This window comes from Streptosporangium subroseum (genome assembly GCF_900188345.1).
Classification (GTDB): domain Bacteria; phylum Actinomycetota; class Actinomycetes; order Streptosporangiales; family Streptosporangiaceae; genus Streptosporangium; species Streptosporangium subroseum.
Genome location: NZ_FZOD01000003.1, coordinates 112,765 through 170,435, shown reverse-complemented (window position 1 = coordinate 170,435; position 57,671 = coordinate 112,765). Strand labels below are relative to the sequence as shown.

Genomic DNA, 57,671 nt, shown 5'->3' with positions numbered 1-57,671 from the left:
GTCGGCACCCTGAAGGACCCGCCATTGGTCGAGGTCGGAGGTTCCGAGGTCACGGGGACGAACGATGGAGATGCGCATGAGCTCCTACCGGGGTGTGGGGGGTTCCCCTACGACATCCTGTGTACGTAAGCCCAAGCATGCGGGCAGGCACGTAATGTAGCGATAAAAGAGCTGAGGGTATTCGCCGACTTCCGGAGCCGTACCGTTTCCGAGGCCTCATCTCGTTCGGGATCCTCGTCGGCGAAGGCGTTCCGACTAGCGCCACCGACCCGAGTGACGTTCTAATTGGGGGCTATGAGCACCCCAGGTATCGACTGGAACCGTCTGGTCGGATGGATGGCCGCCAACGTCCCCGACGCCGGGGAGCCCACCGGGATCTCTCTGATCGCCGGCGGCAGGTCCAATCTCACCTATGTCCTCGAGACCCGGGAGCGCCGCCTGGTGCTGCGCCGCCCGCCGCTGGGGCACGTGCTGCCGACCGCCCACGACATGGGACGTGAGTGGCGGGTGATCTCGGCCCTCGCGCCGACCCCGGTCCCCGTGCCCGAACCGGTGGCCTTCTGCGGCGACGAGGACGTGATCGGCGCGCCGTTCTATCTCATGGGACATGTGGAGGGCGCGGCCGTACGGAACGAGGAGGACGTCGAGGGAGTCGCCCCCGAGCAGATCCGCCGGCTGTCCGAGCGGCTGGCCGAGGTGCTCGCCGCCATCCACGCGATCGACTACGAGGAGGTGGGACTGGGCGACTTCGGCCGTCCCGAGGGCTACATGGCCCGCCAGCTGAAGCGCTGGGGCCAGCAGTGGGAGCGGTCGAAGACCGGCGAACTGCCCGAGTACGACCGCCTGGTGGCCCGCCTGCGCGAGCGCCTGCCCGTCCACTCCGCCTCGACGCTGGTCCACGGCGACTACCGGCTGGACAACACGCTGGTACGGCTCTCGCCGGAGCCCGGCATCCTCGCCGTCGTCGACTGGGAGATGTCCACGCTCGGCGACCCGCTCGCCGACCTGGGCCTCACCCTGACCTACTGGCAGGATCCCGGCGACTCCGAACGCGCCTCGATCCCGGTCGCCACCGGCGTCACCGTGGCCCCCGGTTTTCTCAACACCCGCGAGTTCGCCGCCCACTACGCCAAGATCTCCGGCGCCGACCTGGCCGATCTGGACTTCTACGTGGCGTTCGGCAACTACAAGCTCGCGGTGATCGTGGAGGGCATCCACGCCCGGTTCAAGCAGGGCAAGACCGTGGGAGAGGGTTTCGAGAACATCGGCGCGTCCGTTCCCACGCTCATCGAGCGGGCCCACCGCGTCCTGGAGGGCTGAGTCCGCAAGCGGGAGCACCGCCTTCCGGAATCCGGGAGGCGGACTCCGCCATGTCCGGGGACGGGCCGAGGGAGCCCGCGGGCCGTACCGCGCTTGAAGGTCCCGCAGGCCGCGGCGGGTCGCTCCCGGTCATGAGCCGGCGAGCGGACCGCCATGGAAGATTCAAGCGTTCTGAAAGTCACCGTGATTACGCTGAGAGAGCGGCCGGTAACACTTGGCTGTGAGCCTTGCCTGGTCCCGGGCGGGTCGGCCCGGGCTGTGGAACGCTTCAACGGCTTGGCTGCTGGCGCTTCAACGGATTGACGGTGAGAGCGAGGAACCGGTGATACCGACTGACGGACGGCACCAGCGAAGGCGCTCGGCCTGGCCGATCGCCCTGGGAGCGACAGGCGTGACGGTGGTGCTTCTCGTGGGGATACTCACGCTCGCGTCAACGCCGGACATCCCCAGGGGAGAGGTCATGACGATCGCCCCGAGCCAGGCCGCGCCGGTGATCGAGCCGCCTCCCGCCGTGGCGGGCTGGCCGCGCTGGGGCATCACCCACACCGAGTTCAGCGCGGGCAACCGGGCCGACCCGGTCTCCCAGAGCGCTTCGCACCTGCTCAGCCGGGTGCCCATGCTCCAGAACCAGCACATCATGGGCTGGGGCGCGGGCAACCCGGAGCCCGCTCCGGGCAAGTACGACTTCCGCGACCTCGACGGCCGGATCAAGTTCATGGGCGCCTCCCAGTCCATCCCGGTGATCACGCTGTGCTGCGCCCCGGACTGGATGAAGGGCGGCACCGCGGGGCGCACCGACTGGACGCGGCTGGAGACCGCGCCCAAGCGCGCGCACTTCGACGACTTCGCCAGGCTGGCCGTGACGGTGGCCAAGCGCTACCCGACCGTCAAGCACTACATGGTGTGGAACGAGTTCAAGGGTTTCTGGAACCCCGCGAACAACCGCTGGGACGCGGAGGGCTACACCGAGCTCTACAACAAGATCTATGTCGCGCTGAAGGCGGTGAACAAGGACATCCAGGTCGGCGGGCCGTACATGTCGATGGTGAGCTCCAAGAACGACAAGGACTCGGAGATCCAGGGGGCCTGGGGAGTCGTCGACCAGCGTGACCTGGACGCGGTCGAATACTGGCTCGCGCACAAGAAGGGCGCCGACTTCATCGTGGTCGACAGCTCCTCACCCACCAAGGACGCCGGGCTGATCCCCGACGAGTTCACCGCGCTCGGCAAGTTCAGCGCGATCACCAGCTGGTTGAAGCAGAAGAGCGACCTGCCGGTCTGGTGGGCCGAGTGGTACGTCGAGCCGCAGGGCAGCGGCTGGACCGAGGGGCGCCGCCTCGCCGTCCAGACGGTGGCGATGATGGAGTTCGCCACCAGCGGCGCCACCACCTCGCTCTACTGGAGCCCCCAGCGCAAGTCCGGAAAGGCCGGCCAGCCGTGCCCCGGCTGCCTGTGGCACCCGAGCCAGGGCACCGAGCTGCCGATGGCGGGCATCCTGAGCGGCTTCACCAAGTGGTTCCCCGCGGGGATCACGCTGGAGAAGGTCACCTCCTCCGACCCCAAGGTGCGGGTGCTGGCGCAGGAGGGACAGCTCGTGATGGTGAACACCTCCAACGCGTCCGTGAGCACGACCGTGGACGGCAGGGCGTTCACCCTGAAGCCGTACGAGATCCGGTGGAGCGACCGGGGCGCCTAGCACTCCAGGATCGAAGAGTGGAGGCGCCCCGGTCAGGCGGACACGTCAAGGTCTTCGGCCACGCTGCGGCTCAGGGCCGGCCCGGAGCCGCGACGCGGGCGGCGCCCTCCCGCAGGACGGCGTCGGCCTCGGCCTGGACCGCGTCGAGGTCGTCGGCGATCTCAGCGCCCGCGACCGCGTCGGGCAGTGCGTCCTCCATGCGCCGCAGCGGCCGGTACCACAGCCCCAGCGCGCCCCAGAGCATCAACAGCGCACCGCAGACGGCCAGCAGCAGCCCGACACCGCGCCCCGGCCCCACCCCGACGACGTCACCGACGATCGTGTCCGCGAGAGCACCGCCCGGGACGAGGAGCGGGCCGAAGACGTCGTCGGCCAGCAGCGGCGCGGTGAGGAACGCCAGCGGCGTCATCGACACCGCCAGCATCTGGTTGGTGGCCAGCACCCGGCCCTGCAGCTCCAGGCCGACCTTGAGCTGGATGAGCGCGAGCCAGTGCGCGTTCAGCACGCTGAGGAACGCCCACGACATCAGCCCGCCGAAGGCCGCCAGCACCAGCGAGGGCCGCAGCCCGACCAGCAGCACCCCGGCCCCGAACCCGATCACGAAGCCGACCATGCCGATCGCGCGCCGCTCGGTGCCGCTCCAGAACACCATGATCAGAGAGCCGACCACCGCGCCCACCCCCTGCAGCGCGGTCACCGTGCCCACGCCGGCGACGTCGCTGAACGACAGCACCGCGGGCACGGTCACGGCCAGGGCCAGCATGCCCAGGTAGTTCTCCACGACGAAGAACCCGATCATGATCATCAGAGGTCGCCGCCGGACGAGGAAGCGCCAGCCGCCGATGATGGTCTGCCCGAAGGACTCCTCCAGGCGGTGGAACAGCCGGTCGGGGAAGCGGACCAGCAGCAGCGTGCCGAGCCCGGCGAGGAACGTGACGATGTTCACGGCCACCACGCCGTGCAGCCCGACCGTCGCGATGAGCGCGGCGCCGCCCAGCGGGCCGATGAACATGCCCAGGCCGGTGCCGAGGTTCGCCAGCGCGTTGGCCTGCATGAGGTACGGCTTGGGCACCAGTTGCGCCACCGCCGCCAGGTAGGCGGGCCGGTGGAAGGCCGTCACCAGCGACAGCAGCCCGGCGATGATCCCCACCTGCCAGACCTCCAGCCGTCCCAGCCACAGCAGGATCACCAGGATCGCGGTGGCCGCGGCGGAGACGCCGTCGCACACCAGCATGACCAGCCGCCGGTCCACCCGGTCGGCGACCGCGCCGCCCAACGGCGCCGCCAGCAGCGACGGCAACAGGGCGAGCATGGTGATCAGGGCGTAGTCCAGCACCCGGCCGCTCTCCTGGTAGGCCCACACGCCCAGCGCGAAAGAGGTCAGTGCGGCGCCGAGCAGCGACACGGTCTGCCCGGCCGCGACGGTGTAGAAGCGGCGCAGGCTCCGGCGGGCGCTCCGGCCCGCGATCTCGACCTCTCCGACCGGCTCGGGCAGGTCGCCGCCGGCCCAGCGGTCCAGGTGCTCCTCGATCAGCCGGGCCAGGGTCGCGGCCTGGTGCTTGAGGAAGTAGTGACCGGCCCGGGGGATCGTGGCCAGCTCCACCTGGTCGGCGAACGCCCCCCACTCCCGGTAGCGCTCCTGGTAGAGCTCGGTCGCGCGGTCCCGCTCGCCGATCACGCACAGCAGCGGCGCCTTGAGCCTGCGCTCCTCGGATGAGGGGGAGTCGAGGTGGCGGCTGAACCAGGCCTGTGCCTCCTCGACGTCGTGCCGCAGTCCGCGCAGCACGATCTCGGTGTCGCCGAAATCCTCGTCCAGGGCGCCCAGCGTGCGCAGGAAGTCGCGCTGGGTGCGGTCGGAGGCCCAGCGGTTGGCGGGAAATCTCCGGTTCCACCAGGCCGACAGCCGTCCGGGCAGCCGTGCGTCGGGGAAGCTGCCGCCGACGAAGACGCCGGCGACCGGCGTCCCGGCCTCCTCCAGCCGCAACGCCAGTTCGGTCGCGGCGGCCGAGCCGACGCAGTGGCCGTACAGCGCGATCGGGCCGGAGATCTCAGTCAGCTCGGCCAGTTCTGCCGCGATCCGGTCGGTCAGCTCCGGCATCGACAGCAGCGCCTCGCCGGGCCGGGCCGGATCGTGCCCGGGCAGTTCGACGGCGAGCACCGCCGTGGTGGGGGAGGTGCGGGCCAGCTCGGCGACGAGCGGCCGGTAGGCGGCGGCCGAGCCGCCGCCGTAGGGCAGGCAGACGAGGGTACGGCTCGCCACGCGCGGGCCGGCCAGGCGGTGCAGCAGCCCGGCCGGGGCCTCGGCGCCGCCGTCGAGGTGGGTGGCCAGCTCACGGATCGTGGGCCGGGTGAACAGGTCGATCACGCGCAGCGCCGGGTCGATCTCCCGGACGGCCCGCACCGCGCGGAAGGAGTCGCCGCCCAGCGCGAAGAAGTCGTCGTCGACGCCGACGTCCTCCACGCCCAGAATGTCCGCCCACACCGCCGCGATCCGCAGCTCGGCCGGAGTGCTCGGCGCGACCCGCTCCGCGGCGGGCGCCGCCTCGGGGATCGGCAGGCGGGCGCGGTCGACCTTGCCCAGCGGGGTGAGCGGCAGCTCGTCGAGGACGACGATCACGGGCGGGACCATGTAGTCGGGTAACCGCTCACGCAGCCCCGCCCGGAGCGCGGAGAGGTCCACGGAGGCGGGCGCGACCCAGGCGGCCAGCCGCCGGGAGCGGCCCTCACCGACCGGCAGCACCGCGGCCTCCCGGACTCCGGGCTGCTCCTGCAGGGCGGCCTTCACCTCGCCCAGCTCCACCCGGAAGCCTCTGATCTTGACCTGGTCGTCGACCCGGCCGAGGAACTCCACGAGCCCGGCGGAGTTGAGCCGGACCCGGTCGCCGGTGCGATAGCAGCGGGCGGTTCCGGTCACCGGGTCGGGGACGAACCGTTCGGCGGTCAGGTCGGGGCGGTTCAGGTAGCCGCGGGCCAGGCTGGGGCTGGCCACCCACAGGTCGCCCGGCACCCCGGCGGGCAGCGGACGGCCCGCCGGGTCGACGACGTAGCAGTCGACGCCGGGCAGCGGGCGGCCCAGCGGAACCGACCCCGACCCCGATGGCGAGCCGGGCACCGGGCCGCCGAGCACCGAGACCGTCGTCTCCGTCGGCCCGCAGTGGATCTGCACCTCCAGGTCGGGGCGGGCCGCGCGGATGCGTTCCGCCAGCTCCCACGACGTCGCCTCACCGGCGAGGATCAGCAGCCTGCGCGGCAGCATCCGCGTCAGGTCGCCGTGGGCGGCCAGCAGCTCCAGATGGCTGGGCACCATCTTGATCACATCGACGGGATGGGCCGCGAGATAGGCGGCGTACGCGTCCGGGTCGACGGCGGCGTCCTGGTCCAGGAGATGGACCGCGGCGCCCCGGACGAGCGCGCCGTACAGGCAGGTCATCACCAGGTCGGAGGCAATCGTGGAGACCACGCCGTAGGACTCGTAGACGTCGGACACCAGCTCGGTCACGCCGTGCAGGTAGTGCAGCGCCGACCGGTGCTCGATCGCGGCCCCCTTGGGCCGCCCGGTGGAGCCGGACGTGAAGATCACATGCGCGAGGTGGCCGGGGGTGACGTCGACCTCCAGGGGCTCGTCGGGCCCGGCGGCCATGAGGTCGGACAGGACCAGCGCGCCGGGGACCCGACCGGCGTGCTCGCGATCGGCCAGCACGACCCGCGCGCCGGCCGTCTCCAGCATGTACGCGAGCCGGTCGTCGGGATAGGCGGTCTCCATCGGCATGTAGGCGCCGCCCGCCCGCAGCACGCCGAGGAGCGCGGGGACCAGCCCGGAGTGCCGGCCGACCAGCACGCCGACCGGCTCGTCCGGCCGCACCCCGGCCGCGACCAGGTGACGGGCTAGGCGGTCGGCCAGCCGGTCCACCTCGCCGTAGGTGAGCGATCCGGAGACGTCCACCACGGCGGTCGCCTCCGGCGTCTGCCGTATCCGGTCGCCGATCACCGCGTGCAGCGTCCGGGTCAGATCCATCCGCGTCCGCGAGCCCGAGACGAGGGGCCCGTCCGCCGGCTCCAGCGGTACGGCCGCCGCGGGCGCGTCCAGGTCGGCGAGCACACCCTCCAGCAGGTTCAGGTACCAGCCGGCCATGCGCCGCACGGTCGACGCGTCGAACAGGTCGGTGCGGTAGGTGAGCTCGCCGTCGTACTCCTCACCCTCGTTGACGAAGGCGAGGTTGAGGTCGTACTTGGCGGTGCGCAGCGGGGCCTGCACGTGCTCCACGGTCACGCCGGGGAAGTCCAGCGCCTGCGGGCGGTCGTCCAGGACGTTGAGCAGCACCTGGAAGATCGGCGTGGTGGCGAGGCTGCGCTCGGGGTGCAGGTGCTCCACGATCCGCTCGAAGGGCACGTCGCGGTGGGTGAGGGCGTCCAGCACGGCGTCCTTGGTCCGGGACAGCAGCTCACGGCCGGTCGGCTCGCCGGACCTGTCACCGCGCAGGACGAGCGTGTTGACGAAACAACCGAGCATGCGCGCGGTGTCGGGGTGGAGCCGTCCCGTCTCGGGCACGCCGACCGGCACGTCGTCGCTGCCCGAGATCCGGCCCAGCAGCTCCTGCCAGGCGGCCAGCAGCACCATGAACGGCGTGCAGCCGGTCTCGGCGGCGACCTCGCGGACCCTGGCGGTCAGCGCGGGCGCCAGCCGCACCGGGACGGTGGAGCCCGACCAGTCGGCGACCGACGGCCGGGTCCGGTCCACGGGCAGGTCCAGGACCGGTTCGAGCCCGGCCAGCCGTTCGGTCCACCAGGCGAGGTCTCCCTCCGGCTGCCCCGCCAGCCAGGTCGCGTAGTCGGCGTACCGCACCTGCGGCGGTGCGGGCGGCTCGGCCAGGTCGAGCCGTGCCGCGTACAGGGCGGCCAGCTCGGCCAGCGCCAGGTTCCGCGACCAGGCGTCGAAGGCGATGTGGTGCACGGTCAGCGCCAGGACGTGCTCGCCGGCGCCGGTGAGGTGGAGCAGCAGGACACGGGTGGGCGGCTCGGAGCCCAGCGCGAACGGGCGGGCGAACTCCTCCTCCAGCCGCGCCTCCAGCAGGTCGTGGTCGTCGAGGTCCTCGACCGTGATCGGGACCCGGTCGGCGTCGACCGGGGTGGCGCCCTCGTCGGTGATCAGGCTGCGCAGCACCTCGTGCCGGTCCGCGAGGTCGCGTACGGCGCCCAGCAGCGCGGCGGTGTCCAGCGGGCCGCGCAGCCGTACGGCGGTGGGCACGTTGTAGGCGGCCAGGTCGTCGAGCTGGTCGAGGAACCACAGCCGGGCCTGGGCGGGGGACAGGGGAGCGGAGCCACCGGTCGCCTCCCTGGCGGGAATCGCCGGGAGGGCCTGGGCGGCGGCGCGGCGCGCGGCCGACAGCCGGGCCGTGAGGGCGCTCCGTCGCTCGTCGCTGACGGTCATGGGGTCTCCTCCGTCGGTCTCGTGACCGGGTCGCTGTTTCCGTCGACGACCTTGGTCATGACCCCGTCTCCAGGTCGTCCAGGAGCAGGGACTCGAGCCGCGCGGCGTAGTCGGCCAGCGTCCGCCCTTCGAACAGCAGGCGCATGGGCACCCGCAGGTCCAGGGCGTCGCTCAGCCGGGCCGCCACGAGAGCGGCGGTCGCGGAGTGACCGCCGAGGGCGAAGAAGTCGTCGTGCGCGCCGAGGCCGGAGCGGCCCAGCACGGCGGACCACACCTCGGCGACCAGCAGCTCGGCCTCGGTGCTCGGCGGCACCCGCGGGGCCTCCCCGCCGGGTTCGGGCAGAGCGGTGCGGTCGACCTTGCCGGAGGCCGTGACGGGCAGGGCGTCCAGGAGCACCCAGCGGCGGGGGACCATGTAGTCGGGGAGCCGGGAGATCAGGCGCCGCTCCAGGCCGCCGGTGTCGGTCCCCGGCGGCGCGGCGAGGTAGCCGACCAGGTGGTCGCCGCCGTACACGGTCACGGCCGCGTCGGCGACGCTCTCGCGGAGCACGGTCTCGATCTCGCCCAGTTCGATCCGGTGGCCGCGGACCTTCACCTGCCGATCCCGGCGGCCGAGGAAGTCGAGCGTGCCGTCGGGCCGCCAGCGGGCCAGGTCGCCGGTACGGTAGCGGCGCCCGCCCAGCGGGTCCTCGGTGAAGGCCGCGGCGGTCAGCTCCGGCCGGGCCCGGTAGTCCCTGGCCACGCCGGCGCCGCCGATCCACAGCTCTCCGGGCGTTCCGGCGGGAAGCATGCGACCCGCCCGGTCGAGCACGTAGGCGCGCTCCCCGGCCAGCGGCGTGCCGATCGACACCTGGTCGCCGACCGGGGCCGTGACCTGGATCATGGTGGAGTAGATCGTGGTCTCGGTGGGGCCGTAGGCGTTCCACAGCTCGGCGACCCGCTCCAGCAGGTCACCGGCGAGGGCGGGGTCGAGCACCTCGCCGATGCTGACCACGCGCAGGTCCCCGCCGCGCCAGCCGGAGGCGACCAGCATGCGCAGCGTTGTCGGGGTCGCGGTCATCAGCGTGACCCCCGCCTCCTCGATCCGCCGCGCGACGGCCCGCCCGTCAAGCGTGTCGCCCTGGCCCAGCAGCTCCAGTCGCAGGCCGTGGCAGAGGCTCACCCACAGGTCGAAGCCGAACACGTCGAACGAGAACGGCGTCAGGCCGAGCATCACGTCGTCGGGCCTGATCCCCGGGGTGATCCTCATCGAGGCGACGAACGCGGCGAGGTTGGCGTGGGTGATCTCGACGCCCTTGGGCCTGCCGGTGGAGCCGGAGGTGTAGAGGACGTAGGCGAGGTCCCCGGGTCGCACCTGGGAGAGGTCATCGGGATTCGTCCTGTCCTGTACGGCTTCCGCCGGGAACGGTCCGGCCAGGTCATCGGGGTTCGCCCTGTTCTGTACGGCTTCCGCCGGGGACAGCCCGGCCAGGTCGATGACGGTGTCGCCCAGTTTTTCGGCCACCGCCAGCCCCTCGCCCGCCGCGATGATCACCTTGGTGCCGGAGTCGTCGACCTGGTTGCGGAGCCGCTGGAGCGGGTGGCCGGGGTCGAGCGGGACGTAGGCGCCACCGGCGAGCAGCACGCCCAGCAGTGCCGCGGGGAGGTACCGGTCGCGGGGCAGGCACACGCCCACGCAGGCACCCGCGGCCGCCGGGCCGAGCGCCGCGGCCACCCGTCGCGACCAGCCGGCCAGCTCGCCGTAGGTGAGGACGCCGTCGGCGTCGACGACCGCCGGGGCGTGCGGGTGCCGTACGGCCTGCTCCAGCACCGCCTCCACCACGGTTCGCGGCGCGTCGGCCGGCAGCGGCACCCCGGTCCCCGCCGCCAGCAGCGCCGCCCGTTCCTCGGCGCCGACCACCTCGAACGCCGACAGCGGCCGGTCGGGGTGAGCCAGCGCGTCCGCCAGCAGGCGGACCAGGCGGTCGGTGAGGATCTCGGCCCCGGCCCGGTCCAGATGTTCCACGTCGTACTCGACCTGGAGCTCGGGGCCGGCCACCGTGGCGTTGACGTAGACGATCAGCGGCGCCTGGGCGCTGCCCGCGTCCAGCTCGCCGATCAGGTCCACGCCCACGCCCTCACGCTCCAGGGAGAGCGGGACCTCCGGTGGCTGGGTCGAGAGCGTGACAGGCGCCGGCACCGCGCCGGGCGGGCGCTCGACGCCGCCGGCCTCGACCCGTTCCCACGCGGGCAGCGCGCGGTGGTCCATCGCGCGGGCGGTCACGGCTCCCGCGTGCCGTACGGCCGCACGCAGCGACAGCCCGTCCTCCAGGCGCAGCCGTACCGGCACCACGTCGACCAGCAGGCCGACCACGGCTTCCAGGCCGTCTTCGGCGCGATCGGCCACGGCGGCGCCGAGGACGACGTCCCGCCGGTCGGTCAGCCCGGCGACCAGCATGCCGAGCACGGTCAGGTAGACGGCGAACGGGGTGGCGCCGCAGTCGGCCGCGAGCTCGCCGACCCGTGCGGTCGTCGCCGGGTCGATCCGGCGCACCAGGCGCTCGCCGCGCAGGGAGCTGGGGTGGTCGCCCCGGCGAGGCAGCAATTCGTAGGGCGGGACCGCCCCGGCGAACTCCTCGGACCAGAAGGCCCGCAACGCCTCGGTGTCTCCGGTGGCCGCCTGCTCGCGCAACGCGACGTCGCCGATCTGGAACGGCGGCGCGGACTCCGGGACGCCGGGGCGGGTGAGCCCGTCGAGGAGCTCCCGCATGACGACTCCCAGCGACCAGCCGTCGAACACGAGGTGGTCGGTGAGGAGCACCAGTTCCGCGCTGTCCGCCCCCGACCACAGCAGGGTGGCCCGCAGCAGCGGCGACTCCCGGGAGACGTCGAAGTCATGGGCGACCGCGGCCCGCCGCAGTTCGTCGGCCTCCTCCGCCGAAGCCGGGCGATGCTCGTCCAGTGGCACCGGCACCGGCGGTCCGACCTCGGTCACACCGTCCACGACCACGGAGCGCAGCGCCTCGTGGCGGCGCACGATCGCGTCCAACGAGGCCCGCAGCGGCTCCGCCGAGGTGAGACCGCGCAGCCCGAGCCGGAAGGCGATGGCGGTGGAGCCGGGGTTGTGGCTGACCTCGCGCAGCAGATACATGCCGAGCTGGGGGCCGGTCAGCGGATAGCCGGTCCGCCCGGCGTGGCGGATCAGCGGCGTCACGGCTGACGGGGCGGCCTCGGCGACATACGACGCCAGCTCGGCGACCGTGGGCCGCGCCAGGAACGTCGTCAGCGGAACGCGGACCCCGAGCGCCTGCCCGATCCTGGCGCAGATCCTGGCGGCGGCCAGGGAGTGCCCGCCCAGGTCGAGGAAGTGGTCGTGGACGCCGACCCGCTCGGCGCCGAGCACCTCGGCGGTGATGGCGGCGAGCCGCTGCTCGGTCTCGCCGCGGGGGGCGACGTACTCGATCTCGGCCGCACTCACGGTGGCGGAGGAGAACGTCACCGCGGGCAGCCGGGAGCGGTCGGCCTTCCCCGTGGGACCCACGGGGATGGTGTCGAGGAACACGATCCTGGAGGGGACCATGTAGTCGGGCAGCCAGTCGCGCAGCCAGGACCGCAACAGCCCGTCGTCGAGGCCGGGACCGGCCGGCTCGACGTAGGCGACCAGTCGCCGGGTGCCCTCCTCGTCGCTGGGGGCGAGCACGACGGCATGGTTCACCAGCGGGTGGCGCACCAGCCTGCCCTGCACCTCGCCCAGCTCGACCCGGAAGCCCGCGACCTTCACCTGGTCGTCGATCCGCCCCCCGTAGAGGTAGACCCCGTCCTTCCTGCGGACCAGGTCGCCGGTGCGGTAGTGGCGCACGCCCCCGGCGTCGGTCACGAACCGCTCGGCGGTCAGCTCGGGCCGGTTCAGGTAGCCTCGGCCGACCAGCGGACCGGCCACCCACAACTCGCCGAGCTCGTCGTCGCCGAGCGCCTCGCCGTCGGCGCCGCGCACCGACAGCTCCGACCAGGCGTACGGCGTGCCGATCGGCGGCTCGTCCGTCTCGTCCCTGGAGATCTCCTGGGCGCAGCAGTGCACGGTGCACTCGGTCGGCCCGTACAGGTTCACCATGCGCCGCACGCCGGGGTTGGCGAAGACGCGGTCGGCCAGCGCCCGGCTCACCGGCTCACCGCTGGAGAGCACCGTGCGCACGCCCGGGGGCAGAGGCTCCCGCAGCAGTGCGGTCAGCGCCGAGGCCGCCGCGCTGATCATCGTGACCTCGTCCCCGGCGGGCAGCGTGTGCAGCGCGAGGGGGTTCTCCGCCATGATCACCGTGCCGCCCAGCAGCAGGGGAAGGTAGAGCTGGGGGACGGACGGGTCGAAGCAGACGGAGGTCGAGGCGAGGAACCCGGACAGCTCCTCGGCGGTGAAGTGGCCGGCGTCCCAGCGCAGCAGCGTCATCACGTTGCGGTGCTCGATGGCGACGCCTTTGGGGCGGCCGGTCGAACCGGAGGTGTACATGAGGTAGGCCAGGTCGGCCGGGTCGCTCGGCAGGTCCGGATCGTTCCACGGGCGCTCACCGAGCGTGTCCGTCAGGACGAGGCCGCGCTCCGGCAGTCGCTCCGACAGCGCCGCGGAGGTCACCGTGTGTGACACCCCGGCGTCCTCGACGATGAACCTCAGACGGTCGGCCGGGTAGGCCGGGTCCAGCGGCACGTAGGCGGCGCCGGTCTTCCAGACGCCCAGGAGCGCCGCGATCAGTGTCTCGTCGCGGTTCAGGCACACGCCGACGGTCGAGCCTCGCCCCACTCCCCGGGAGATGAGTTCGTGGGCTGTCCGGTTGGCCTGGGCGTTGAGGTCGGTGTAGGTCGTGCGGGCCGTTCCGGCGATGATCGCTGTGCGCTGAGGGGTTCGTCGCACCTGCTGTTCGAAGGCCTTGTGGACCGGTTCGAGCAGCGCAAAGTTGTCAACCAACTACGGTCTCCATCTTGGTGTACGGAAAGGAAGCGTAGGTTGTACGCGGGCAAGAGTGACAAAGGGTGCTCCACTTAGATAGGGCATAGATCACTTTTTTATCTTAATGAGATTTAGTCGGACATAATTACCTTTGAGTAATATTTCGACTACCTTGCGAGATGTAGCGCTCCGTGATTTCCGAAGGGTCGAAAGCGTCCTTTTGTGACATATCGGTCACATGTAATTATTTGCTTTCTTTCGGTCGAATCATGCATTGAGCAGGAAGTTCGCCAATGGTGGTCGACGGTCCCTCCGGTGGGACGGCGGCCGCGGTCGACCGGGCGAACGACCGCTCATGCGTTGGGACGGCGGATGCCGGGCGGGTCGAAGTGCCGCCGTCGGGCAGGTATTTGGCCGTCGCCGACGGTGCTCAGTGCGCTTTCGTCGAACTCCATGCAGACCAGAGCAATGCCCCCGAGTGGGCGGTATTCATGTTTTTGGTATTTGATGTCGCCTTCATGGAACTTTCCTCCTTTTTCTGTTGGAAGACGATGTCCTGGCTGATTTTTTGGGTCTTATCGCGCAAATGGCTTGGAAACGGCTGGAAGCGCACGGAGATGCCCTTCCAGATTGTGGTGTCCTTCCACCGGCCGCACGCGGTGCGGGCATGCCGCCGACAGCGTGACCGGCCCAGAACGTGATCCGCCGGCAGCCCGGGCCTACCTGGCCGGGCTGCCGGCGGATACCGGGCGCAAGAACTACCGGAACCCGGACGGGTGACCCATCGGGCTGCCAGGTCGCGGGAACACCCAGGCCCGCGCCAGGTGGTGAACCGGCTCGGGTCCCGCCCGGCGGTCAGGGCAGTTGGGTGCCGATGACGATGAAGCGCTCAACGATCACGATGAGGGCCATCAGGAAGGCGGGCACCGCCACCAGCAGGATCCATCGTCTCGCCCTGGAGATGCGGCCGCGGCCGCGCAGGCCGAGAAGCTCGTAGGCGAACAGCGCGATCCACGTCACACCCAGTGCTCCCAGGCCGATCGGGGTCCACGGTGAGGTGGGGTCACCGATCCCGGTGGTCGGGGCGCCGGGCTCGGGGATCTCGACGCCCTCGGGGAAGGACTTCAACGTGTAGACGGCGGCGTCGTGGCTGGTGAAAACCCGCTTGAGCTCCGGGGAGGCGTCGAGGGCGGCGCGGAACCGCGGGGCCCAGTCTCCGGGGAAGTTGTGGTTGAGCTGCAGGTAGCCCGCCTGTCCCCGAGTGGCGACGAGGTAGGTGTTGGGCGGTGAGAGACGGAACTTGTCGATCACGGAGGAGATCTGGACCGGATTCCTGGAGACGAGTGCCTGCTCGTAGGAGATCGTGTCGAAGTCCTTCTCTCCCCAGGGAATGGCGGGTGTGACCTCCTCGCCGATCTGCGGGACCAGATACAGGACGCGGGCGCTCGGCTTGTCGTGGTCGTAGATGTAGTGCATCGCCGCGACCTCGTCGGCGGAGACCCGCTCGAACTGCTCGTTGCCGTAGCGGGCGACCAGGAAGACCATCGACAGCGCCAGCGCGCACCCGGCGGCCAGCCCCAGGGAGATCCGGCGGGTCAGCACCGGATTGAGCCGGGGGCCGGACGCGCGGATCGGCACCGTCTCCTCCGGGGCGCCGGCCGCGGTGGCGGGAAGATTGGGAAAGAAGGCGTAGGCGGCCAGGATGCAGGCGCCCGGCAGCGCGAACAGGTAGATCCGCAGGCCGATCTCGCCCCCGTAGTTCTGCAGGCCGAGGGCCAGCACGGGAGTGCACAGCAGGAGGAGCGCGGCCCTGTCGCCGACACCGCGGCGCAGGCGGCGCAGCAGGCCGGTGGCGGCCAGAGCCAGGATGACGGCGCAGATGCCGAGCCGGGCGACCAGCACGAACGTGTGCTTGGGGTCGCTGCCGTCGATCCGGTCGCCGGTGTTGCTCTGGAGGTTGTCCAGAACCCGGCCCAGGCCGCCGAAGAGCTCGTCGATGTGCCCGCTCCAGAAGGCGACCGTCTGGTAGCTGATCCAGGCCAGCGCCATCAGGCCCAGGAAGAACGGAAGGCCCCAGCTGAGCGAGGAGCGCCGGAACAGGAGCAGACCGGTCAGGATGCCGAGCATCATGAACGGGGTGATCTGGTGCGACGCCGTGGCGGTTCCGAACAGGCCGATCAGCACGATCAGCATGATCGAACGGTCGTAGACGCCGGTGGGGTGACTCAGCTCGCCGGGGGTCAGCCTGCCCAGCCGGGCCAGCGGTCGCCGGATGAGGCCCTTGGCGGGCATCGATCTCTCTCGATACTCCACCCGGCCGAACCAGCGCAGCAGGATCGCCACGAAGGCCAGGTAGACGGCGTAGGTGAAACCCTGCGACGAGAAGTAGTCCTGGCCGATCCACTGGACGATGACAAACAGCAGCGCGGCGAACCAGCGGGCGCGGGTGGTGGCGACCACCTGACGCAGGATCAGCACGAACGGCAACAGGTAGAGGAGGTTCGACAGCAGGGGCGTCCACTGCATGATCGTCGTCAGGTCGGTGATCCCGGCCGCCTTCGTGACGAACGCGACCAGCGCGAAGAATCCGGGCCAGGCGAGGCGGGCGTCGAGGACGGGGGAGGCCTCCCCGGTCCGGCTGATGTACTCCACGAAGCCCGCGTGAACGTAGGCGGTGTGGAAGCGGGCCTCGTTCTCGATCAGGGCCGCCGCGCCGTGCAGGGCGAAGGTGATCGCCGCGAGCTGGAAGAGCAGCAGGAACTTGCGGTCGGTGTTCTGCGCGATCGTGACAAAGAACGCGACGATCATCAGCAGGATCGCGGCGAACGCGGTGTTCGGCATGGCCGAGACGAGGCCCACGCCGTCGATGTTCGCCAGGTTCACGCCCCGCCACGGGCCCGGCGCCGCCCGCAGGGCCAGCACGTACATGATCAGGCCTTCGACCGTGAGCAGCGGTGGCAGCCACACGGAGGCCGTCCGCATCAACCTGGTCGTCCGCGAGGGTCTGACGGCGGGAGTGGCCGCGACCCTCTCCAGCAGGGCGTCCACGGCGACGCCCGCCTTCGGAGCCTTCCGGGTTTTCTGGGCCTTCGGAGGCTTCCGAGCTTTCGGGGCCTTCGGAGTTTTTCGGGCTTTCTTGGTCTTTGGGGCTGGGAGGGCGAGCGGAACGGATGGAGCTCGCGATGCGGGTGAAGCGGACGGAGCGGGTCGCGCCTGCGACGCGAGTGGAGCCCGTGAAGCCGCGAGGAGGTGTACCTCCACCGTGGCATCGGCCTCCTCGGAGGATGCCCCGGGGGTGTCCGATGCCGGTGTCCCCGACTCCGGGGTGTCCGACGCGGGGTTGTCCGACTCCGGGGTGTCCGACGCGGGGGTGCTCGACGGGGGAGTGTCCGATTCCGGGGTGTCCGACGGGGGAGTGTCCGAAGCGGGGACGTCCGACGCCGGAATGCCGGTGTCCAACCTTGCGGCGGGACGGAAGGGCACCCTGAGCACGGGGAACCGGATGGTGGCGGTGATCTCTGAAGCGCCCCCTTCGGAGCCCTCGCCGGAGGTTTCGGGGATCCCCCCGGAGGCCTTTTCGAGGGTCCCTCCGGAGACCCCGGGAGCCTCCCCGGAGGCCCGGACAGGGGCCTCGGGGGATTCTCCGGAGGCCCGGCCGGACGCCCCGGGAGGCATCGGCCCGGTGGCCTCGTCGCCCGATCTGTCCGTCGTCGGCACCGGAGGCGCGGAATGTGTGGACCCGGTCTTGTCGACCCCCGCGGCCTTCGCCGCCCCCGTTGTCACGTCATCGCCTGTCCGTTGCCTCACGCCGAACATCATCATGGTTAAGCCAACCCGGCCGGGAAATTTGATTGCGAAGATTCGCCGTAGTTGAGCGCTATGCATAGGCAGGTAAAGACCAGTGCCGTGATCGGAAATCGGCTCCCCGGCGGCACCGGGCCCTGCTCGGCGAACCGCGCTCCACACAGGTAATCCACCTGCCCTACCTCCCCCACGCCTCGGGCGTGTCTTTACGCGAGGCCAGACCTCGGACGCTTTTTATGACGAGGTCTCGCCCCGGGCGTGTCCTCATACGAGGCCGCGCACCCGGCGCAGGCCGTACGTGGCGCGCCTGACGACGGCGTAGCCCCTGGTCAGCGTTCGCTCCCTCATATAGATCAGTGGGACCTGGCTTCCCTCGACCGCCCGGCTGAACGTCTTCATGGAGGTGTTCTCGGCGACGGTCAGGCGCGGCAGGGCGAGCTCGTCGTGCCGGTCGGCGGCGAGGGCGTTGTTCACCGCGCAGGCCGCCCGGTATCCGGCTCGCCGGACCTCGCGCCGTACGCGCGCGCTGGAGTATCCGTAGGGGTAGGCCATCGTGGAGACCAGAACGCCGATCTTGTCTTCCAGCAGGGCCCTGTTGCGCCACAGCTCCTGGCGGAGCTCGTTGTCCGGCAACTGGTCGAGCTGGGGGTGGCTGTGGCTGTGCCCGCCGATCTCGATGCCGCATGAGGCGGCCTCGCGGGCCTGGCTCCAGGTCAGCATCGTGTCGAGCGGCCTGCCCGCCGCCTCCCTGCCCGCGTCGCTGACCCACCCGCTGGTCAGGAAGACCGTCGCGGGGACGCCGTAGCGCTCCAGCAGGGGGAGCGCCTCGCTGTGGAAGTCGGCGTAACCGTCGTCGAAGGTCACCACGATCGGTCGTTCGGGGAGGCGGTGGTCGTCCTCCCCGTGCAGGGAGGCGATCAGGCCGGCCATCGTCAACGGGGTGAAGCCGCGCTCCTTGAGATAGGACAGCTGCTCGGCGAGGGCCGAGGGCCGTACCGCCAGCGGTCTGGTCTCGACGTTGGGCCGGTCGGAGACCGAGTGGTACATCAGGATCGGCACGCGGATCATGCACGCCCTCGCTTCAGACGAAGGGAACCGACAACGTAGCCCCAGGTGGTGCAGGTGAGGCCGACGACGATCGCCCCGGCTCTGCCTAAGCCGGACAGATCGCCCCTGAGCGCTTCCCCGACCCCGCGCAGCGCGCCCAGCGGAAGCGCCTTCAGGGCGTGTGCCCGCTCGCTCGCCAGCCCGTCGACGGTTCCGACGCTCCGGGTGACCAGCGCCTTGGACAGGCCCTCGGCGTAACACCGGGACCGGAAATAGGCGAACGTGGAGCGAACGGCCGGCACCTTGTGACCGATCGCCGCGTCCGGCTCGAACAGCAGCACCGCGCCCGGTATCCGCTGGGAGAGCCGGATGCAGAACTCGGTCTCCTCGCAGCCCAGGGGCCGGGGCCTGCGTCCCTGCACGCTGCGTCCGATGCCGGTGTGGAACCCGCCGACGTCGCCCACGACCTGCCTGCGGAAGGCGGCGTTCCCGCCCATGACATTGCGGATCGGCGCCCGCCTGGTGGGCATGCCCCGATACGTGCAGCCCACGGTCCAGTCGAACTCGCGGGGAAACCAGCGAGGACGGCGCCCGGCCGTCCACAGCGGCCTGGTCAGCCCGCCCACCCCCATGACGGCCGGGTCACCGAAGCCCTTCTCCAGCGCTTCCAGCCAGCCGGGCTCGGCGATCGCGTCGTCGTCCAGGTAGGCCACGATGTCGCCGGAGGCGATCGCCGCCCCGGTGTTCTTGCCGCCGGACAACCCCTTTTCCTGGGCGTTCTCCACCACGATCGCGCCGGGATACTCCCGCTTGAGCCGCAGGTGAAGATCCGGGTTGTGGTCGACGACCAGGATGATCTCGTACGGCCCGCGTCGCTGGTTCGCGACCGAGTCGACGGCTTCCCGGATGTCCTTCCAGCGTTCTCCGGTGTAGGCGCAGATGACGACGCTGCTTCTCATGATCAGGCGGCGCCCTGGTCCGCCGTGGGCGCGGAGGCGGCCGGCTGTGGCGTCGCGGGCGCCGGGCCGGTGCGCCACTCCCTGATGATGGTCTTCAGGACCCGGATGCCGTCGCGGACCGCGTGCAGGTTGCTCTGACCATGGATCCGGCAGCGTTCGTGGCTCGGGACCTCCTGGACCCTGAGCCCGGCCTTGGCGGCCCGGATGTTCAGCAGCGTCTCCACCTCGAAGCCGTCGCAGTCGGGGTTCAGGACGTCCAGGTGGCGCGCCCAGAAGGCGTTGTAGCCGTAGCAGAGGTCGCTGTAGCTGGTGCGGTAGATCCTGTTCACCAGCGCGGTCAGCACCTTGTTGCCGAACTTGCGGTTGAAGGTTAGGTCGTCGCTGCCTCCGCCGGTCGCGTAGCGCGATCCCTTGACGAAGTCGGCGCCGGTGACCAGGGCGCCCACGAACTGGATGATCTCACGGCCGTCCGTGGAGCCGTCGGCGTCGATCATCACGATGATGTCGCCGGTGCAGGCGGCGAAACCGGCCGCCAGCGCGTTGCCCTTGCCCTTGCCGGTCTGGGTGATCACCCGGATGTTGGGGCGCAGCCTTCTGGCGACGGCGACGGTCTCGTCCGTGGAATTGCCGTCGACGAGCACGATTTCGTCAATCCAGTGCGGCAGGGTCGCGAAAACGTGAGGAAGGTTCTCCGCTTCGTTCATGGCGGGCACCACGACGCTGACAGTGGGAGAAATCGCCACGTGTGGTGTGAGCGGGGTGAATCGCTCGATCGGCGGCATCGCTCTCAGCGGGGGCTTTCCGCCGTACTGCTTGGTGGTTTCCGAGTTCATACCCAGAGAAGATTTGCCGTTGTAGTGCTTGGTGGTTTCGGGGGTCATATGACGGATGTCCTTCCGGGCGGTCAGTCGTCAGGGGTGACTAGCGGACGGACCCGGGGCCATACGCGATCTGGATGATCGGGAAAATGGCGAATGCGAGGAGGGATGCGCGGGGTCCTGACGGGTGGTCTGCAGCGCGGGAGTGGTTTAGCCCACTCCCCATGGCTCCTTGACGGCGGGCGCGGATGATTGGTTCTGCGCTGGACTGCGCATTCGGCCGAAACCTTTCAGCACGCGATCGGCGAATCTATACAAATACGGATGATCCGTAATAATCGTGCGGATTTTGTTGACCGGCGTGCGGCCTATCCAATGAACCGCCGCCGCCGGGGAAGGACGGGAGACACGACCTTCGGCGACGAACAGATCGCCACTTTTCAACCAGCTCTTGTATTCGCGGCCGCCCTTGCCCATATCCACCTGTCGCAGGCCTGATCCCGCGGCGTGTTCCGCCATGCGGAGATGGTGCACGATTCCGGGTGAATAGCGCGCGAACTCCGGGTCATAGGCCGGGAACCAGCCGACCAGGGTGGTTGCCGTGCGGAGGCCGAAGTGCCCGGCGACGGGCCTGTCTCCGGCGTAGATCATGGTCAGGACGCCGGCGAAGGTCTCGGACTTCTCGGCGTGCATCTCGTCGAGCAGCCGGACGATCCACGGCTGGGCGAAGCGGTCCACGCGGCCGGTCCTGCGGTACTGGCCGGACTTCCAGCTCGTGAGCGTGCGCAGCGTCTCGACATCGGCCGAGTTCCACTCGAAGCGGAGTTCGCCCTGCTCACGGCCGAGCTTGCGCTCCTTGTAGCGGATCGTTTTGAGGTTCTTGGGGGAGTTCGTCTTGACCTGGTCGATGTATGCCTCGAAGCCCATGCTGAGGTCCATCACCGGCGCCGGTCGCACATCCGACTCGTAGGAGGCGAACGTCGGCTGGCCGGGAACCAGGTGGTCGAAGTCGAAGACCGAGATCTTGCAGGCGCGCAGGAGCGACCGGACGTCCACCTTCAGCTCGGGGGCCGAGATCAGCCCGTGGCAGGTGGTAAGAAAACCACCCAAAGGTTTGCCGATCCCGAAACTGTGGCGCTCATAGGGGAAAAACCCTGTAATTGTGTTATTGTCTTGAATGACCGCGACCCGTACGTAGTCGCGAAGACGTCCCATCGCGAGCGTGAACTCCACCGATAGGAACGGGTTGTCTAGGGATGGGTTTTCCTCCTGCAGCTCCCGCCATCGGGATATTTCGGACTCCCCAAGGTCTTCCGGGCGAACAATGACAATGGTCACCTTGATTTGACCCCCTGTTCGGTCTGCACGCTTCCGCTCCCCCGGTACAACAGGCGTAGTACGTATATGAAGCCACCGAGCACGGCAATCGTCGCCACCCCGGCCCGTGGTGACCATGCGTCAAAAGCAAGCATGGCGGTGGCAAGAAGTACGTTTACAACCAGGCTTGCCGCCACGCCGACTGATGGGGCGGCAAGAGGGTCACGATCACGCAACAGTCCAATTACTGCGGCGGCAGGTACTACTAAAAGGAATATAGGGGTCAAAGCCAGACGTAATGGAGTATTGATATCGGCTAGGGCGATCGCGGCTCCCGCTGCGCATGCGAGGGTGAGCGCCCAGTTGAGCGCCCTGCGTTTGGTCGACATCTCCGAGCTCCCGGCTGGTGACGAAGCGATTGATCGCGCCTTCATATGACCAATCAGTTAACACGGACGTCAATGCCGACGCTCGACAAGAGTCAATGGTTTACCGGATATCGGAGCCGCGTCGCCGCGTTACGTAAAATCATGCCGGGAAATCAGCCGGCCTCGGCCTCGGAACTGGACTCGGCGGAGGGGGTCGGCGTCGGCGGGGGTGATGAGTCGCTGGGAGGGTCGGGAACATCCGGCTCGGGGCTCTCCCAGGAGATCGCACACTGGGCGTTGCCCCCGGCGGACTTGAACGCGACCCGGCCCGCACCGCTCTCGCCGGGGTTGGCGGCGGTGACCCAGATCATGATCTTCGCGCCGGCCTTGAGCTGTCCTCCCCGGGGGTGCACGTTCAACCCGCCGGAGGTGGTCGCCGACCACGAGAGGGCGGCGTTGCTGGCGGCGAGCTGGATCTGACCCGCGCCCTCCCCGATGCTCCCCGGGCACGAGACGGCCAGTCGCGCCGCCGCGGGCCGGAGGGTGGGCGTACGGCCGGCGCGCGGCCGTTGGGGGACCGGCCGCCGAGGGGTCGTCGGCCGTGCCGTGGTGGGGAGGGGAGAGAGGATTCTGGCCTTTTCGCTCTTCCGGGGAGTCGGGGTCGGCTCCGGGTCCTCGGACGGGGAGTCCGTCGGCAGGGGAGCCGACGCGCTCGGGTCGAGATCGGGCTCCAGGATCACCATCGCGGGCTCCGGCTCGGGCGTGATCCGGACGTCCCCCGGCAACCCGGCGGCGAGATCCTGGCCGCCGACCACGACCATGGCCCCCGTGGCCGCCAGAACGCACACGGCGGCCAGGATCACGGGTCCCTTGCGGCGTTGCCGGCGCCGCTGCGCCGGCAGCAGCGCCGTACGGGACGACTCCGTGGCCGCGAGCCGGTGGCTTCCCTCGTCGCGCGCCCGTTTCGCGCCCGCGGTCTTCCGCCGGGTCGATCCGCGGCCCTTCCCGCGTCTCTCCGCCGCGGCCGGAAAGCCCGTCCGGTCGAAATGGCCGCCCGCGTCCACGATGGAGGCGCGGGCCTCCTCCAGCGCCGGGCTCACGCAGGTCTCGATCATCCGGCTGCGCAGGGAGAGCGGCGGGAAGGCCGCCGGCACCAGGTCGAGCAGCCGTCCGGCCGAGACATGACGGTCGCGTCGCTCGATGCAGACCTCGCAGCGGCCGATGTGGCCGGACAGCCGCCTGCGCAGCATCGGCGTCAGCGGTCCCTCCCAGGAGTCCACCATCGCCGACAGGTCCGGGCAGTGCGCGCGGCCGACCTTGGCGAGCACCACGGCGGCGGCCGCGTTCTCCAGGTGGTCGCGGGCCCGGCCGAGCTTCGCGGTGGCCTGCCGGGAGGTCATGCCGAGCACCGCGCCGGCCTCGCCGGTGCTGAGGTCGTGCCGGAGGGACAGCTCCAGCACCTCGCGTTCCTGTCTGCTCAGCTCGATCAGTGACTCGTGCACCAGCGCGGCCAGCTCGCGCTCCTGGGGATCGTCGTGATCCTCCTGGGCGGGCGCGGGCAACGCGCCCTGCGAGTCGCCCGTCCTGGCCACGCACTGGAAGCGGGTCAGCGCGTACAACCACGGGCGCAGGCGTCCGGGCTCGCGGAGCCGGTCCACGCAGCCGTGAGCGGTCACCAGGGCGTCGTGTACGGCGTCGGCCGCGGCGTCCCTCTCGCCCAGCAGCGAGAGGGCATAGTCGTTGAGACGTTCGGCATAGGAGTCGTAGAGGCTTGCGGGCGCCGTGTCATCGGCGCGCCGGAGCGCCTCCACAAGTTGTTGATCGTCGGTTCGGCCGACGGTCGGCCATCCGGGCACGGACATTTCCTCCCCGCAGGACGGGCTCGTTCACGGGCGTCATCACCTGCCCGTTCCAGGCCCCACACGCGTATGACGCCACCTGCCCGAGATGGGTTGTCCAAAGGGGTCAATATCATGCCGACCCGGCATAACCTGGGAAAACAGAAACGGCTGGTGTCCATGGGACGCCAGCCGTTCAGGGTGAACGAGGGGAGAAAAGGGTCAGTCGCAGTTGGGCGAGCAGAGGCGGCGCTTCATGCCCTCCAGGAAGAACTTGCGGACCTCCAGGACGTCCTTGGCGATGAAGGCGTCCCCCGCGGTCGCCTTGGCCAGGGCGTCCATCTGCCGCTTGCCCTTGGGAGCGTCGGGACCGAAGGCGATGATCAGAACGCTGACCGGCTTCTCCGGGTTGAACTCCTCCTTCAGCGTCCTCAGGATCTCCGAGTTGCTGATCCCGCCCTCGGGGTCGTCGTTGCCCGCGCCGTCGGTGAGGATCAGCACCGTGTTGATCTTGTCGCCCTGGTAGTCGTCGGTCATCTGCTTGTAGGCGGCGGCGAGGGTGTCGTTGAGCCCGGTGTCACCGGTCGGCTTGGCCTGGGTCGTGGCCAGCTTCTGGTTGAGCAGGTCCCGGCGCAGGACGCCGTTGATGTTCTCGGTGAGCGGGCCGACCGGGATCGTCTCGCGGTAGTCCACTCCCTGGCCGTTGAGGTTGGTGGAGTACTGCCAGAGCCCGAGCTCGCTCTTGATCGGGAACAGCTTCATGCCCTCGATGGCGATCTTCGAGATCGCCTGCATCCGGGTCACGCCCAGGCCGGGCACGGGGAGCGCCATGGTGCCGGAGACGTCCAGCAGCGTGAGCAGCCTGGTGCCGAGGTTGAGCCGGGACCACGACTGGGACATGCTCGCGATGGTCTTGGCGTCGGGCATCTTCAGCGCCACCGGGGCCTTGGCCTGGAAGCCGCCGGCGCCGGCGACCGGCTTGCCGCCCTTGCCGTCCGGGGTACGGAAGCCCTGGTCGCGGAGCGTCTTCTTGGAGGCGTCGGTGCCGAGCTCCTTCTGGAACGCCTCGGCGGCCTTGCGGACGGTGGCGTCCTCAGTGGTGATCACCACCGGGTAGTCGAGGTTGAGGGTGCCCTCGGCCGGATAGAGCGGTACGGCTGGCACCTCCGGCTTCTTGGCGTTGTTGAACGCCCAGACGCCCTGCTCGGAGGCGACGCCCAGCGGGGCCTTGGCGCCCTTGACGCCGAGGCTGGCCAGCAGCGCGTCCTGGTCGCGGACCGTCGACCCCGACAGCGACTTGAGCGCGCCGACCAGCTGCTCGTCGCCGGCGCCCGCGGCCGTGGCCACCCCCGCCGCCGCCAGCAGCGCGCCGAGCCCGGCGGCGTTGAGCGAGGGGTCCAGCGCGAGCACGCGCACCTTGCGTCCCGGTCCGTCGACGTTGGCCACGTTGGCGGCGGTGATCATGCCGCCCCAGCTGGCCGCGCCGAAGCTCTTCTTCAGGTTCGGGACCACCGAGCCGGAGGCCACCATGACGATGGGGGAGTGGGCGATGGACGCGCTCGGGGCGGGCACGTCTGGATTCTTTGCCCGTACGCCGGAGACCCACAGGGCCGAGTCGGGGATCCACAGGTCCATCGCGTCGGCCTTGCCGCCGCCTCCGCCCAGCGCGGAGGCCACGGCGGCGGGGACGCCCTTGGCCACCGTGATGGCGGCGCACCTGCCGTCGATGTCGTGGCTCGCCTTGTTGAAGCGATCGGCGATCTGGGACACGGCGGGCTGGATGTCGGGTGAGGCGGTGACCCGCAGCGCGACCGCGTCGCCCGCGCATCCCCGGTCCCGGTTAATGATCACGAAAGCGGCGACACCGAGCAGTACGGCGAGGGCGACGGATCCGGCGAGCGGAACCAGCACCTTGCCGCGCCCCCCACGGCGTCGCCTGGGCGCTTCCCTGTTGGGGGTATAGCCATCCTCGAGTTCATCAGTCCGGTGACGTCCCACGATGCCCTCTTCGGTGTCGATGTCCTGGAGCTAGCGGGTCACCCTATCGGGAGGTTCTCCGCAATATTCACGGAACTGTACTGGGAACACTTAATGTGGCAAAACGCTCCTTTTGGTGCGGGTATCACCGTACGTGGCAGTAGTGAATCTTTGTGTTGAACGGGGAGAGCCGGAAGATCAGTGGCGGCAGGGGTATCCGTGCCGAATTTTCCGATTTTCTCGTACGTCCAGGAAGATCGGCAGTGCCGCCATTCGGCGGGGTTCGGTCGGCGGTAACGCCCCGATATCACCATTCGGCGGGGTTCGAACGGTGCCGGCGAACGCCTCCCCACGCGCACCTCGGGTCTCGCGAGCGTTCTCGCCCGAGACGGCCGCCGACCGGCCCGTCGTTCCCTCGGGCCAAGGGCGACCGGAGGGTCGGAGTGATCCCCGAATGTCCGTTTGATGACCTTGGGTCATTTGCCCTTTACGCACCGTGATGCTGGTGTGAAGTCGTAAAATTCTCGATGGGAACGGGGGAATAGTCTCCCCGGGGACGCGTGATCAGATTCTCGGGGAGAAGTTCGTGCCGTTTACGCCAAGCCATGTCGCCGCCGTGCTGCCGTTGATCGCCTCGGAACGGGGCCGCCGGGTGCTCGATCCCTGGGCCCTCGCGCTGGGCGCCATGGTGCCCGATTTGCCGATCTTCTTTCCTTTCCTGCCGGATTACTCGTTCTGGCATTCCATCCCGGGTGTCTTCACGATCGACCTGTTCGCCGTCCTCGTGCTGCTCGCCGTCTTCCACGTCGTGCTCCGCGACCCGCTGACCGCGCTGCTGCCGCCCGGACTCGCGGGCCGTGCCGCCTCGGTGGCCCCCGGCATGTACGGCCTGCGGAGGCTGCCCTCAGTGGTCGCCGGAGGCATCGTGGGGACCATGACCCACCTGTTCTGGGACTCCTTCACCCACTCCTACAGCGTCCGCATCTGGGGCTGGGAATGGCTGGACACTCAGGTGGCCGGCCTCCTGCCCCTGTTCCGCGTGCTGCAGTACATCTCCACGGTGATCGGCATGGCGATCGTGGCCTGGTGGATCTGGCGAGGGCTCTCCCGGATCGAGCCGCAGGCGCTGCCGGAGCGTCTGGTCCTCCCCGCGAGGGTACGGCGCGGCGTGCTCCAGATCACCGCCCTGACGATCCCGCTGGGCGCGATCGCCTGGCTGGTGGTCTTCTCCGCGGACAGCCTGTCGCAGGCCGTGTCGAGACTGGGCGCGGGCGTGGTCGTGGGCTGCTGCGCGCCGCTGCTCACCTATGCGCTGATATGGCAGCTCAGGCGGGCCATGGCAGTATTCGAAGGTGCCTAACCTCTCGGATCCCCGCCTGGCCGACTACGCCAACCTCCGCGACGTCGAGCTGCGCAAGAGCCTGGAGGCCGAGCACGGCCTCTTCATCGCCGAGGGGGAGAAGGTGATCCGCCGCGCCGTCGCGGCGGGCTACCCGGTGCGTTCCGTCCTGCTGGCCCCCCGCTGGACCGAGCCCCTCGCCGACCTCCTCGACGAACTCGGGGACCGGGTTCACGTGGTGGACGACGCCGTCGTGGAGGACATCACCGGGTTCCCGGTGCACCGCGGCGCGCTGGCCGCGATGGAACGGCTGCCCCTGCCCACGGTGGAACAGGTGCTGACCGGTCACGGCGCCCTGTCCCGGGGGATTCCGGCCCTCGCAGATCCGGCAGGGCGCGTCGCGCCGTCCCAGCCGATCCCGGCCGTCAAGGATCTTCACGACCGTCGCCACGACCACGACCACGACGGTGCCGGTGATCACGACCACGGTGACAGTGCCGGTGATCACGACCGTGGCGACGAACGCGGTGACGTCGAACGCGTGGAACCACGCTTCCAGCCGCCTCGTCGTGTCCTGATCCTTGAGGATCTCGTCGACCACGGCAACGTCGGGGCGATCTTCCGATGTGCCGCCGCGCTGGGCGTCGAGGCCGTGATCCTGTCGCCCCGCTGCGCCGACCCCCTGTACAGGCGGTCGGTGAAGGTCTCGATGGGCGCGGTCTTCGCGATCCCGTACGCGCGAATGACCAACTGGCACGGAGGGCTGGCGGAGTTGCGCGCCGCGGGCTTCCAGACGCTGGCGCTCACGCCCGACCAGTCCGTCACGCCGCTGGACAGGGTCGCCATGGCGGAGCGGGTGGCGCTCCTGCTGGGCTCGGAGGGCGACGGCCTCTCCTCCCGGTGGCTCCGCGAGGCCGACGAGGCGGTCTGCATCCCGATGAGCCCCGCGGCGATGGGCTTCGGCGTCGACTCCCTCAACGTGGTGGCCGCCGCCGCCATCGCCTGCCACGGCCTCATGCGCACGGGCTCCGCGGGCCTGCCCCAGCGGGGCTGAGCGCGCTTCTGGCGGCCTTCTTGCCGCATGGGTGAAAGGCAGTCCTAACGACGAATGCTGCTTATTGTTTGGTGGTTACAGCCTCTTGTGTGAATTTGAGAGACTTCACCTTCCGTGACCTCGATCCGGGAGTTCGGAAGGTATGACGGAGCTGTTGAGAGGAGGGTCGGGGTTATGGCGCATTGTCCGACACCACGCCACGCCGTCGCCGCTCGGGTGGCTCATCGGAGCATCGAGACCCGCTGATCGTCTCCTTGCCGATCCGGCGGCACGTGACGGGCGGGCGGCCCCTGGAAAAGCGCGTGATCTGCAGGTTTCACCGATAATCGCCGAGGTCGCGGGAGCTTTTCCTGTCGGTGATCTCCGGCGGGGAAGGGTTCGGCACGCCCGCGACAAGTCATCCGCGCGCCTTTCCGGCTCATCGATGAAGTGGCGGATCGGTAAGCGGCGCGGGCCGTTTTTCGGTTAACGGTGATTTTTATGATCACCAATTATTGTGAAAATAGTGAGCGGTGCGAGTGGCGAAATCATCGCCGGTCACACCGGCGTCTCGTCAGTGGTTTTTGGTTCGGATGGGTGACCTTCGTCACGGGCAGCCGGGACAAGGCCATGAAATGATGGCGTTCCCGCTGACCTCGCCACCCCGGCAGCGGGTGAGTGAAGCGGTGATGACCGTCGATCGTGAGTGATGCGGTGACGACCATCGGTCGCGAGTGAAGTCGTGACGACCGGCGGTCAGAGGTCGGTGGTGTCGATCGTCGTCTGCTCGCTCGCCCAGTCGAGGAGCCGGGTCGCGGTCTGGAAGCGCCGGTCGGCGTTGGACTCGCCGAGGATGACCCCGATGATGCGGTGGCCGTCGCGGTCGGCGGCGAACGACAGGCAGTATCCGGCGGCGCTGGTGTAGCCGGTCTTCAGACCCAGCGCGCCGGGTGCCTTGCCGAGCAGCTTGTTGGAGTTGGTCCAGGTGTGCGCCCGGTGCGACGCGGATTTTGTCACGGCGTGGCGTCTGGCGGAGGCGATGATCTGCAGCGTCGGCTCGCGGAGCGCGATGTCGGCCAGCTTGGCCTGGTCCTGGGCGGTGGAATAGCCGGGGCTCGGCTTGGGCAGCCCGTCGGCATTGGCGTAGCGGGTGTCGGTCAGCCCGAGGGAGCGCGCCGCGACGTTCATCTTGGCCACGAACTTGGCGTTGCCCGGACCGTAGACGCGGGCCAGCGCGTTGGCGGCGTCCGCTCCGGAGGGGAGCATCACCCCGTAGAGCAGGTCCCTGACGGTCAGGCGCTCTCCCGAGCGCAGACCGGCGTCCGTGGCCCCGTTGGTCGTGGCGTGTTTCACGTCCTCGGCCTTGACCGTGACGGTGTCGCTCAGCTTGGCCTCCCGCAGCACGACGTATGCCGTCATGACCTTGGTCAGGCTGGCCACCGGCATGCGCTTGGCGGCCTGCTTGCTGAAGTGGATCGTTCCCGTGGTGGCGTCGAACAGGTAGGCGGCCCGTCCGGGAACCGAGGGAACGGCGCGGCGGCCAACGCGTCCGGCGGACTGCCGGACATGGGCGGGTGCGGCAACCCCGGCGGTCCGGGTGATCGTCGCGAGTCCGCCTGTCCGGGAGGCGGCGGCGAGTCCGCCCGCCTGAGCGAGCGTTGTGGATACGTTGGCCTGGGCCGGCACGGCGGAGCCGGTGGCCAGAGTGGCCACGGTGGCCAGTGCGGTGCAGACAATCAGGTGGATTCCCCCGGTTCGCATGCGAATCATGGTGGCAGAGCCCGCTGTCAAAGTGCATAACTTGGCGCTTTGGCTATGGAAATGTTGACATCGGCGTCACGCGGAGGCGGGCCGGTTCGCTTCGCATCGGCGTTGCGCGGAGACGAGCAGGTCCGGCGTCGCGCGGCGGCGAGCAGGTCCGCTTCGCATCGGCGTCACGTGGAGGTGAGCCGGTCCCCTCTGCGTCGGGGTTACGCGAAGGTGGACCAGTCCGCTTCGCATCGGCGTCACGCGGAGGTGAGTCGGTCAGCTCTGCGTCGGGGTTACGCGGAGGCGAGCTGGTCCGCTTCGCGTCGTGCGATCCTGCGGCGGCGCCAGCGGGCGAATCCGATGATCGCGGCGATCACCACCGCGGCGACCGTACCCGCCAGGATCGGCGACTGCGCGGCCAGCTTCAGCCAGCCCCAGATCACCGTGTAGAGACCGAAGGACGTCACCGGCACCCAGGTCAGGCAGCCCAGCGCGCTGGCCACGACGTACCAGGGGTAGGAGATCCGCAGCACCCCGGCCACCCAGGGCAGGGTGTGGCGCAGGCCGGGCACCCAGAAGCAGGCGTAGACGGCGAGCGCGCCCCACTTCTCGACGACCTTCTCGACCCGGAGGATGTTCGGCTGGCCGATCTTCCTGCCCAGGCGCGAGGCGTAGAGCCTGGTTCCCAGGACATGGCCGATCCAGTAATAGGCCTGGAAGGCGCCGAAGAGGGCGATCGCGCCGATGACAACCCAGAGCCACAGGGGCAGGCTCGTCAACCAGGACCACAGCGTGCTCATGAAGGAGGCCGAAGTGGGCTCGGGGACGTCCGCCGCAACCAGTCGCATTCCGAACATCACCGCCCTACTCTCTCTCGCTGTCCTTATTTGATATTAGGGCAGGCTTACCTTTTGCAACACGGCGGAGCCCCTGCGAGGGGGCGTGAAACAAGCAGACTTGACGGAGGGATACCGGGGGACAGAGGGGCACAGGAGGAGAGAGTCCTGCAAGCGGACATCAAGTAGAGGTCAAGCATTGAGGCGTACACCTGTGAGTAACAAAGAAAGGTGTATCTCATGATTCCGCGAAGCAGCATGGCGCCGGTGGTAGCGAGTGGGGCCGCGAACGTCGTGAAGCTGCTGGTTGCCACGCTTGCCTTCACCGGCGCCTACGTGGGGGTGGAGGCTTCTCAGAACGCCTCTGTCCGGGCGCGGCTGGGCGTGGACGCGGAAGCACCGGTGCACACGGTGGCCCTGTCCGCGGGGTCCCTGCCGGCCGTCACCAGGTCGGACATCACCAAGCCGGTCGTCACCGGGGCGGCCACCGCCGAGAAGATCCCGACGGTGGGTACGGTCACCGTCAGCGCGGTCACAGCGCTCGGCGCGTGCGATAAGCCGTACCGGATCCAGAGCGTGATCGGTAACGCCCACCCCGAGAAGGCCGTCTCGTACGGCTGGGGCCTGCAGCGCTGGAGCCCGTCCACCCGGAGCTGGCGGCCCTACCTGAGCAGGCACTCCGGTTTCATCGGCAAGAGCCAGACCGTCAAGTGGGAGCCGCGCGTCGTCGACAACCCGGGCTGGTACCGGGCCGTGCTGTCGGTCTCCGGCGACGCCCCCCTGCGCAGTGAGAAGTTTCTCGTCAGGTGCTGATTCAGGTGCCGAGGGAGCGCTGCGCCGCCTCCACCCAGCGGTCCACGCCGACCCGCTGGGCCACCGAGAGGGCGTTCTCGTAATGAGGCTTCACCGCGTCGGTGAAGCCCAGCCGCAGGGCCAGGTCGCCGAGGGTCAGCGCGACCGGCCACAGCGCCACCACGCCGGTGCCCGCACCCGCGATCCGGTCGGCGAACGGCTTCAGGGTGTCGTAGGCCTCGATCATCCGCTCCCGGTCGTCCAGCAGCATGCCCGCCAGAGCCCGCCAGATCATCGCCAGCTCGTAGAGGAAGTCGGGACGCACGGGGGTCTTCACCGCGATGACGGCCCGCGCGTCACGCATGTGCCCGGCTGAGGCGAGTGCCACCGCGTAGGCGTCGAGGGTCCACTTGGCGCCGCGCTGGTGGGCCTCGGCCAGCGGCTCCACCATCTCGGCGGCCTGGCCGTTGACCAGGTGCAGGCAGAACGTGGTGATCAGCGGCAGGTCCTGCCGGCCCTCCAGCATGCCCGCCTTGGCGGTCAGCCGGGCGGCGTCGCGGTAGGCGCGCTCCGCCCCGGCGAAGTCACCGGCGATCATCAACCGCTGTCCGGCGTACCAGGCGACGACGGCGGCCGGCGCCGACAGCCCGTACTGCCTGGACAGGCGCTCGGAGGCGGCCACATGCGCGTCGGCTTCGGCGAACGCGCCCGAGGCCGCCGCGCACTCCATCAGCACGAGATGGGCCAGGGCCTGGACCGCGACCTGGCCGGTCGCCTTGCCGACCTCCAGCAGCTCCCGGCCGATGACCTCGCGCTCGCCGACCGGGGTGATGCCGTAGGACTGGCGCAGCCGCCCGCTCAGCGCCGTCGCCAGCAGCGCGGGGTCACCGCTCCGCCGGGCCAGCTCCTCGGCCTCCAGCGAGGCCTGCTCGCCCCGGGGGGTGGCGGAGCCCTCCAGCTCCAGTGCGAGCGTGGCCAACAGGCTCGCCCGCAGCGACTGCTCGCCCGCGGGCAGCTCGACCAGTGCCTTCTCGGCGACGTCGACGATCTCCCACGCGGTGCGGGTGAAGTCGCGGGCCATGCCCTTGTGCGGCACGGCCAGGGAGGCCGCCACGCGGGCGGTGAGCTCCAGGTTGCCCAGCGGCAGTGCCGCGTCCATCGCCGCGCGCCGTTGCGTGCGGGCCGCCGCCATGTCGCCGCACAGCGCCAGAGCCTTGATCAGCCGCAGGGTCAGCAGCAGGCGTTCCCTGGTGCTGTCGGAGGTGTGGGTGACGCCGGACCGGTCGAAGGCGGCGATGGCCTGCGCCCACAGGGTGGCGGCCTCGCGATGGGCGAAGCGGCGCTCGGCCTGTTCGGCGGCGAGTCCGGCGTAGTGCACCGCCTTGGCGGCGGTCTCGGCGGTGCCCGCCGCGTCGTAGTGGTGGGCCAGCGCCGCCACGTCGCCGGGATTCCTGTGCTCGATCACCGTGGCCACCGCGGCGTGCAGCCGGGAGCGGCGCAGCCGGGAGGCGTCGGAGTAGAGGGTGTCACGGACCAGGTCGTGGTCGAAGCGGAGCATGCCGGGGCCCGGCTCGGTGACCAGTCCTGCGAGCAGCGCGGCCTCGACGGCGTCGACCACGGCGTCCTCGTCGACGGCGACGTCGACCAGCACGTCGACGTCGACGTCGCGGCCGATCACCGCGGCCTGCAACAGGATCTGCTGGGCGGTCGTGGGCAGCCGGGAGATCCGCCGCCGCAGCACGTCACGGACGCCGGAGGGCACCCCGGAGATCACCTCGGCGGCCGTCGCACGGTCGCTCACGGCCTCGGCGTCCAGCAGGCGCACCGTCTCGCGGACGAAGAAGGGGTTGCCGCCGGTCCGCTCGACGATGCTGTTGACCGCGTCCTCGTCCACCTCGCGCACGCAGGTCGCACGGACCAGCTCGGCCACCGCCTTGGGATCGAGGCCGGTGAGGCCCACCCGTACGGGACCGAGCCGGGCCAGCGCGGCCAGCACGTCGGCCTGCTGATCGCTCAGCTCGCTGTCACGGCAGGTGACCACCAGCAGCACCCGGCTGGTGGACAGCAGGCTGGGCAGCGCGCGCAGCAGGGCGAGGGTCTGGTCGTCGGCCCAGTGCAGATCCTCCAGGGTCAGCAGGATCGGTGTCTCCTTGGCGACGGCGGCGAGATATCCGCCCACCGCCCGGTGCAGCCGGAAGCCGCCCGAGACCTGGTCGTCGTCGGGCTCGGGGGCGGCGTCGTCCAGCAGCGGGGCCAGCAGCTGGGCGTATTCGCCAGGACCGGCCACGTTGACCAGCGTGCGGAGGATCTCCACCCACGCCCAGCCGGGAGGCGTGGCACTGCTGTCGGGACAGGCGCCGGAGGAGATGCCCCAGCCATCCTCGGAGAGTCGCCTGATGAGCTGGAGGACCAGGGTGGTCTTGCCCGCGCCCGCGTCGCCGCTGATCACCGCGACGGTGAAGCGCCCGGTCCTGGCCGCGGCCGTGGTCAGCCTGGACAACTCGGCGTCGCGGCCGACGAACGGCTCGGGCTCCAGCGGAGGCAGCTCCACCGGGGTCGCCGTGGGCCGGGGCGGCCAGGTGTCGGCGGTCATCGTCGAGCGTTGTCGGGTGGGCGGGGGGGCGGAGAGCTGGAGGCCCGCATCCTGGGCCAGGATGTCGGATTCCAGCTTGCGCAGCGCCGGGCCCGGGTCGATGCCCAGCTCGTCGGCGAGGATCGTGCGGGCCTTGCGCAGCGCGGCCAGCGCGTCGCCCTGTCGCCCGCACCGGTAGAGGCCGAGGGCGAGCAGCCGCCACCCCTCCTCGCGGAGCGGGTGTTCGGTGGTCAGCGCCTCCAGGTCGGGCACCACCTCGGAGGGCATGCCCATGCGCAGCCCGCTGTCGGCGTGCCGCTCGCGAGCCACCAGGCGCAGCTCGGTCAGCCGGTTGACCTCGGCCTCGGCCCACGGCTGGTCGGCGAAGTCGGAGTACGGGGTGCCGCGCCACAGCCCCAGCGCCTTTTCCAGGCGGACCCGCGCCGAGGAGGGGTCGTCGCCGTCCAGCTGCTCTCCGGCGGCGCGGACCAGCGTCTCGAAGCGGAGCGCGTCGACCTGGTCCGGGGCGACGCGGAGCGCGTAGCCGGAGGCCACGGTCACCAGCAGCCGGTTGGGACCCCCGCGCGGGCGGCCGGGCTCCAGGACCCGGCGCAGGCGGGAGATGTAGACCTGCAGACCGGACTGCGCGCCCTTGGCGGCGTCGTCGTCCCACAGGTCGTAGAGGAGGGAGTCGACGGGCACGACCTGTCCACGCGCCACAAGCAAACGGGCGAGGACGGCACGCTGCCGCAACCCGCCTAGGTCGAGCTCGTCATCATTCGAATGCGCCTCGACCGGACCCAGAACCCTGAACGCCACCATGTCAGCCGCCACGCTATGCGGGCCTTTGAATCACGCACAAGGTATTTCCCAATCTAGCGGCTGATCGGCTCCTTTTCAGGAGCCGGGGTGGCGTTCTCACGCCGGCGCAGGAATGCCCACGCGCCAAGCGCCAGCCCACCGAAGGGGATTTCGACAGTGTAGGTCCAGAAGCCGAAGAGCAGAGCGGCGGCGGCCGCGGAATCCAGGGGCGCTCCGAAGTAGACCAGAGCACCGCTCGTGCCCGCCTCCATTATCCCCATTCCGCTGGGAGTCACCAAAGCCGTGGTGAGAACCCGGGACAGGGCGAAGACCGCGATCGACTGCGCCAGCCCCGGGTAGGCGCCGGTCGCGTGCAGGCAGCAGACCAGGATCAGCCACTGGAAGCCGAGGAAGAAGATCATGCCCAGGGTCAGTCCCGGCCAGCGTTTCCGTACGATCACGGAGGTGTCGGTCCGCAGTTTCTGCAGCGACTCGGAGAGGGCGTGCTCGCCCGGCCGGATCTTGCGGGGGAGCGCGCGTGCGAGGGCGTCGAGGGCGCGGCCGAGCACGGCGGCGGCGCGATCCCAGAAGAGGGCGACGGTCACCACGGTGACCAGGACCACGATGGACAGCACGCCCGCCCAGGCCGCGTTGGCCACGGCGGGGCTGAGCTTCTGCCCGCTGAACAGCAGGGCCACGATGCCCGCGGCGGGCAGGAGGAACCGGAACAGGGTGTTCCAGATGCCGCTGGTCAGCGTGGACACCACGACGGCCCGGGTCGGGAAGCCCCACCCCTTGGTCAGCGTGAACGTCACCGCCACCCCGGCCGCGCCGCCGAACGGAAGCAGGTTGCTCACCGCGCTGCCGCTCGCGTTCAGGACCAGGGCCTGCGGATGGGTCAGCCCGGGCAGGGAGGCGGTCAGCACGAACGTGTACGCCAGCAGGCTGAGCAGCCAGATCGCGGCCATCAGCGCGATCGCCTGCGGGCTCAGCGTGGCGAACTGGCCGTAGATCTGGGCCCAGGAGACCTTCTGACCGGTCAGGGCATTCACGAGCTGGGGCATGAAAACGACGAGCGTGACGGCCAGCGTCAGCGACGCGGCCGAAAGTCCGATCTGGCCCCACCTGTTCTTCATGTAACCCCCCTGACCAAGTGTGGCGGTCTGACTCTCATCCTTTGGGAGGAATTTCGAACGGGTGCCTCAACCTGGAGCCGGAAGGCACGTCGCGCCGGACGTACCACTCGGTGCCGAAGATGAGACGGTAGAACGGCTCGGGGACCTTGAGCATCACTCCCAGCGTGCGGGTGTCCGCACCGGTGGCCTGGGAGGCGTGGGCGGCCATGCTCGCCCGCTTCTGGCGGGCGAAGCGCCGCACGTTGACCCGGTGGGTGATCGTCTCGCCGGGGGAGTAGGCCCGTTCGAAGGCCCGGACGTCGAGCCGGGGGTAGAACCTCCGGACGAGTTTGAGGCCCTTGAGCAGGGGGTCGCGGTTGACCGTCGCCTCCAGCACGATCGGGGTCTCCGCGATCTCGGCCGCCCGGCCGCCCACCCGGTGCACCTGGACGTGGTCGGGGTGCCCGTAGCCCCCCGCGGGATCGTAGATCGTCAGCAGGTCGGCCCGCTCCTCGGTGAGGATCGCTGCGAGCCGCCGGGCGGCCTCCTCGCCGTCGGCGTCGATGAAGGCGTTGTCCGGACGGTCCTCGGCGACCCCGCCGCCGGGCGCCAGACCGGAGTCGCCGTAGCCGAGGTTGACCACCCGGGCGCAGCCGAGGGCCGCCGCCGATCGGTAGAGTTCGGCGATCCGCGCGGCACCCAGCGCCTCACCGGGTTCGAGGTCGGCCTGCCCGCGCTCGCCGGAGGTCGCCACGACGAGGACCACCCGGTGCCCCTCGGCGGCGAGCATCGCCATGGTGCCCGAGGTCAGCAGGGCCTCGTCGTCGGGATGGGCATGGAAGAACACTGCTGTCCTGACGGTGCTGATTGGGCTCACTCCGTTCGCGCGGCTCGGATACGCCCTGACGGGCACGCAGGCATGATCTCATGCGGGGCTACGCTGGCACGGTGAGGATCCTCCACGTCAGTGACTGTTACCTGCCGCGTCTCGGTGGGATCGAGGTGCAGGTCGGCGATCTGATCCGGATGCAGCGCGAGGCGGGCCACGAGGTCGAGGTGGCGACCGCCACCCCGGGCCACGCCCTCCCCGGGGTGCACAGGATCGTCGCGAAGCTCCCCTTCGACCTGCCCGTTCATCCTTTCGGGGTCGGCCACCTGCTGCGGCTGATGAGGGCCCGGCGTCCCGATGTGGTGCACGTGCACACGGGGGCGGTCTCGCCGTTCGCCTGGATGGGGGTGCGCGCGGCCGTGCGCGTGGGGCTGCCCGTGGTCGTGACCGTGCACAGCATGTGGGACCCGATCACCCGGATCGTCTATCGCGGGCTGCGGCTGCTGTTCGAGTGGCACCGCTGGGGGCTGGTGGGCACCGCGGTGAGTGAGGCGGCGGCCCTGCGGATCCGCTCGGTGGCCGGGCGCAGGGTGCCGGTGCACGTGATCTCCAACGGACTGGATCTCTCCGGCTGGCGCTCCTCGGGTGCGGCGGAGTCGGTCGACGCGCTGCGGCTCTCCGACCCCGAACGGCCCTCCGAGGCGGAGGCCGCCGATCCCGTGGACGCTTCCGAGCCGGTGCGGTCTTCCGATCACGCGCGGCCCGAGCCGGTACGGTCCTCCGATCGCGTGCGGCCGGTACGGCCCGGCGATTCCGGGCGACCCTCCGACCCCGTACGGCAGGAGCGGGGCGATGAGCCGGTGCACATCGTCGCCGTGGGGCGGCTGGCACCACGCAAGCAGCCGATCCGGCTGCTCAAGCTGCTGAGGGAGGCCCGCGCCCAGGTGCCGCAGGAGACGCGGATGCGGGCCACCATCGTCGGCGACGGCCCCGCGCGCTCGCAGATGGAGCGCTACCTCCGCGCCAACGGCATGAACGGCTGGGTCTCGCTGCCCGGCCGTTACAGCCGTGACCAGATTCATGAGCTGCTCGCCTCGGCGGACGTGTTCGTCGCGCCGGCGCCCCGGGAGTCCTTCGGGCTGGCGGCCCTGGAGGCGAGGGTGGCGGGAGTCCCGGTGGTGGCGCGGACGCAGAGCGGGGTGGCCGACTTCGTCAGGCCGGGCAAGGAAGGGCTGCTCGGGCGGAACTTCGACGCCCTGGTCGCGTCGGTGGCCAGGCTGGTCCGCGACCGTGAGCTGCGCGAGTCGATCGCGGCGCACAACCGCGAGACCGAGCCCGTACGGAGCTCCTGGCCGGTGGTGCTGGAGGGTTTCGAGCGCTGTTACGAGCAGGCCCGCACGATCAGGACCTGACGTCCTCGCCCGGCCCCCGCACCACGAGAAAACCCAAGAAATGTCTCCCCGCCCCGACCCTCGACCGCAGGCCTGCAAGATCGCATAAGCCCTCGAACACGGGATACCTAGCGACACCGCCGCCGATCGCACCGAAGCCCCAGCATGGACGAGCCTCAACAGCTCATCCCGCTCCGCGCCAATCCCCTCCGACAACGACATGGTCGTCGCAACTCCTCAGATCGAGATGTTGCGACGACCACGTGAACCCAAGCACGGCAGGGGCTCTCCGCGTATTCGGTACGGTCGCCGCGCCGCGCTGCCCCCCGCAGGCGGAGCGGCGACCGTACCTCGGGTGCATCCTGTCACCAGGAGGCACGGGTCTTACTGCGAGCAGGCCTTGACGAGGTTGGTGGTCGCCTCCTGCATCTTCGCGCCCACGCCGCTGAGGGCCGTGGCGGCGGCGGCCGGGTCGTTCGGGTCGATCTTGATCGAGCCGAACGACGTGGCGAGGTCGTTGAGCGCGGTGGCCACATCGCCGTCGGCGGTGCCCGCCAGCGACTTCAGGTCGGCGGAGAGCTTGGCGGTGGCGTCGTTGAACTTGCCCAGGTCACTGGCGCCGGCCGCGGCGGCGGTGGTGTAGTCCGTGAAGGCCTTCGTCCACGGGGCGTCAGTGCAGAACGCGCTGTTGGTGGACCCGCCGCAGGCCGCGGTCATCGAGACAAGAGCGATCCCCGCGAAGGCGAGGGAGATACGGCGGGAGGAGAGAGCGCTGAACATTTCTGCCTTTCATTGCATTTGGTGACAGACAGAACTTTAGAAAAGCACTCTTGCGGATCGCTTTCACGGCACTTACAGAAGTGACCCCTGTGACTCGGTGTGATGTTCTCCCTCCGGTGGGTAAGAGGGGGGTATGGCTGAGGCGATCATCGATTCAGGTTCCGGCCAGCACTCGCTCAAGCGGGTGATCGGCCGCAGGGTGTTACTGCTGTTCGTGGTGGGTGACATCCTCGGGGCGGGGATCTACGCCCTGGTCGGGAAGGTCGCCGGCTATGTCGGCGGGGCGCTGTGGCTGCCCTTCCTCGTGGCCTTTGTGCTCGCCGCGTTGACGGCGACCGCCTACGCGGAGCTCGTCGGGAAGTATCCCCAGGCCGCCGGAGCCGCTCTTTACGTGAACAAGGCGTTCAACATCCCCTTTGTCACCTTCATCGTGGCCTTCGCCGTGCTGATGAGCGGGATCACCTCGGCGAGCGCCGCGGCGCGGGCGTTCGGGGGCCGTTATCTCGCCGAGTTCGTCACGCTGCCGGTGATCGTCGGAGCGTTCATCTTCCTCGGCCTGGTGACGCTGGTGAACTTCATCGGCATCTCCGAGTCCGTCAAGGTCAACGTGGTCCTGACGGTCATCGAGGCGTTCGGCCTGCTGGTCATCATCGCGATCGGGGTCTACGCGCTGCTGTCCGGCCAGGGCGAGCCCGCCCGCGCCCTGGAGTTCCACCCCGCCAACGGCGCGTTCCTCGGCGTCCTGGGCGGTACGGCTCTCGCCTTCTACGCGCTGCTCGGCTTCGAGGATTCGGTCAACCTCGCCGAGGAGTCCAAGGATCCGCAGCGCGACTTTCCCCGCGCACTCTTCGGTGGGCTGATCGTCGCGGCGGTGATCTACGTGGCGGTCGCGTTCACCGCGACCATGCTGGTGGACACCAAAACGCTGACGAGCTCGACCGGTCCGCTGCTGGAGGTCGTCAAGGTCGCCGGGTTCGCGTTCCCGCCCAAGCTGTTCGCGCTGATCGCGCTGCTGGCGGTGGGAAACACCGCGCTGATCAACATGCTCATGGCCTCACGGCTGGTGTACGGCATGGCGCGGGAGGGGATCGTGCCGAAGGTCTTCGCGGCGGTTCATCCGACGAGGTCCACCCCGTGGGTGTCCATCGTGTTCACCGTGGGCATCGCGGCGGTGCTCGTCGCGACCGGCGATGTGGGCAACCTGGCCGACACGACGGTGCTCCTGCTGCTGTGCGTCTTCACGATGGTCAACGTGGCCGTGCTGATTCTCCGCAGGGACCGCGTGGAGCATGACCACTTCCGGGCGCCGAGCTGGATGCCCGTCCTGGGCGCGCTGGTCTGCCTCGTCCTGGCGCTACCGATCACAGGCCGGGGCGGTGACGTCTACCTTCGCGCGGGGGTTCTGATCGCGATCGGCGTGATTCTCTGGTTCGTCAACCGGTTGTTCTTGTCAGAAGGGGAGCACTCGTCCTGAGGGCGTGCGCAGGTCGAGAGAGATCGGCTGGCGAGGTGGTCGAGGTTTTTGGGTGATTAATACCTTTTTCATGCTGTACTCCCTCTTTGTTGGAGTTTGAGAGAGACTACGTCAACCAACCGACGTTTTCGAAGCCTTTTTGATGACCGTGTGCCGGTTCCAGGTAAAATCTTCCAAGCGGCGCGGGCCGGTGCAGGGTGATCGCGGTAGGCAGGGCGAGCGGGCGGGTGCGCTCAGCGCCGGAGCAGGAAGCTCGCTTCGTCGTCCCCCGTGCCGAGCGAGCCCACCGCCCACAGCGTGCCGGTGCCCGGCACCCGGGCGACGCCCACGCGGCCGACGTCGTCGGTCTCGTCGTACTGCTGACCCTCCGCATAAGCCCGGAACAGTGGGCCGTACTCACGCGACCACCTCCTGCCGTCGAAGTGAAGGAAGAGCGGTTGCCCCGCGTGGGCGGCGTCGATCCCGCTGATCCAGAGGTCACCGGGGCCGATGGCGGTGACGCCGTGCAGGGTTCCGCGGGAGACCGGCACCTCCACCCGGGTCCACCGTGATCCGTCCCAGTGCAGGACCAGCGGCTGCGCGTACCGCACTTCCGGGTTGTCCGGTCCGGCGGTGATCTCCCCGACCGCCCACACGTCGGAGGGCGAGATCTGCCAGATCCGGTTGAGCCCGCCTCCGGGGATCTCGGGCGTCTCCGTGTTGTCCCACGTGCCGTCGTCGGTGCCGTGCCAGATCAGCGGGGTTCGCCTCTCGCTCACTCCGACGGCCCAGACGTGCCCTGCCCGGGCGGTGATCGCCCCGAGGGTCCCCCCGGCGGCGTTCAGCACGTTGTGGAACTCCCGTTCCTTCCACTCCAGGATGACCCCTCCGGTGGGGCCGTTCCCGGCGAACCATGACTTTCCGCCGTCCGTGGCGACGCCGTCCAGCCGGTAGTCCTCCGTCACCCCGAAGGGCCGCTGCCGGGTCCAGCTCTGCCCGTTCCAGTGCGCGGCGAACGCGTTGCGGCCGTTGCCCACCACCCACACGTCGTCCGGCCCGCTCGCGCCGACCCCCTTCAGATGGAAGGCGCCCGCCGGCAGCGCCACCTCGCGCCACCGGCTCCCGTCCCACCGGAGGGCGGCGGGCGAGCCCTCCCGATCCTCGGCGCTGTCCTGGTATCCGATGGCCCAGGCGTCCCGGGGCCCGGTCGCCGCCACGTCGAGCAGTGCGGCGTTCCCCGACAGCCGGGCGCCCTCGGCGGTCGCCCACGCGGCGGAGGCGGCGACGGCCCCGGTGGCCGCGGGACTCGCCGCCGGGCTCTGGGGGGATGCCGGGCTCTGGGAGGAGGGATCCTGGGAGACCGTACGGCTCGGCGCGGGCGTGGGCGCCGCCGCACGGCCCGCACCGCACGCGGCTGTCAGAGACATCCCGAGGACCGCGACCGTGATCACGCGCAGGTTTCCCATACGGCCATTCTTTCAGCAGGTTCCCCCGTTGGATTAGCCCCGCGTGTGTGGGGCACCTGTGACATGAGAGGGGGAAAACCGATGTCGGATATTCCGAATAATTCGGGATTCCATGTGCGAGCGGACACACGCGGGCGCTGCACGACCCTGCATGCGGCGGGTGCTCTGGACTACGGATCCTCCCCGCTTCTGAAGGAGCAGACCGACGCCGTCCTGGAAGCGATGGACCATCCCCGCCTGGTGATCGATCTCACCGAGGTCACCTTCTGCGATTCGACCGGCTACGGCGTGCTGATGTATGCCCTGACCCACGTGCGGAGACTCGCGGGCACGCTGATCCTGGTGGGCACCTCGGCCGTCATGAGACAGCGGCTGAACCGTCTCGGAGTGGGGGAGCTGTTCGACACCCGCAGTACGGTCGAAGAGGCGATCAACGCGTTCCCCGCCCCGGGGTGAAGGCGCTGGGAGGGATGTTCCACGCCCGCGCCATCAGATTGACCTGTCCCATATGAGAAAGTTGCAGGGCTGGGAAGGGCAGGGCAGAAAATTGGACACGTCCATTGAAGATGGGCCGGAGTCGGCTTTCACCGCCACCTCGGGCCTGCACGGTACGACGCTCGTCGTGCGGGCGAGCGGAGAGCTGGACTACTGTCACACGTCGGTGCTGCGGGCGGAGCTGGGCAGGGCATGGGAGGGGCTGCGGTCACCGACCCTGATCCTCGACCTCTCGGCTCTCACCTTCTGCGACTCCTCCGGCATAGGCGAGCTGCTCCAGGCACGTCACCACGGTCTGGAGGAGGGGGTCCGGCTCATCCTCACCGGGGTCCAGGGCAATCTGGCACGCCGGCTCAACCTCGCCGGGCTGACCCAGGTGTTCGAGGTGTTCCCCTCCTTGACGGAGGCGCTCGAGGTCGCCTGAGACATTCCGGGAACGCCGGAGGACGCAGCTGAACGGGGAAGCGGGATCCTGCCCGCCACCAGGGGCGCGAGGGAGACGACGGGCTGAGTCGTCCGGTCGCCGCTCCCTGAACCGGTCCGGTGGTGAGGCCCGGGTCGCGGTCCGGAATAACGAGATGACGGGTGGGGTTGGCGCGGTCATGGAGCCGATTACACGTGGACGCGTTCGGGTCGAACGCGGGGCCAAGAGAATAAGGGCCTTCCTCGGCGGCCGGGCGATCGCTGACACCACCCGGGTGCTGCTGGTGTGGGAGGTGCCCTACTACCCGACCTACTACTTCCCCCGGGAAGACGTCGCCGTCGAGCTGAAGCCCAATGGCCGGAGCACGCACGTGCCCAGCCGCGGCGACTCGCTGCTCTACGACGTGGAGGGCGTGGTCGACGCCGCGCTGGCCTATCCGGCCTCCCCGATCGAGGAGCTGCGCGATCACGTCCGGCTGGACTGGGAGGCGATGGACGCCTGGTTCGAGGAGGACGAGGAGGTCTACGTCCACGCCCGCGATCCCTACACGCGGGTGGACATCCTGCCTTCCTCCCGTCGGGTCCGGGTCGAGGTCGACGGCGTGACCGTCGCCGACTCCCACAACCCCCGGATCCTCTTCGAGACCGGTCTGCCGCCGCGCTACTACGTGCCCAAGACCGACGTCCGCCTGGATCTGCTGACTCCCACGGACACCGTGAGCAGGTGCCCGTACAAGGGGGAGGCCGAATACTGGCGGGTCAACGGCCACGCGGACCTGGCCTGGTCCTACCGGACCCCGTTGGAGGAGAGCCATCGCATCGCCGGGCTGATCTCCTTCTACAACGAGAAGGTCGACATCTACGTGAACGGTGTCATCCAGGAGCGCCCGAAGACGAAGTTCGCCTGAGATCGTCCGCCCGCCGGTCCCCGGCCGGAGGGCCGGAGCGGGTCGACGCCGAGCTCCCCGGTGCCGCCGCACAGCGTCGTCCGGCCGGCCGCGCGCCGGCCGGAAGACATGACCCCGCCCGGGACGGACCGGCACGTCACGCCAGGCGGCCGACCGCTTCGGGCGGAGATCGACGGCGCCTCGGCGAAAATTCGACGCGGAGGATCTCCTGGGGGCGCTGGGAGGCGAGGGTCTCTCGCGGCGCGGAAAGGGAATCCCCCGCGACGCCGGAAGGCGTCAGAAGGGGAGCGTACGGCCTGAGGGGCTCCGAAGATCGAGGGGCACAGGCTCACGAGGCGGACGCGGACGTTGGACGACCTGGATCCTTTTCACGATGCCGCTCCATTCTGGGCTTGCATCACCGGGTGTTACCCATGTGAAGCCCAAGAATCACCTATCTGCGTATCACATGAAGCACACTAGCCACACGTTCCGCGGCTGTGGCGACATCCTCGGCATGCCCGATGCGGCCGGCCCAGGACAACCAGAACCACCACTCGCCGTCGTCCTCGTAGGCGGCGAGGACGTCCTCGGTCCGTGCCGGAGCCATCGGGTTGATCACGTGGAGGCGTGGAAACAACCCCGCCGGCGATCTCAGGCACACCTGGAAGGCGTGCGCCTCCAACTGTGCGGCCAACCGCTGCAGATGGTCGACGGCCTCGCCGCGCTCTGCCATCATCCCGATCACTCCTGGCGGACGCTGGGACATGCTTCTCTGCAGAGTGCGGTTTTATGACAGATCGGGCAATCGGCCTTTCCCCAATCGGGGGCGGGATCAGTGGAATAGACAGGAAACTCCTCGGTGTTCCGTGGGAAAACCACGAATAAAGGGAATGCAATGCACAGGCGCGCTAACGCTGTGGTGCGTCCTCGTTAACCTTGTGTAACTTGTGCAAACAGCGACTGGAGGGGTGCCGTGGCCCGAGGTGAGCATTCGCCCGCATGTGCACGACGATGGCGTGAGCAGGCGGAGTCCAGGCAGTGGACTCCCTGGCAGACCGCCCAGGCCATCCACGGCTGCTGCGGGGTGAGCCTTCTCAAGGCGCACCGGCTGGCTAGGGGATGGTCGGCCAGACAGTCCGTCCAGGAGCTGGAGGAGCTCTGCGAGCGCCAGGACCTCGGTGAGGCCCGGGCCAGCATCGACCTGCTCAACGCCTGGGAGAACAACCGGGCCAGACCGCGACCGCAGACCATAGACCTGCTCGCCCGGCTCTACCGGGCCAACTCGGTACGGCTCGGCCTGGCCGGCGACTACTGCGAGGACGACGGCGGGGTCAAGGTCGTGGTCGTCTCGGGCGGCGAGGGCCGCTCGCCGTACCAGACGGAGGACCGGGTCGACGACGACATGGAGCGTCGCGCGCTGTTCCACCACGCGCTGCTCGGCTCCCGGTTCGTGATGACCGGGCGGCTGCTGGCCGAGGTCGAGCGGACCCGCCAGGACATGGACCGCACGCTCGCCGTCGCCACCGTCTCCGAGGAGCAGCTCGACCGGCTCGACGAGCAGGTGCTGCGCTACCGCCGCGAATACATCACCAGCGCGCCGCTGCCCATGCTCTACCGGATGATGCTGGAGCTGTCGGACGTCCGGATGCTGTCGGCGGCCCGGCAGCCCGCGGTGGCCCAGCGGCGCCTGCTCAACGCCACCGTGATGCTGGCGCTGCTGTCGGCGGACGCGTTGATGAAGCTCGGCGACACCCGCCAGGCCCACGCCTGGTACGGCACCGCGCGCACCGCCTCCGACGACATGGGCGACGTGCGGCTGCGCGCGCTCGTCCGCGCGCAGCAGGCGATGCTCCCCTACTACTACGGCGACCTGGCCGAGACCGTACGGCTGGCGCGCGAGGCCAGGATGCTGGCGGGGAGCGCGCCCAGCTCCCCGGCGGCGCTCGGCGCCGCGGCGGAGGCGCGGGCGCTGGCCCACATGGGTGAGCACAAGGCCGCCAGGGTCGCGCTGGCCGAGGCCGAGCGGATCTTCGCCAGGATGCCCCCCGAGGGCCACGACCACCTGGCCTTCCGCTTCTCCGAGCGACGGCTGCAGTTCTACCGGATCGGCACCCTGATCGAGCTGGGCGAGGAGGTCGACTGGACACCGGGCCCCTCGGGTCCCTACGCCATCGACCCGGTGCTCATCCTGCTCGACCAGGCCGTGCACCTGGTCCGCGACGGCAAGGTCGAGGACGCCTGCAACCTGGCGGAGAAGGCACTGCTCCAGGTGCCTCCCGAACATCGAACCTCCATCGTGCTCAACCGCGCCCAGTCGCTGCTGTCGGAGGTGCCGTCCGGCAAGCGCAAAGCGGCGGCGGTGCGCCGCCTGACCGATCTGCTCGGCGACGCCACGCCGGTCAGCTGATGGGCTCCCTCGCGGAGGAGGCGTTCACGGTTCTGCGCGAGGTCTGCGAGGACCTCGGGATCGACCACAGGGACGCCGAGTTGCTGCGGGTGCGGAGCAACGCCGTTTTCAAGCTGCGCAGCGAGATCGTGGTCAGGATCGCCACCGCGCCCAACGCGCTGACCCGCCTGCCACTGGTGCTCGCGGTGGCCCGCTGGCTGGCCGAGCAGGGGTTCCCCGCGGTGCGCCCGGCCGACGAGATCTCCGACCAGCCGGTGGTGCACGAGGGCAGGGTCGTCACGTTCTGGCACTACGTGCCGGCCAGCGGCCGCCCCACCACCACGGAGCTGGGCGAGATCCTGCGCAGCCTGCACCGGCTGCCGGTGCCGCCGGTGGCGCTGAAGAGGTTCGCCGACCCGCTGTCCGAGGTACGCCGGGCGGTGGACCGCTCCCAGGAGCTCACTCCCTGCCAGCAGGGCTGGCTGCGCGACCGCATCGCGGAGCTGACCGACCGCTGGTCGGACCTCGGCGTGGACGGTTCCCCGGTGCTGTTGCACGGTGACGCCTGGATCGACAACCTGCTGCGCTGCACGGACGGCCACGTGGTGCTCTGCGACTGGGACGGCGTGGCGGTGGGCCCCCGCGAGTGGGACCTGGTCCACACCTACCACGGCCAGCGCCGCTTCGGCCTGACCGCCGCCGACGTGGACGCCTTCGCCGACGCGTACGGCAGCGACCTGCGTTCGTGGCCGGGTTACTCCACCCTCATGGAGGTCCGGGACCTGTACGCGGTGGGCATTCACATCCGCAACGCCGGAGCCGACCCCTTCTCCCGCCGCGAGCTGCCCCGGCGGATGGACTCCCTGACCCGAGGTGAGAAACATGCCCGGTGGTACATGGCCGAACCCGTTACTGTCTCCCAGTAAAGATCTTTATACGGGGGCAAAGCATGCCAAAGGTAACGCTGCGCAATACCTTCCATGTCGGTAACACTCCGGAGGTGCTCCGCGCGCACCTGAGCCAGCCGCAGAGCTACGTGGGGCTCTCGCCGCTGGTGGTCGCGGTCCAGGACGTCGAGCAGGGCGAGGGCGAGACGCGCTACACCTCGATCGAGCGGTTCAGGTTCTTCGGCCTCGTCAAATACGACAACAGGATCAAGGTGACGCTGCGGAGCACGCCGCGGACCGTGGAGGGCGAGGTGAAGAGCCCGGGAGGGGTGCGCCTGGACTACCGGTTCACCCTCACCGAGAAGGCCGGGGGGACCGAGATCGAGGACATCCTCGTGGTGCACGCGTGGATCAGGCCGTTGCTGGGCTACGCGGCGAGAAAGGCCCGCGAGGTGCAGCTCGCCCGTGCCGGGGTCCTGGCCTCGCGCCTGGGCTGAGACTGGTCGTCCCGGCCCGGGCCACGCCGGTCCGGGCCGGGGCGGTCTGAGCCACGGTGGTTCGGAGCAGGGCGGTCCGGGCCGGGGCGGCCCCGAGCAGGGCGGCGGTCCGGAGGCCGTGCCGGTCCGGGGCGGGACGGTCCGGGCACAGGCGGCCGGGCGGGGGCGGTCCGAGCCGGAGGCGGCCTAGGCTGGGTGCGTGAGAGCGCCCACGGTCGCGGGGAAGGTGATGGCCATCCTCGGCGCGTTCCTGCCCGGTGACGTACGGCTGACGCTCACCGAGATCTGCCGCCGGGCCGAGCTTCCGCTGGCCACCGGGCATCGGCTGGTCAGGGAGCTGGCGGACGGCGGGTTCGTGGAGCGGTTGCCCGACGGGACCTACCGGGTCGGGATGCGGCTGTGGCAGATCGGGAGCCAGGCGGCCGAGCCGCGGGAGCTGCGCGAGCTGGCCCTGCCGTACATGGAGGACCTTTACGTCGCCACCGGCGAGAACGTCCAGCTCGCCGTGCTCCGCGACGACCGGGCCCTGTACGTGGAGCGGCTGCGCGGCCCCAGGTCCGTGCCGATCCTCTCGCGGGTGGCGGGGGAGCTGCCGCTGCACGCCACCGGGGTCGGCAAGGTCCTGCTGGCCTTCGCGGCGCCCGAGACGGTGGATCGGGTGCTCGCGAGGGAGCTCACCGTGCACGCGCCGAACACGGTGGTGGATCCCGTACGGCTGCGGGCCGAGCTGGAGGAGATCAGGCGGACCGGGGTGGCGTGCACCCAGGAGGAGATGTCGGTGGGCACCTGCTCGGTCGCGGTGCCGGTGCGCCGGAGCGCGAACGAAGTGGTGGCGGCGCTGTCGCTGGTGACCTGGCGGCACAGCGCCGACCCCCGGCGGCTGGCGCCCGCGGTGCTGACCGCGGCGAGCGCGCTCTCCCGCGACCTCGCCGCGACGTACCGCTGACCGTCACGACGTTCTCCGCCGAGTGGTGCGGCCGGGGTGCTTTCCGCTGACCATCGTGCTCACGGAGTTCTCCACTGAGCGGTGCGGGTCGGGTGCTTTCCGCCGGGTATTGGATCACGGTGCCCCCGCTGAGTGACCGGCCACGGTGGGTCCGCCGACTGTCACGATCAAGGTGTTTTCCGCTGAGCGGAAGGCTTGGGCGCGAGGGGTGCGGCCGGTACGAAATGCTCGGTTCATGCGAACTCAGGTCGGGATCGTCGGCGCGGGACCCGCCGGACTGCTTCTCTCTCATCTGCTCCATCTGCGGGGCATCGACTCGGTGGTGCTGGAAGCGCGCAGCAGGGAGTACGTCGAACAGCGGGTGCGCGCCGGTGTGCTGGAGCAGGGCACGGTGGACCTGCTCAACGAGGCGGGAGTCGGCGAGCGGATGCGGAAGGAAGGGCTGCCGCACCACGGCATCGAGCTGCGGTACGGCGGCGCCGGGCACCGGATCCCGTTCGAGAAGCTCGTTCCCGGGCGGGCCATCACCGTGTACGGCCAGCAGGAGGTCGTCAAGGACCTGATCGCCCGGCGGCTGGCAGACGGGGGAAAGATCCTCTTCGACGTCCCCGACGTGGCCCTGCACTCACTGGAGAAGAATCCCTACCTCACCTTCCAGGGCGAACGCCTCGACTGCGACGTCATCGCCGGGTGCGACGGGTTCCACGGGGTCAGCCGGCCGTCGATCCCCGAAGGGGTCCTGTCGATCTTCCAGCGGGACTATCCGTTCGCCTGGCTGGGCATCCTCGCCCAGGTCCCACCGTCGGCGGAAGAGCTGATCTACGCCCACAGCGACCGGGGCTTCGCGCTGCACAGCATGCGGACCCCGGAGATCAGCCGCTTCTACCTCCAGGTCCCGACCGACGCCTCGCTCGACGACTGGCCGGACGAGCGGATCTGGGCCGAGCTGCGGGCCCGCCTGGAGACGGTTCCCGGGTTCGCGCTGACCGAGGGGCCGATCTTCGCCAAGGACGTGTCCGCGATGCGGTCCTTCGTCGCCGAGCCCATGCGCCACGGCAACCTCTACCTCGCAGGGGACGCCGCCCACATCGTGCCGCCCACCGGGGCCAAGGGGCTCAACCTGGCCGTCGCGGACGTCCGGCTGCTGACCGCGGCCCTGGCGGACTTCTACGAGACGGGCTCCACCGAGCTGCTGGACGCCTACTCGGACACCTGCCTGAAGAGGGTCTGGCGCGCCCAGCACTTCTCCTGGTGGATGACCACGCTGCTGCACACCTTCGACGCCGATGACGCCTACGGCGGGCGTCTGCAGACCTCCCACCTCGACTACGTCACCTCCTCGACGGCCGCCGCGACCACGCTCGCCGAGAACTACGTCGGCCTGCCCTTCGAACCCGGAGCATCCCATGCATGACGATCCACACCCGCACTACCTCACCCCCTCGTACGGCAGCACGGTGCTGCGCGCCCCCTCGCAGTCGCTGGTGCGGCCCGCCTTCGACCCCGAGGCGATCGAGCTGGTGGACCCGGTCTACGGCCACCAGCCGGTCGGGTCGCTCGACCACGATCTGACCAGGCAGCACGAGGGCGAGCCGATCGGCGAGCGCATCGTCGTCACCGGCAAGGTCCTCGACACCCGGGGACGGGCCGTGCCGAACACGCTGGTGGAGCTCTGGCAGGCCAACGCCACCGGCAGGTACGCCCACCCGGTGGACCAGCACCCGGCCCCGCTCGACCCCAACTTCACCGGGGCCGGCCGCTGCCTGACCGACGCCGAGGGCAACTACCGGTTTGTCACGATCAAGCCCGGCGCCTACCCCTGGCGCAACCACCACAACGCCTGGCGGCCCGCGCACATCCACTTCTCGGTGTTCGGAACCGCGTTCACTCAGCGGCTGGTCACCCAGATGTACTTCCCCGGAGACCCGCTCTTCGCCTACGACCCGATCTTCCAGTCGGTCCCCGATCCGAAGGATCGCGAACGGCTCGTCTGCGCCTTTGACATGGACGTCACCGAGCCCGAGTGGGCGCTCGGCTACCGGTGGGACATCGTGCTGGGCGCGACCCCCTTCGAGGAGGAATGATGCTGACCCCGTCACAGACCGTGGGCCCGTTCTACGGGCACGCCCTGCCGTACGCCGAGGGACCCTTCGTGGTGCCCGAGGACCACCCGGACGCGATCGAGCTGCACGGCCGGGTGACGGACGGCGCGGGCGAGCCGGTGCCGGACGCGCTGCTGGAGATCTGCCAGCCGGGCCTGTTCGGCCGCTGCGCGACCGAGGCCGACGGTTCCTACCGGTTCCGTACCGCCAGGCCCGACGTCTACATCCCCGTGCTCGTCTTCGCCCGCGGCCTGCTCAAGCCGGTCTGGACCCGCGCCTACCTCACCGACGAGGCGCCGTTCCTGGCACAGGTGGATCCCCTGCGGCGGAGCACGCTGGTCGCCTCGCCCTCGGGGGAGCGGTCCTACCGGTTCGACATCCGGATGCAGGGCGAAGGGGAGACCGTGTTCCTCGATCATGCCGGATACGCGGACCCGGCGTCCTGACGGCTTTCCCGCGGACGCGGCCGGCCTCCGGGGAGGAGCCTCGCGGGCTCCGCCCGGGTGGCCGGGCCGCGCGGGGGATCCCGATTCCACCCCGATCCGCTCCTTGGAGCGGTTGGGGATCCTCGGGGAAGGACCTTCACATAAGGCCTTTCCCGGCCTGCCCTCCGGAGATCGCCGGGTAAGAGGTCTTCGGAGAGGGGAAGGGGGCGGCCGGTTCCCCGGCCGCCCCCTTCCAGGTGCTTCGCGACACGCCTTCCGTCAGGTCAGAAGAGCGGCTTGCCGTCGCGGGTCAGCTTCCAGTTGGGCTCGGTGAAGGCGGCGGGGTCGATGACCCCGGTCGCCGTGGCGTAGTCGATCAGCGCCTGGCGGATCTCCACCTGGGCGTTGTAGACCACCGGGGCGGTCGTGACGTGCGGGAAGCCGCCGCCGCCCGACTGGCGATAGTTGTTGATCGCGACCACGAACTGCTGGTCGGCGGCGACCGGGGCGCCCTGGTAGGACAGCCCGGCGATCCGCTGGCCGACCGGCTTGGCGACGTCCACGTCGTAGGTGACGCCGGAGAACTGGTCGTAGTTGTAGTCCGGGGTGCCACCCGCGTTGGTCAGCGCGGAGAGGTCGATCGGGGCGTCCGGCGCGAGCTGGTTGAAGTATCTGGCCGAATATTCCAGGTAGTCCTTCAGCTGGGTTCCGGTGAGCTTCACGGCCATCAGCGTGTTGTCGTAGATGTACAGACCCGCCATGTCGCGCACGCTGATCGGCCCGGCCGGGAAGGTCGCGCTCCTGCTGAACGGCGCGGCGATCGACAGCACCGGCAGGGCGGCGTCCGCCGTACCCTCCAGGGCCTTCTTCACCGTCTCGGTCTGGACCTTGTGGATGTAGTCCAGGATCGGGGTGTCCTTGTACGGCGACTCGGCCGCCAGCAGCTGCTCCTTGGACTGGGCCACCACCGTGTTGACGTACGTGACCGTGGTGTCGTGCTGCTTCTTCATGAGAGCGACGATCTTCGGGTCCTCGGCCACCGTGTTGGTGTTCAGCGTGGCGGAGGACTTGCCGGTGACCGCCCACTTGCCGTGCTTCTTGGTGAGCTTGAAGTCGATCACGCTCAGCCGCTGGCCCCACCTGCTGGGCTCGGTGAGCAGCACCTGCTGGCCGGTGACCTTGTTGGTGACGAACTTCTGCGCCACCTCGTTGTGCGCGTGCCCGAACAGCACCGCGTCGATGCCCGGAACCTGCTCGGCGACCAGGGCCGAGGCGTTCTCGATCGGCAGTTCGCTGCCGTAGGAGGACATCCCGTTGTCGCCCGCGTGCGCGGTGACCACGACCACGTCCGCGCCGAGGCCGCGGATGATCGGCACCCACTTCTTGGCGCTGGCGACCAGGTCGGTGAAGCGGAGCTTGCCCTCGACGTTGCCCTTGTCCCAGATCGCCACGCCCGGGTTGGTCAGGCCGAGCACGCCGACGCGGACCGGCTTCTCGCCCTTGATCTTCATCGTCTTGATGGTGAACGGCTGGTAGGCGGGCAGGCCCGACTTGGCGTGCACGGCGTTGGCGCCGAGCACCGGGGCCTTCATCTGCTTCACCCACGTGGCCAGCAGCGGCAGCCCGTAGTTGAACTCGTGGTTGCCGAGCGTCACCGCGTCGTAGCCGATGGCGTTCATCGCGCGGGCCATCGGGTGAATCTCGCCCGTCTTGTCGACCGGCTTGACCTTGGCGTAGTAGTAGGTCAGCGGCGTGCCCTGGATGGTGTCGCCGGAGTCGAACAGCAGGGTGTGGTCCGCGCCGCGCTCGCGGCGGATCTTGTTGACCAGCGTCGAGACCTTGGCCAGGCCGACGTCATTGGCCTTGCTGTCGTTGAACTCCGCGTTGTTGAAGTAGTCCCAGTTGAGGGTGTTGCCGTGCAGGTCCGAGGTGCCCATCACGGTCACGGTCACGGACTTGTCGGGGGAGGCGTACGCGACGGTCGGAACGGCCAGGGCCATGAGGCCGGCCACACCGAGGACGACGAGTTTCTTACTGCGCATGTGACCGCAGGGTAACCATTCAAGGTTGCCCGGCGATTACGGCATCCTTACGGGTCGGCATGATCAAAGGTCAAGAGGGTGAAGACGGGCCGAACCTTTCGTCCGGCTCGCCGGAGTGCGGCCGGTCGTGTCGAGTGCGGAGGCGAGCGGTAGGGGGGTGCGGCCGACACCGACAGCGGGGCCACCGCATCGGCGGCCGTGTCCGGCTCAGGTGCGGGCGGGCCGGTGGATGCGGGTGGGTCGGAGTGGATGGTGAGCGGGCCCCGCGTTGACCCTGAAGCGCGACCCTTACCTACATCTCACCAGGGTCCTACGAGCGGGCCGTCGCCCGGCCGGTTTCGTCGATCAAGGCTCCGTCCGGGGCCGTTTCCCGGTATGCCCCTCAACGCTGCCCGCTGAGCAGCGGCTGCGTCGTGCGCCGGCGTCCGATCAGGTCTGCGGGCGCGGGGGAGCCGGTGAGGCCCGAAGGAATACGACACGCCATCCAGGCATTGAAGTAATCATCATCAATGAAGGATCCTTCAATAATTTCGAGGCGTTCGGACGTATGGCTCCATCCGCGGACCGCTCCCGTGGCGAAAACCCGAGACGGCACGTACTCGTCTGAGCAATTGTGAAAGGGCACCGCTCATGCCATTGGCTCTCCTCGCCCTGGCCATCAGCGCCTTCGGTATCGGCACCACCGAATTCGTCATCATGGGCCTGCTACCGAACGTCGCGGCCGACCTGAACACCAGCGTCCCCACCGCCGGCAACCTTGTCTCCGCCTACGCCCTCGGAGTCGTCATCGGAGCCCCGCTCCTGGCCATCATCGGCGTACGCATGCCCCGTAAACATCTGCTCATCCTGCTGATGAGCATCTTCGTCGCGGGCAATCTGCTCTCCGCCCTGTCACCCAACTTCGGCTGGGCACTGACCGGACGCTTCGTCACAGGCCTGCCCCACGGCGCCTTCTTCGGAGCCGGCTCCGTCGTCGCCGCGCACCTCGCCCCCAAGGGACGCGAAGGCCGCGCCATCGCCACCATCCTGCTCGGGCTGACCTTCGCCAACATCATCGGCGTCCCGATCGCCACCCTCGTGGGACAGGCCGTCGGCTGGCGTACCACCTTCCTCGCCGTCACCGCCATCGGCGTCCTCGCCGTCGTCAGCCTCATCCTGCTCATCCCCTACGAACCCGCCGAACCGCAGCAGAGCCTGCGCCGCGAGCTGAGCGCCCTGCGCAAGCCGCAGGTCCTCCTCACCCTCGCCACCGCCGTCTTCGGTTTCGCCGGCGTCTTCGCCACCTACGCCTACCTGTCCTCCATCACAACTCATGTCATGGGACTGAGCGAGTCGTCCGTCATGTGGGTCCTGGCGCTGTCCGGCATCGGCATGACCATCGGCGTGGCCGCAGCCGGTCCCCTCACCGACCGGGCCGCCCGCCCTACCGCCTATGCGAGCCTCGCCGGTCTCGTCATCGCTCTGGTCGCCTTCTACTTCACCGCGCACATCATCTGGATCGCCCTGCCCATGATCGTCCTGCTCGGCGCAGTCGGCTTCCTCATGACCGCCCCCCTGCAGACCATGGTCATACGCTTCGCCGGCGACGCCCCAACCCTCTCCGCCGCCTCCAACCACTCCGCTTTCAACCTCGCCAACGCGGGAGGAGTGTGGCTGGCAGGAGTCGCCGTCGTCTCCGGCCGGGGATGGATGTCCACGGCCCTCGTCGGTGCCGCCCTCGCCGCGGCAGGCCTCTGGATAGCACTCGTCGCCGGGTACCTCGACCGCAGCGCCACCACGAATGTGATGACACACCACGAGCTGGAGCCGAACAAGATCACACGGTAAGGCGACAGCGAGCCGGCGAGCCCCTGCCGGGATACGGCGCCTCATCCGGCGGCCGCCCGGCCCGCACCCCGACGGGCCGAGCCGGTCGGCCCGCACCCTGACGGGTCTGGTGGCCGCGGCCCGTGCCCTGACGAGCCGGACCGGTCGGTCACTCCTCCAGGGGGGCCATGTTCGCGTAGCGGTCGCCCGCCACGGCCCCGGCGGGCACGGCGGCGTCGATCGCGGCGAGCTGGGCGGAGGTCAGCGTGACGTCGGCCGCCGCCGCGTTCTCCTCCAGGTAGCGCAGCCGCTTGGTGCCCGGGATCGGGATGACGTCCTCGCCCTGGGCGAGCAGCCAGGCCAGGGAGAGCTGGGCGGGGGTGCAGCCCACCTCTTCGGCGATCTTGCGGACCTCCGCGACGAGTGCGTTGTTGCGCACCGCGTTCTCCCCGGTGAAGCGGGGCTGGTGCTTGCGGAAGTCGTCGTCCGGCAGTTCGTCGGACGAGGCGAGCTTGCCGCTCAGCAGCCCTCGGCTGATCGGCGAGTAGGCCACCAGCGCGATGCCCAGCTCTCGGGCGGTCGGCAGGATCTCCGCCTCCAGCCTGCGGGTGAACAGCGAGTACTCGCTCTGCAGGGCGGCGATCGGGTGGGTGGCGTGGGCCTTCCTCAGGGTCTCGGCGCTCACCTCCGACAGGCCGATCTGGCCGACCTTGCCCGCGGCGACCAGCTCGCCCATCGCGCCGACGGTGTCCTCGATGGGCACCTTCGGGTCACGGCGGTGCAGGTAGTACAGGTCGATGTGGTCCAGACCCAGCCGCTGGAGCGAGGCGTCGGCGGCCTTCCTCACGTAGTCGGGGCTGCCGTCCACGCCGCGGAAAGCCGGGTCCTCGCCCCGGACTATGCCGAACTTGGTGGCCAGCACCACCTCGTCCCTGCGGCCGGAGATGGCCCGGCCGACCAACTCCTCGTTGTGGCCCCTGCCGTACTGGTCGGCGGTGTCCAGGAAGTTCACGCCGAGGTCGAGGGCGTGATGGATGACCGCGATCGACTCGGCCTCGTCGGCCTCGCCGTAAAATTCCGACATTCCCATGCAGCCGAGCCCGATGGCCGAGACCTCAGGGCCCTTCTGGCCGAGACGACGCCTGTTCATTCGTTCTCCTGAGCGTTGTAGAAGTCAATCTTGTGGTCGAGGACCTCCAGGTCCCCGGTGAGCTGCGAGATCTGGGCCCGGACTCGCTCCCGGTGGACCTCCAGCAGTCGTCGCCGGGTGGCGAAGGTCTCCGGACCCTGCCTGCGCAGCTCGGCGTACCGGCACATGTCCGCTATGGGCATGCCGGTCGATCGCAGCCTGGTGAGGAAGTCGAGCCAGCTCAGATCGGGCTCCGTGTAGCTGCGGTGCCCGTTCATGTTCCGGTCCACCGCGTGGATGAGCCCGATGCGCTCGTAGTAGCGCAGGGTGTGCGCGCTCAGCCCCGATTTGCGCGAGGCCTCCTGGATGGTCATCCCCATATGCACAACCTTGCGCCTTAGAGCGCACTCGAAGTCAAACCGGGTCTCCCGTACGGAGAATCCGAGAAGCAACGCCCTGTGGAGAGCCCCACGTCAGGTGGGACCCTGAGGGGGCACGCTCTACCATCGCCTGTCTTCGCGCAGCTCACGGGTGCGGTACGGCGGGCGTCCCCTTCCTGCCCGCCCTACCCGGTCTCGGGGCTCCTCCGGGGTCCGTCAGGGGTGCTTGGGGGCTATTTCGGATATTCCCTGATCTTGGCCGTCGCCATGGTTGAAGACATGGCGAGTCAGGCGATTTCGGGGTCCAGGATGATCCTCGGCGGCTACGCGGCGATCGGCGCCGGAGCCGTGACAATGCTCGGGCTGCACGTGGTCACGGGCCTCGATCCGGTTCACACCGTGATCAGTGAGTACGCGTTCGAGGCGGACGGCTGGCTGCTGCCCGTCTCGCTCACCCTCTTCGCCGTGGCCGCGACGGTCATCGCGGTCCTGCTGGCCCGGCGCGGCGAGGACCGCAGGGCCGCGCTGCTGGTCGGGCTCTGGGGCCTGTGCATGCTGCTGATCGGCGCCTTCCCCACCGACGAGCCCGGCGTGCCGCTGTCGATGTCCGGCGGCATCCACCGGTACGCGGCGTTCGTGGCCTTCCTGACGATGCCGGTCGCGGGCCTGCTCCTGGCCCGGCGGCACGCGGCCGGCCCCTGTGCCCGGTGGGTACGGCTGCTGAGCCTGGCGTCCCTGGGTGTCCTGGTCACGGTGGTCGTCCCCTACGTCGTGCGGATGTTCGGCATCGACCTGACCAATGAGGAGATCCCGGCCGGAGTCACCCAGCGGCTGCTGGTGAGTTTCGAGGTGACGGTGCTGGCGATGCTGGCCGTGATGGAGCGGGTCCGGTTGACACTTCCCGGCCGCGGATCCGACATCTCAGCAAACGAGCGCTCGACCGGCCGCGGACTTGACGTCTCAGCGATCGGCCGCTCGCTGTGATGCTCGGCCGACTCCGCTCTCGGAGGCCACGCGGACCGGTTGCGAACACCGTCCGAGGCTCCGGCGGACTCATATCCGCCCAGCTCGGCACGGTTGCCGGTGATCTGCTCGGGGAAGGTGCCCGGCATGGAGGATCGCACCGGTTCCGTGGCGGCGGGGGACAGTGGACTGCGGCGAGCGGGCGACACGGCGTGGCGGCTGCTCGGGATCATCGCGCTGGTGGCGGTGATCCTGTGGGGCCTCTACCTCGTCCGGGCGATCGCCCTCCCCATCCTCCTCGGGGTGGTCATCACCACGCTTCTGCTGCCGCCGTACCGATGGCTCGGGAGGCGCGGGCTGAGCCGGGCGCTCGCCACCGTCGTCGTGTGTCTGGGAGGGTTCCTCCTCCTGGCGGCGTTCGTCGCGCTGCTCGTGCCGTCCACGGTCAACGGCGTGGCCGAGCTGGGAAGGAGTTTCGGCAAGGTGGCCGGCGACCTGCAGTCGCTGGCGTCGTCCTTCGGCCTGAGTGAACAGAGAAGCTCGGAGCTGTTCGACCAGGCCAAGCAGTACCTGAGCACGCAGGGTGGGAGGATCGCGAGCGGAGCCTTGGCGGGCGTGCACACCGTCGGGGAGATCCTGATAGGACTGGTGCTCGCC

At 69.7% G+C, this 57,671-nt stretch carries 42 protein-coding genes (2 of these 42 only partly in view); 21 read left to right on the top strand and 21 right to left on the bottom strand.

Annotated elements, in window-relative coordinates; translation table 11 throughout:
- On the bottom strand, window positions 1-78 hold the 5' end (the start) of the coding sequence (locus tag CHC08_RS04465; RefSeq protein ID WP_089205863.1) for a GNAT family N-acetyltransferase. The gene continues 1,008 nt to the left of window position 1, outside the view; the window shows 78 of its 1,086 coding nt (coding positions 1-78); the start codon lies at window positions 76-78; the stop codon falls past the left edge of the window.
- Window positions 79-294: 216 nt separating this feature from the next.
- On the opposite strand from CHC08_RS04465, the gene CHC08_RS04460 reads away from it, so the two are divergent.
- Both CHC08_RS04460 and CHC08_RS04455 read left to right on the top strand, forming a co-directional pair.
- Complete coding sequence (locus tag CHC08_RS04460) at window positions 295-1,320, top strand: phosphotransferase family protein (RefSeq protein ID WP_089205862.1); 1,026 nt, start codon at window positions 295-297, stop codon at window positions 1,318-1,320.
- A 460-nt stretch (window positions 1,321-1,780) separates the two neighbouring features.
- Window positions 1,781-3,016: a GH39 family glycosyl hydrolase gene (locus CHC08_RS04455; protein WP_245878119.1), complete on the top strand. Its 1,236-nt coding sequence runs from the start codon at window positions 1,781-1,783 to the stop codon at window positions 3,014-3,016.
- A gap of 70 nt (window positions 3,017-3,086) precedes the next feature.
- Here CHC08_RS04455 and CHC08_RS04450 read toward each other — a convergent pair whose 3' ends face one another.
- The gene (locus CHC08_RS04450; RefSeq protein ID WP_089205861.1) at window positions 3,087-8,444 is read right to left on the bottom strand and encodes a non-ribosomal peptide synthetase/MFS transporter; all 5,358 of its coding nucleotides are present in this window, start codon (window positions 8,442-8,444) and stop codon (window positions 3,087-3,089) included.
- A gap of 55 nt (window positions 8,445-8,499) precedes the next feature.
- A complete protein-coding gene (locus CHC08_RS04445) occupies window positions 8,500-13,377 on the bottom strand; it encodes a non-ribosomal peptide synthetase (protein ID WP_089205860.1) in 4,878 nt (1,625 codons plus the stop codon).
- 275 nt (window positions 13,378-13,652) lie between these two features.
- Between CHC08_RS04445 and CHC08_RS04440 the strand changes: the two genes are divergently transcribed.
- On the top strand, window positions 13,653-14,060 hold the full coding sequence (locus CHC08_RS04440) for a hypothetical protein (protein ID WP_089205859.1): 408 nt from the start codon (window positions 13,653-13,655) through the stop codon (window positions 14,058-14,060).
- A 154-nt stretch (window positions 14,061-14,214) separates the two neighbouring features.
- On the opposite strand, the gene CHC08_RS04435 is transcribed toward CHC08_RS04440, so the two are convergent.
- The 7 genes from CHC08_RS04435 to CHC08_RS04395 all read right to left on the bottom strand — a co-directional run bounded on the left by CHC08_RS04435 (window position 14,215) and on the right by CHC08_RS04395 (window position 25,421).
- Complete coding sequence (locus tag CHC08_RS04435; protein ID WP_143653108.1) at window positions 14,215-16,407, bottom strand: hypothetical protein; 2,193 nt, start codon at window positions 16,405-16,407, stop codon at window positions 14,215-14,217.
- 1,020 nt (window positions 16,408-17,427) lie between these two features.
- Window positions 17,428-18,231, bottom strand: a complete 804-nt coding sequence (locus CHC08_RS04425) for a polysaccharide deacetylase family protein (RefSeq protein ID WP_089205856.1) — start codon at window positions 18,229-18,231, stop codon at window positions 17,428-17,430.
- On the bottom strand, window positions 18,228-19,169 hold the full coding sequence (locus tag CHC08_RS04420; RefSeq protein WP_089206000.1) for a glycosyltransferase family 2 protein: 942 nt from the start codon (window positions 19,167-19,169) through the stop codon (window positions 18,228-18,230). The genes CHC08_RS04425 and CHC08_RS04420 overlap by 4 nt, the downstream gene beginning before the upstream one ends.
- A gap of 2 nt (window positions 19,170-19,171) precedes the next feature.
- A complete protein-coding gene (locus CHC08_RS04415; RefSeq protein WP_179281880.1) occupies window positions 19,172-20,050 on the bottom strand; it encodes a glycosyltransferase family 2 protein in 879 nt (292 codons plus the stop codon).
- Between the two features lie 147 nt (window positions 20,051-20,197).
- Window positions 20,198-21,325 carry a GNAT family N-acetyltransferase gene (locus tag CHC08_RS04410; protein ID WP_089205855.1) on the bottom strand — a complete coding sequence of 376 codons (1,128 nt, stop codon included), beginning with the start codon at window positions 21,323-21,325 and terminating at the stop codon, window positions 20,198-20,200.
- Between the two features lie 520 nt (window positions 21,326-21,845).
- Complete coding sequence (locus CHC08_RS04400) at window positions 21,846-23,528, bottom strand: RNA polymerase sigma factor (protein ID WP_179281879.1); 1,683 nt, start codon at window positions 23,526-23,528, stop codon at window positions 21,846-21,848.
- Between the two features lie 204 nt (window positions 23,529-23,732).
- Window positions 23,733-25,421, bottom strand: a complete 1,689-nt coding sequence (locus CHC08_RS04395) for a substrate-binding domain-containing protein (RefSeq protein ID WP_089205852.1) — start codon at window positions 25,419-25,421, stop codon at window positions 23,733-23,735.
- Between the two features lie 652 nt (window positions 25,422-26,073).
- Between CHC08_RS04395 and CHC08_RS04390 the strand changes: the two genes are divergently transcribed.
- Window positions 26,074-26,847: a DUF4184 family protein gene (locus CHC08_RS04390; protein ID WP_089205851.1), complete on the top strand. Its 774-nt coding sequence runs from the start codon at window positions 26,074-26,076 to the stop codon at window positions 26,845-26,847.
- A complete protein-coding gene (locus CHC08_RS51205) occupies window positions 26,840-27,880 on the top strand; it encodes a TrmH family RNA methyltransferase (RefSeq protein ID WP_245878118.1) in 1,041 nt (346 codons plus the stop codon). The genes CHC08_RS04390 and CHC08_RS51205 overlap by 8 nt, the downstream gene beginning before the upstream one ends.
- Before the next feature lie 735 nt (window positions 27,881-28,615).
- On the opposite strand, the gene CHC08_RS04375 is transcribed toward CHC08_RS51205, so the two are convergent.
- Together CHC08_RS04375 and CHC08_RS04370 are read right to left on the bottom strand one after the other, a co-directional pair.
- Entirely contained in the window at window positions 28,616-29,620 is a 1,005-nt protein-coding gene (locus CHC08_RS04375) for a D-alanyl-D-alanine carboxypeptidase family protein (RefSeq protein ID WP_245878117.1), read from the bottom strand.
- A 281-nt stretch (window positions 29,621-29,901) separates the two neighbouring features.
- Window positions 29,902-30,456: a DedA family protein gene (locus CHC08_RS04370; protein ID WP_089205998.1), complete on the bottom strand. Its 555-nt coding sequence runs from the start codon at window positions 30,454-30,456 to the stop codon at window positions 29,902-29,904.
- A gap of 228 nt (window positions 30,457-30,684) precedes the next feature.
- Between CHC08_RS04370 and CHC08_RS04365 the strand changes: the two genes are divergently transcribed.
- Complete coding sequence (locus CHC08_RS04365) at window positions 30,685-31,257, top strand: hypothetical protein (protein ID WP_143653107.1); 573 nt, start codon at window positions 30,685-30,687, stop codon at window positions 31,255-31,257.
- A 1-nt stretch (window position 31,258) separates the two neighbouring features.
- On the opposite strand, the gene CHC08_RS04360 is transcribed toward CHC08_RS04365, so the two are convergent.
- Genes CHC08_RS04360 through CHC08_RS04350 form a run of 3 tightly spaced genes read right to left on the bottom strand, consistent with a single transcriptional unit; the run spans window position 31,259 to window position 36,571 of the window.
- Window positions 31,259-34,642: an ATP-binding protein gene (locus tag CHC08_RS04360; protein ID WP_245878116.1), complete on the bottom strand. Its 3,384-nt coding sequence runs from the start codon at window positions 34,640-34,642 to the stop codon at window positions 31,259-31,261.
- A 41-nt stretch (window positions 34,643-34,683) separates the two neighbouring features.
- Window positions 34,684-35,745 carry a lysylphosphatidylglycerol synthase transmembrane domain-containing protein gene (locus tag CHC08_RS04355; RefSeq protein WP_089205847.1) on the bottom strand — a complete coding sequence of 354 codons (1,062 nt, stop codon included), beginning with the start codon at window positions 35,743-35,745 and terminating at the stop codon, window positions 34,684-34,686.
- A 34-nt stretch (window positions 35,746-35,779) separates the two neighbouring features.
- On the bottom strand, window positions 35,780-36,571 hold the full coding sequence (locus tag CHC08_RS04350) for a PIG-L family deacetylase (protein WP_089205846.1): 792 nt from the start codon (window positions 36,569-36,571) through the stop codon (window positions 35,780-35,782).
- A gap of 101 nt (window positions 36,572-36,672) precedes the next feature.
- Between CHC08_RS04350 and CHC08_RS51200 the strand changes: the two genes are divergently transcribed.
- Complete coding sequence (locus CHC08_RS51200) at window positions 36,673-37,965, top strand: glycosyltransferase family 4 protein (protein WP_245878115.1); 1,293 nt, start codon at window positions 36,673-36,675, stop codon at window positions 37,963-37,965.
- A 363-nt stretch (window positions 37,966-38,328) separates the two neighbouring features.
- Here CHC08_RS51200 and CHC08_RS04335 read toward each other — a convergent pair whose 3' ends face one another.
- Window positions 38,329-38,724 (bottom strand): hypothetical protein, encoded by a 396-nt coding sequence (locus CHC08_RS04335; protein ID WP_089205845.1) that lies wholly within the window; start codon window positions 38,722-38,724, stop codon window positions 38,329-38,331.
- A 133-nt stretch (window positions 38,725-38,857) separates the two neighbouring features.
- Here CHC08_RS04335 and CHC08_RS04330 point away from each other — a divergent pair, with 133 nt between their 5' ends.
- Complete coding sequence (locus CHC08_RS04330) at window positions 38,858-40,198, top strand: APC family permease (protein ID WP_089205844.1); 1,341 nt, start codon at window positions 38,858-38,860, stop codon at window positions 40,196-40,198.
- Between the two features lie 233 nt (window positions 40,199-40,431).
- Here the strand turns inward: CHC08_RS04330 and CHC08_RS04325 are convergent, their stop codons facing one another.
- A complete protein-coding gene (locus CHC08_RS04325; protein WP_143653106.1) occupies window positions 40,432-41,643 on the bottom strand; it encodes a hypothetical protein in 1,212 nt (403 codons plus the stop codon).
- A 114-nt stretch (window positions 41,644-41,757) separates the two neighbouring features.
- Here CHC08_RS04325 and CHC08_RS48010 point away from each other — a divergent pair, with 114 nt between their 5' ends.
- From CHC08_RS48010 to CHC08_RS04310, 3 genes are all read left to right on the top strand, one after another.
- Window positions 41,758-42,099: an STAS domain-containing protein gene (locus CHC08_RS48010; RefSeq protein WP_179281878.1), complete on the top strand. Its 342-nt coding sequence runs from the start codon at window positions 41,758-41,760 to the stop codon at window positions 42,097-42,099.
- A 52-nt stretch (window positions 42,100-42,151) separates the two neighbouring features.
- A complete protein-coding gene (locus CHC08_RS04315; RefSeq protein WP_089205841.1) occupies window positions 42,152-42,562 on the top strand; it encodes an STAS domain-containing protein in 411 nt (136 codons plus the stop codon).
- Between the two features lie 154 nt (window positions 42,563-42,716).
- The gene (locus CHC08_RS04310; RefSeq protein ID WP_245878114.1) at window positions 42,717-43,469 is read left to right on the top strand and encodes a DUF427 domain-containing protein; all 753 of its coding nucleotides are present in this window, start codon (window positions 42,717-42,719) and stop codon (window positions 43,467-43,469) included.
- Between the two features lie 433 nt (window positions 43,470-43,902).
- Here CHC08_RS04310 and CHC08_RS04305 read toward each other — a convergent pair whose 3' ends face one another.
- Window positions 43,903-44,187, bottom strand: a complete 285-nt coding sequence (locus tag CHC08_RS04305) for a hypothetical protein (RefSeq protein WP_089205839.1) — start codon at window positions 44,185-44,187, stop codon at window positions 43,903-43,905.
- Window positions 44,188-44,424: 237 nt separating this feature from the next.
- On the opposite strand from CHC08_RS04305, the gene CHC08_RS04300 reads away from it, so the two are divergent.
- The 7 genes from CHC08_RS04300 to CHC08_RS04270 all read left to right on the top strand — a co-directional run bounded on the left by CHC08_RS04300 (window position 44,425) and on the right by CHC08_RS04270 (window position 50,715).
- On the top strand, window positions 44,425-45,858 hold the full coding sequence (locus CHC08_RS04300; protein WP_089205838.1) for a helix-turn-helix domain-containing protein: 1,434 nt from the start codon (window positions 44,425-44,427) through the stop codon (window positions 45,856-45,858).
- The gene (locus CHC08_RS04295) at window positions 45,858-46,763 is read left to right on the top strand and encodes a phosphotransferase enzyme family protein (protein WP_245878113.1); all 906 of its coding nucleotides are present in this window, start codon (window positions 45,858-45,860) and stop codon (window positions 46,761-46,763) included. Before CHC08_RS04300 ends, CHC08_RS04295 begins: the two co-directional genes overlap by 1 nt.
- A gap of 23 nt (window positions 46,764-46,786) precedes the next feature.
- A complete protein-coding gene (locus tag CHC08_RS04290; protein ID WP_089205836.1) occupies window positions 46,787-47,221 on the top strand; it encodes an SRPBCC family protein in 435 nt (144 codons plus the stop codon).
- 199 nt (window positions 47,222-47,420) lie between these two features.
- Window positions 47,421-48,167, top strand: coding sequence for an IclR family transcriptional regulator (locus CHC08_RS04285; RefSeq protein ID WP_239513776.1), 747 nt, complete (start codon window positions 47,421-47,423; stop codon window positions 48,165-48,167).
- A 235-nt stretch (window positions 48,168-48,402) separates the two neighbouring features.
- On the top strand, window positions 48,403-49,581 hold the full coding sequence (locus CHC08_RS04280; protein ID WP_089205834.1) for a 4-hydroxybenzoate 3-monooxygenase: 1,179 nt from the start codon (window positions 48,403-48,405) through the stop codon (window positions 49,579-49,581).
- On the top strand, window positions 49,574-50,251 hold the full coding sequence (gene pcaH, locus CHC08_RS04275; RefSeq protein ID WP_089205833.1) for a protocatechuate 3,4-dioxygenase subunit beta: 678 nt from the start codon (window positions 49,574-49,576) through the stop codon (window positions 50,249-50,251). Before CHC08_RS04280 ends, pcaH begins: the two co-directional genes overlap by 8 nt.
- Window positions 50,251-50,715, top strand: a complete 465-nt coding sequence (locus CHC08_RS04270) for a peptidase associated/transthyretin-like domain-containing protein (RefSeq protein WP_420823554.1) — start codon at window positions 50,251-50,253, stop codon at window positions 50,713-50,715. The genes pcaH and CHC08_RS04270 overlap by 1 nt, the downstream gene beginning before the upstream one ends.
- Before the next feature lie 263 nt (window positions 50,716-50,978).
- On the opposite strand, the gene CHC08_RS04265 is transcribed toward CHC08_RS04270, so the two are convergent.
- Window positions 50,979-52,736 carry a bifunctional metallophosphatase/5'-nucleotidase gene (locus CHC08_RS04265; RefSeq protein WP_089205831.1) on the bottom strand — a complete coding sequence of 586 codons (1,758 nt, stop codon included), beginning with the start codon at window positions 52,734-52,736 and terminating at the stop codon, window positions 50,979-50,981.
- A gap of 630 nt (window positions 52,737-53,366) precedes the next feature.
- Between CHC08_RS04265 and CHC08_RS04260 the strand changes: the two genes are divergently transcribed.
- Window positions 53,367-54,563, top strand: a complete 1,197-nt coding sequence (locus CHC08_RS04260; protein ID WP_089205830.1) for an MFS transporter — start codon at window positions 53,367-53,369, stop codon at window positions 54,561-54,563.
- Between the two features lie 148 nt (window positions 54,564-54,711).
- On the opposite strand, the gene CHC08_RS04255 is transcribed toward CHC08_RS04260, so the two are convergent.
- Both CHC08_RS04255 and CHC08_RS04250 read right to left on the bottom strand, forming a co-directional pair.
- A complete protein-coding gene (locus CHC08_RS04255) occupies window positions 54,712-55,692 on the bottom strand; it encodes an aldo/keto reductase (protein ID WP_089205829.1) in 981 nt (326 codons plus the stop codon).
- The gene (locus CHC08_RS04250; RefSeq protein WP_089205828.1) at window positions 55,689-56,051 is read right to left on the bottom strand and encodes a MerR family transcriptional regulator; all 363 of its coding nucleotides are present in this window, start codon (window positions 56,049-56,051) and stop codon (window positions 55,689-55,691) included. The genes CHC08_RS04255 and CHC08_RS04250 overlap by 4 nt, the downstream gene beginning before the upstream one ends.
- 279 nt (window positions 56,052-56,330) lie before the next feature.
- On the opposite strand from CHC08_RS04250, the gene CHC08_RS04245 reads away from it, so the two are divergent.
- Both CHC08_RS04245 and CHC08_RS04240 read left to right on the top strand, forming a co-directional pair.
- A complete protein-coding gene (locus CHC08_RS04245; protein ID WP_179281877.1) occupies window positions 56,331-57,035 on the top strand; it encodes a DUF998 domain-containing protein in 705 nt (234 codons plus the stop codon).
- A gap of 126 nt (window positions 57,036-57,161) precedes the next feature.
- On the top strand, window positions 57,162-57,671 hold the beginning of the coding sequence (locus CHC08_RS04240) for an AI-2E family transporter (RefSeq protein ID WP_089205826.1). Its footprint extends 564 nt past the window's final position; 510 of the gene's 1,074 nt are visible here — the first part of the coding sequence; its start codon is at window positions 57,162-57,164; the stop codon falls past the right edge of the window.

Excerpts from the sequence above, each read along its gene's own strand:
- CHC08_RS04260 (WP_089205830.1), top strand. The coding sequence starts at position 53,367 with ATGCCATTGGCTCTCCTCGCCCTGGCCATCAGCGCCTTCGGTATCGGC.
- CHC08_RS04355 (WP_089205847.1), bottom strand. The coding sequence starts at position 35,745 with ATGAAGAACAGGTGGGGCCAGATCGGACTTTCGGCCGCGTCGCTGACG.
- CHC08_RS04330 (WP_089205844.1), top strand. The coding sequence starts at position 38,858 with ATGGCTGAGGCGATCATCGATTCAGGTTCCGGCCAGCACTCGCTCAAG.
- CHC08_RS04290 (WP_089205836.1), top strand. The coding sequence starts at position 46,787 with ATGCCAAAGGTAACGCTGCGCAATACCTTCCATGTCGGTAACACTCCG.
- CHC08_RS04375 (WP_245878117.1), bottom strand. The coding sequence starts at position 29,620 with ATGCGAACCGGGGGAATCCACCTGATTGTCTGCACCGCACTGGCCACC.
- CHC08_RS04460 (WP_089205862.1), top strand. The coding sequence starts at position 295 with ATGAGCACCCCAGGTATCGACTGGAACCGTCTGGTCGGATGGATGGCC.
- CHC08_RS04325 (WP_143653106.1), bottom strand. The coding sequence starts at position 41,643 with ATGGGAAACCTGCGCGTGATCACGGTCGCGGTCCTCGGGATGTCTCTG.
- CHC08_RS04365 (WP_143653107.1), top strand. The coding sequence starts at position 30,685 with ATGATTCCGCGAAGCAGCATGGCGCCGGTGGTAGCGAGTGGGGCCGCG.
- CHC08_RS04295 (WP_245878113.1), top strand. The coding sequence starts at position 45,858 with ATGGGCTCCCTCGCGGAGGAGGCGTTCACGGTTCTGCGCGAGGTCTGC.
- CHC08_RS04420 (WP_089206000.1), bottom strand. The coding sequence starts at position 19,169 with ATGAGAAGCAGCGTCGTCATCTGCGCCTACACCGGAGAACGCTGGAAG.
- CHC08_RS04315 (WP_089205841.1), top strand. The coding sequence starts at position 42,152 with ATGAGAAAGTTGCAGGGCTGGGAAGGGCAGGGCAGAAAATTGGACACG.
- pcaH (WP_089205833.1), top strand. The coding sequence starts at position 49,574 with ATGCATGACGATCCACACCCGCACTACCTCACCCCCTCGTACGGCAGC.
- CHC08_RS04250 (WP_089205828.1), bottom strand. The coding sequence starts at position 56,051 with ATGGGGATGACCATCCAGGAGGCCTCGCGCAAATCGGGGCTGAGCGCG.
- CHC08_RS04455 (WP_245878119.1), top strand. The coding sequence starts at position 1,781 with ATGACGATCGCCCCGAGCCAGGCCGCGCCGGTGATCGAGCCGCCTCCC.
- CHC08_RS04425 (WP_089205856.1), bottom strand. The coding sequence starts at position 18,231 with ATGATCCGCGTGCCGATCCTGATGTACCACTCGGTCTCCGACCGGCCC.
- CHC08_RS04310 (WP_245878114.1), top strand. The coding sequence starts at position 42,717 with ATGACGGGTGGGGTTGGCGCGGTCATGGAGCCGATTACACGTGGACGC.
- CHC08_RS04415 (WP_179281880.1), bottom strand. The coding sequence starts at position 20,050 with ATGACCCCCGAAACCACCAAGCACTACAACGGCAAATCTTCTCTGGGT.
- CHC08_RS04370 (WP_089205998.1), bottom strand. The coding sequence starts at position 30,456 with ATGCGACTGGTTGCGGCGGACGTCCCCGAGCCCACTTCGGCCTCCTTC.
- CHC08_RS04335 (WP_089205845.1), bottom strand. The coding sequence starts at position 38,724 with ATGTTCAGCGCTCTCTCCTCCCGCCGTATCTCCCTCGCCTTCGCGGGG.
- CHC08_RS04265 (WP_089205831.1), bottom strand. The coding sequence starts at position 52,736 with ATGCGCAGTAAGAAACTCGTCGTCCTCGGTGTGGCCGGCCTCATGGCC.
- CHC08_RS04440 (WP_089205859.1), top strand. The coding sequence starts at position 13,653 with ATGGTGGTCGACGGTCCCTCCGGTGGGACGGCGGCCGCGGTCGACCGG.
- CHC08_RS04270 (WP_420823554.1), top strand. The coding sequence starts at position 50,251 with ATGCTGACCCCGTCACAGACCGTGGGCCCGTTCTACGGGCACGCCCTG.
- CHC08_RS04280 (WP_089205834.1), top strand. The coding sequence starts at position 48,403 with ATGCGAACTCAGGTCGGGATCGTCGGCGCGGGACCCGCCGGACTGCTT.
- CHC08_RS04450 (WP_089205861.1), bottom strand. The coding sequence starts at position 8,444 with ATGACCGTCAGCGACGAGCGACGGAGCGCCCTCACGGCCCGGCTGTCG.
- CHC08_RS04245 (WP_179281877.1), top strand. The coding sequence starts at position 56,331 with ATGGCGAGTCAGGCGATTTCGGGGTCCAGGATGATCCTCGGCGGCTAC.
- CHC08_RS04255 (WP_089205829.1), bottom strand. The coding sequence starts at position 55,692 with ATGAACAGGCGTCGTCTCGGCCAGAAGGGCCCTGAGGTCTCGGCCATC.
- CHC08_RS04305 (WP_089205839.1), bottom strand. The coding sequence starts at position 44,187 with ATGATGGCAGAGCGCGGCGAGGCCGTCGACCATCTGCAGCGGTTGGCC.